This is a genomic window from Kribbella steppae, assembly GCF_004342025.1.
GTDB classification, from domain to species: domain Bacteria; phylum Actinomycetota; class Actinomycetes; order Propionibacteriales; family Kribbellaceae; genus Kribbella; species Kribbella steppae.
This window is the reverse complement of sequence record NZ_SLWN01000014.1, coordinates 53,381-108,620: the sequence shown is the minus strand read 5'-3', so window position 1 is coordinate 108,620 and position 55,240 is coordinate 53,381. Positions and strand designations below refer to the sequence as shown.

Sequence of the window (55,240 nt, the reverse complement as noted above, 5' to 3'; positions counted from 1 at the left end):
CGCCTTCACCGGCCAGTCGTACTCCCGCGTCCCGGGCACGTCCCCGGCCAGATGCCGCAGTACGCCGGCATCCGCCGGATTGTCGGTCTCCAGTACGACGATGTCGCCGGCCGCGAGGTGCTCGGTCGACGACACGACCAGCGTCTGCTGACCACGAGACGCAGACCCGACATCGGCCAGCGTCTCACCGAGCAGCCAGCCTTCGGTCGAGGCGAAGTCCTCGGCCTCGGAGCGGGCCTTCCGTTCGGGTGCGATCACCCAGATCTGCCCACCGGTCCAGGACCAGCGGCTGTTGCCGGTCGACTGCAGGTTCGGCCGGTAGCTCTCCTCGATCGGCCGGGTGAAGTGCAGGATCGTGCGCTCCCGGCCGGAGCCTTTCAGGACGACGCCGGACCAGTGGATCCACACCGGCGAGTCGAGCCGATAGACACCGGGCGGTACGACGACAGTGCCGCCGCCGCGTGTTCCGGCGTACTCAACTGCCCTGTTGAAGGCGGCAGCAGAGTCGTCGGAGCTGCCTGGACGGGCGCCGAAGTCGGTGACACGCGCGACGACACCTGGGCGACGTGGCCTCGAGCCGCCGCGATAACCGGCGTACGAGATGTCCGGAATCAGTGGATGGGGGCCGACTCTTCGAGGAGACGGGTCGAGAGATCGCGGGGTCCGACGGCAGTGGCGGGCGCGGTGATGAAGGTGGTCGCGGGGACGGCGGCGGCGCTGCCGAGTAGGACGCGACGGGTCAGGCGGTGCGACATGAACGCTCCTCGGGGCGGTGAGGTTTCGCGTGGTGGGAACAGGTTTCACCACATGGACCCGACCTGACAAGAGCGGGGAATGCCCGGACCATGGATTGGCGTTATGCGGGGCAAAGGTAGTTTAATAGTTAACTACCAAGTCTGAGGAGGACAGGATGCAGTTCGGTGTGTTCAGCGTCGGTGACGTGACCGAGGACCCGACCACCGGCCGGACCGTGAGCGAAGGCGAGCGGATCAAGGCGATGGTGACGATCGCGCTGAAGGCCGAAGAGGTGGGCTTGGACGTGTTCGCCCAGGGTGAGCACCACAACCCGCCGTTCGTCCCGTCCTCCCCGACCACGCAGCTCGGGTTCATCGCGGCGAAGACGTCGAAGCTGATCCTGTCGACCGCGACCACCCTGATCACCACCAATGACCCGGTGAAGATCGCCGAGGACTACGCGATGCTGCAGCACCTCGCCGACGGCCGGGTCGACCTGATGATGGGTCGCGGCAACACCGGCCCGGTGTACCCGTGGTTCGGCCAGGACATCCGCAACGGCATCGCCCTCGCGGTCGAGAATTACGCCCTGCTGCGCCGGCTCTGGCGCGAGGACGTGGTCGACTGGGAAGGCAAGTTCCGTACGCCGTTGCAGGGCTTCACCGCGACGCCTCGACCACTGGACGGCGTACCGCCGTTCGTCTGGCACGGGTCGATCCGGTCGCCCGAGATCGCCGAGCAGGCGGCGTACTACGGTGACGGCTTCTTCCACAACAACATCTTCTGGCCGGTCACGCACACCAAGCGGATGATCGAGCTCTACCGCAGCCGCTTCGAGCACTACGGGCACGGCGCCGCGGACCAGGCGATCGTCGGACTCGGCGGTCAGGTCTTCATGCGGAAGAACTCGCAGGACGCGGTGCGGGAGTTCCGGCCGTACTTCGACAACGCGCCGGTCTACGGGCACGGTCCGTCGCTGGAGGACTTCAGCCGGGAGACGCCGTTGACGGTCGGGAGCCCGCAGCAGGTGATCGAGCGGACGCTGACGTTCCGGGAGCACTTCGGTGACTACCAGCGGCAGCTGTTCCTGATGGACCACGCCGGACTGCCGTTGAAGACCGTGCTGGAGCAGCTGGACATCCTCGGGTCCGAGGTCGTTCCGGTGCTGCGCAAGGAGTTCGCCGCCAAGAAGCCGGCGCATGTGCCGGACGCACCGAATCACGCTTCACTGAAGGCTGCGGCCGAGCGGGCCCGCGACCTGGAGACGATCGAGGAGCCGACAGCATGACCGAGCGTATGATCGCCGTGGTGACGGCCGGGCTGACGACACCTTCGTCGTCCCGGCTACTCGCCGACCAACTGGCGGCCGCGGTTCGGGACGAGTTGTCCGGTCGCGGGATCGCGTCGCGGGTCGAGACCATCGAGGTGCGCGACTACGCGCACGACCTGACGAACAACCTGCTCACCGGCTTCCCGTCCGAGGAGCTGAGCAAGGTGCTCGACACGGTCACCCAGGCGGATGCGGTGATCGCGGTGACCCCGACGTTCAGCGCGTCGTACAGCGGGCTGTTCAAGATGTTCTTCGACGTACTCGACGACAAGGCACTGGCCGGCAAGCCGATCCTGCTCGGCGCGACCGGCGGCACTGAGCGCCACTCGCTGGTGCTCGATTTCGCCCTTCGCCCCCTGTTCGCCTACTTGAAGGCGCTCCCCGTCGCCACCGGCGTGTACGCCGCCTCGACCGACTGGGGCACCGGCGCGACCAAGCTCCGGACCCGGATCGCACAGGCCGCGACGGAACTGGTGGCGAGCCTCCACCACGAAACCCCCACGCAGGCCGACCCGTACGAGAACCCCACCCCGTTCGAGGATCTGCTCAACGGCTAGCGCTCGTCGATCAGCAACGAGATGCCGTCGAGGATCCGGGTCAGGCCGAAGGAGAGGGCATGGGCTGGGTCGATGACGGACTGGAAGTGTTCGCCGACTGAGGTGCCTACGCGGCCGGCCACCGGGAAGCGGTCGGCCGCACCGGCCATGACGTGGGTCAGGGTCGGGGATATCTCTCGCCACCATTCCTGATCGGACAGGCCGGTGTCGCGTTGGGTGCGGAGTTGTTCGGCGCCGGCGCGGGCCGTGCCGTGGACGTGGGTGAGGACGAGCGTCAGGGCCGAGTCCATCTCGACGTCGGTCAGGCCGAGGCCGTCCAGCGGACGGAGCTCGGCCTCGTACTTCAGCGTGATGTTGGGGCCCAGTGCGTTCCGCATCGTCGGGACCTCGTGGATCCACGCGTGCTTGGTGAGCACGTCCCAGTTGCGCTGGGCGATGAACTCCAGCGCGCCCCGCCAGCCGCCTGGCTGCCGGGCCGGCTCGTCGACGTCGGCGTACAGGTCGCCGTACACGGTGTCGAACATCAGGTCGGTCAGCTCGCCCTTGCCCGGGACGTGCGTGTAGAGCGACATCGTGCCGACCTTCAGCTGCTCGGCCACCATCCGCATCGAGACCGCCTCGAGCCCGTTCGCGTCGGCCAGCTCGATCGCGGTGTCGACGATCGACCGCACCGTCAGGCCGGATCGGCCTGCCTTCGTGTGACTGCCCCACAGCAGCGCCAGACTGCGCGCCGGATCGGGCGCTGCCGCCTTCTTCGGACTCAAGGGAACAAACTCCAACCGCTCGTCGTTGACCCGATCGTACCTGAGTCGTACAGTGTACGGTACACTCTACGGTTCAACCCGGCGAGAGGTGGGAAGTGACTACGGAACGTGTGATCGAGGCCGTCGGCGTACGGAAGAACTACAAAGGCGGCACCGACGGGGCAGGTCTGAACGGTTTCGACCTGGAGGTCACCGCCGGCACCGTGACGGGGCTCCTCGGCCCCAACGGCGCCGGCAAGACGACAGCGGTGCGGATCCTGTCCACACTGCTCGAACTGGATTCCGGTACGGCGACGATCGCGGGGTACGACGTACGCCGCCAAGGCGCGGAGGTACGTCGCCGGATCGGACTCGTCGGCCAGTACTCGGCGGTCGACGAAGTGCTGACCGGCAAGCAGAACCTGGTGATGTTCGGCCGGCTGAACCACCTGGGCCATGCGACCGCGGTACGACGGGCGGACGAACTGCTCGAGCGGTTCAGCCTGACCGAGGCGGCCGGCCAGGCGGTGACGAAGTACTCCGGCGGGATGCGGCGGCGGCTCGACCTGGCCGCGAGCCTGATCGTGGCGCCGGCGGTGCTGTTCGTGGACGAGCCGACCACCGGGCTGGACCCGGCCGGGCGGCTCGAGGTGTGGTCCGCCATTCGGCAACTGGTCGACGGCGGGACGACGGTGTTGCTGACTACGCAGTACCTGGAGGAGGCGGATCAACTGGCGAACCGGATCTCGATGCTCAAGGAAGGGGTTGTCGTTGCCGAGGGCACTCCGGACGAACTGAAGACCCGGCTCGGGTCGGACTGGCTGGACCTGGTGCTGGCGGATCCGGCGGAGGTGGCACGCGTGGTCGAGTTGGCGGAACCTCTGGCGGACGGCGAGATCCGGGTCAACGACGTACGGATCAGTGTGCCGGTCAAGGACCGCACCCGGGCGCTGGTGTCGATCGCGAATTCATTGCACGAGGCAAGAATCGAACCGGAGGACATCACGTTGCGCAGACCGACCCTCGACGAGGTCTTCCTCCACCTGACCGGCCCGGGGGTGGCAGCATGACAGCCTTTGGTTGGGCTTTGGCGGACAGTTGGACGATCGCGCGGCGGACGTTGGTGCACTGGCGGATGCAGCCGGGGCTGATCATCTTCAACTGGTTCTTCCCGGTGCTGATGCTGCTGATGTTCGGCGCGCTGCTCGGCGGCGCGATGGACTTCCCGGACGGTCAGTCGTACTACGAGCTCCTGGTGCCGGGCATCTTCGCGCTGGCGATGCTGTTCGGCCTGGAAGGCACGATGACGGCGGTCACCCAGGACAAGGACAAGGGAGTGACGGACCGGTTCCGGTCGCTGCCGATGAGCTCGGCGGCCGTCGTCCTCGGGCGGTGCATCGCGGACATGCTCGACTCGGCGGTGACGCTGATCGTACTGATCGCGGCCGGGCTCGCGCTCGGCTGGCGGTTCCACGAAGGGTTGCCGTCGGCGCTGGCGGCGTTCGGATTGCTGCTGTTGCTGCGGTTCGCGTTGCTGTGGGTGGGGATCTTCATCGGGCTGACGGTGAAGAACGCGCAGAGCGTGACGATGGTGCAGGTGCTGGTCTGGCCGATCGGCTTCCTGTCCAGCGCCTTCGTCGCCACCTCCACGATGCCGGAGTGGCTCGGAACCATTGCTCAGTGGAATCCACTGTCCGCCACCGCAACCGCATCCCGGGCGCTCTTCGGTAACCCCGACCCGTCCTCGACAGCCAGCTGGATCGGTACTCACGCCGAGGCAGCGGCAGTCATCGGACCGTTGGTGCTGATCGCGGTCTTCCTGCCGCTGTCGGCCCACCGTTTCCGCACTCTGTCGCAGTAGGGCACACCGGGCTCTGGCGGCGGCCCGTCCGCCGCCAGAGCCCGTTGCTTATGGCATCAGTTGGCCGCCGTTGACCTCGATGATCTGGCCGGTGACGTAGGAGCTCATCCGCTCCGAGGCCAGGAACAGGATGGTGCCGACACACTCGTGCGGCGTACCGGTGCGGCCCATCGGGATGGTCGCGATCATCCCGTTCAGCTGCTCCTCGGCGGTGTGCCGATCGTGGAACGGGGTCTTGATCACGCCCGGCGAGATCGCGTTGACGCGGATGCCGTCCGGCGCGAGTTCCTTGGCCAGACCGCGGGTGAAGGTGCTGACCGCGCCCTTGCTGGTCGCGTACACGACCGACCCGCCACCCCCGCCGTGCCGGCCGGCGATCGAGGTGACGTTGATGATGCTGCCGCCGCCCTGCCCGCGGAACACCGGCACGATCCGGCGGGAGAGCGCGAACACCGAGGTCAGGTTCACGTCGAGGATCCGGTGGAACTCCTCGTCCGGTACGTCGGTCACCGGCGAGCGGTTGACCAGGTCACCGGCGTTGTTCACCAGTACGTCGATCCGCCCGTGCTTCGCCAGCACGTCGTCGATCAGCATGCCCGCCGAGGCTGGGTCGGCCAGGTCGGCCTGGTGCACGGACGCCGTACCGCCCGCCGTCTGGACCGCTCCCAGCGTGTGCTTCGCGCCGTCGGAGTTGCGGTGGTAGTGCAGCGCGACCGTCGCCCCGGTCTCCGCGAACCCGACCGCCGCCGCGGCACCGATCCCGCTGCTGGCGCCGGTCACCACGACGACCTGATCCCTGAAATCCAGATATGCCATGCGCCTATCCTGCCCGCCTCGCGATCGGGACGCCCGTCCGCGGGTGTACGCGCCGGGAGAGGGTTTGCCCGGGAGGTGTCGGCGGTAGATTCGATGGATGGGATATGGCCTGGGGCAGCTGGAACTTCGGCGGTGGCGGACAGCTGATGCGCTGCGGTTGTCGGCGGCGCACCAGGATCCCGAGATGGTGTACCAGGGCGGGATCGTGGACACGGCCTCTGCGGTCGACTGGATCGGCCGGGTCGCCGACCTGGACAACGGGCACGTGTACGCCGTCGCAGACGCCGACGACCACCCGATCGGCTGCGTCGCGGTGACGAACATCGACCGGCACCAGGTGGGCTGGACCTGGTACTGGACACTCGCCGAGGTCCGCGGCCAGGGCATCGCCCGGGACGCTCTTCGCGCGCTGGCCAACTGGGCCCACCAGGACGCCGGTCTCTACCGGCTCGAGCTCGGTCACCGGATGAACAACCCGGCCTCGTGCGGGGTGGCCGGCAGCGCCGGTTTCCTCTACGAGGGCCTCGAGCGTCAGCGGCTCGCGTACGACGGCACGCGGTACGACGTCGAGCGGCACGCCCGCCTGGCCACCGACCCGCTCAGCCCACCGCAGCGGCCTGTGACCATCAGCCTTTAGGGGCGTACGAGCGCCACCGCTCGGTCAGCGTGTAGCCGAGGGCCTCGTTGGCGCCGATGCTGGCCGAGTTCATCGCGGCGCCGCCGGTGCTGAACCTGGTGATCCCCGGCCCAGGATTCGCCGACGATCTCGTAGCCGGCTGCCTCGAGTTCGGCACAGCGCGGGTCGTCGGCGCGGACGATCTCGTAGTCGGGCACCCATCCACTGTCGTGGTTCAGAGGGTCAGCTTCGGGTGCCGGTTGACGTCCTTGTAGAGCAGGTAGCGGAACCGGCCCGGTCCCCCGGCGTAGCAGGCTTGCGGGCAGAACGCCCGCAACCACATGAAGTCGCCCTCCTGGACCTCGACCCAGTCCTTGTTCAGCAGGTAGACCGCCTTGCCCTCGAGCACGTACAGACCGTGTTCCATCACGTGGGTCTCGGGAAACGGGATCACGCCGCCGGGCTCGAAGCTGACGATGTTGACGTGCATGTCGTGGCGTACGTCGTCCGGGTCGACGAACCGCTGCGTCTTCCACCGGCCCTCGGTGTCGGGCATCTCCACCCCCTCGACGTCGACCTCGTTCGTGACGAACGCTTCGGGTACGTCGATCCCCTCGACCCGCTCGTAGGCCTTCCGGACCAGGTGGAACCGGGCGACCTGCTCGCTGGTGTTGTGCAGCGTCCAGTCGGCCGACGGCGGCAGGAACGCGTACCCGCCCGGCCCGAGGTCGTGCTTCTCACCGCTGATGGTCAGCGTCACGTTGCCTTCGACAACGAACACGACCACCTCGGCGCTCGGGTCGGTCTCCGGCTTGTCGCTGCCGCCGCCCGGCGCGACCTCGACGATGTACTGCGAGAACGTCTCCGCGAACCCGGACAGCGGCCGGGCGATCACCCACAGCCGGGTGTCGTCCCAGAACGGCAGCCTGCTGGTGACGATGTCGCGCATGGTTCCGCGCGGCAGGACGGCGTACGCCTCGGTGAAGACGGCGCGGTCGGTGGTCAGGTCGGTCTGCGCGGGCAGCCCGCCACTCGGAGAGTAGTACCGCGGCGCTGTCATCCTTGTCCTCCTCGGGTCAGCAGGCGGCCCCGAGGGCCCGCCTCGATGTCGACGGGTTCGCCACGCAGCCAGGTGCTGCGGACGACGCCGTCGAGCGGCCGTCCGTCGTACGGGGTGATGGCGTTCTTGTGGTGCAGGGTGTTGACGTCCACCACGAACGTCTCGTCCGGTGCAAAGACGCCGAAGTCCGCGTCGTACCCGACCTCGATGCTGCCCTTGTGCTGCAGACCCGTCTGCGCCGCCGGTGCTTGGCACATCCAGCGGGCGACGTCGGTCAGGGTGAAGCCGCGGCGGCGTGCTTCGGTCCACACCGCAGGCAGGCCGAGCTGGAGTGAGGCGATACCGCCCCAGGCCTCGCCGAAGTCGCCGGTGTCCAGGCGTTTGAGGTCGACGGTCGAGGGCGAGTGGTCGGAGACGACCAGGTCGATGGTTCGGTCCCGCAGGCCGTTCCACAGCTGGTCACGATTGGCTGCCTCGCGGATGGGCGGGCAGCACTTGTACTGCGTCGCGCCGTCCGGGATCTCCTCGGCGCTGAACGTGAGGTAGTGCGGGCAGGTCTCCGCAGTGATCCGGACTCCGTCGCGGCGGGCTTTCGCGAGGAGCGGCAGTACGTCGGAACTGGACACGTGCAGGATGTGGACGCGGCAACCGGTCCGGCGGGCGGCCTCGATGACGTCGGCAACGGCCTTGTTCTCCGCCTCGCGGGGGCGGGACTGCAGGAAGTCTCGGTAGCTCGCGCCGTGTGCTGCCGGAGCGCCGTCGATTCCGTGCGCATCCTCGGCGTGCACGATCAGCAGCCCGGCGAAGGAGGCGATCTCGCGCATGACTGGCTCGAGTTCGGTCGGATCCAGTGGCGGGAACTCGTCGACGCCCGAGTGCAGCAGGAAGCACTTGAAGCCGAAGACGCCGGCGTCGTGCAGCGGGCGGAGCTGGTCCAGGTTTGCGGGGATCGCCCCACCCCAGAAGCCGGTGTCGACGTAGGCCTGGCTCGCGGCAGTTTTCCGCTTGAGCTCGAGGGCCGGTACGTCGCAGGTCGGCGGGATGCTGTTGAGCGGCATGTCGATGATCGCGGTGACGCCACCGGCCGACGCCGCCCGGGTCGCGCTGGTGAAGCCTTCCCACTCGGTCCGACCGGGATCGTTCACGTGAACGTGGGAGTCGACGAGGCCGGGCATCAGCACTTCGTCGTCGTTCAACGTCAGCTCGTCGGTGCTGTCGAGATCGGCGTCGTACGGCGCGACGGCGGCGATCCGGCCGTCTCGCACCCCGACCGCGCGAGCCACCTCACCCGCGGTGCTCACCACGCGGCGAGATCGGATGACGAGGTCTAGCGCGGTCATACGACGCCCCTCTCGGTTGGTGTCATCGTAGATCTCGCCAGGTGATCGACCGCGATCCGTTCACCGAGTCGCCGCAGCAGCGGGATCGGCTCGGCGATGCACCGCCGTACGTCGGGCTCCAGGTCGGTCAGGGCGTAGGCCGCGGTGATCCCGGCCTCGCGGAGGCGGTCGTGGTCGAGCCGGTTGGTCCCGCAGACCGCGACCACCGGGATGCCGACGGCTCCGGCCGCGGCCGCCACACCGGCGGCCGCCTTCCCGTGCAGCGTCTGCTCGTCGAGCGCACCCTCGCCGGTGACGACGAGGTCCGCGCCGATCAGCTGGTGATGGAAGCCGACCAGGTCCAGCATGAGCTCGATGCCAGGCCCCAGCTCCGCGCCGAGCAACGCCAGCGCCGCAAACCCCACCCCGCCAGCAGCTCCGGCGCCGGGCGCGTCGTGGAGATCGGCGCCCACCGCTCGGGCTCCGGATCCAGCTCCGGTCCCGGCTTCGGCTTGACGCGCCGCTCCACGAGCGCCGCCGACGAGGTCGGCCCAGTGGGCCAGTGCGCTGTCCAACTGTCCGACCTGCGCGGGGTTGGCGCCTTTCTGCGGTCCGTACGTGGCTGCCGCGCCGGACGGGCCGGTCAGCGGGTTGTCCACGTCGCAGGCGACGACTATCTCGACGCCTGCCAGGCGCTCGGTGAGTGCGGTTAGGTCGACGGACGCCAACGCGCTCAAGGCCGCGCCACCCTCCGCGAGGTCCGCGCCGTTGGCGTCGTACAGCTTGGCGCCCAGTGCGCGGACCAGGCCGGCTCCGCCGTCGGTGCAGGCGCTGCCGCCGATGCCGAGGATGATTCGGGTGCAGCCGCTGGTGATCGCGGCGGCGATCAGCTCACCGGTGCCGCGTGAGGTTGCGGTCAGCGGAGCCTGTCGGCCGCCGGGGAGACGCACCAGGCCGGAGACGTCAGCGAGCTCCACGACGGCGACGTCGTCACGCCGGGCGTAGCCGGTGCGGACAGATTCTCCGGTGGGGCCGGACGCCGTCACCGGGATCAGATCGAAGCCGGCGGCGGCGGCGGCGGCGAGGGTGCCGTCGCCGCCGTCAGCCACTGGTACGGCGTCCACAGTCGCGTCGGGGTTGACCCGGCGTACGCCCTCGCGCACCGCCACCGCGACCTGGTTGCTGGTCAGGCTGCCCTTGAACTTGTCAGAGGCAACAACCACCCGAAACCCCGCCCCTCGCTCCGCTCGGGGCGGGGGAACAAACGAAGCCTGCATCAGCGGAGTGGGGCGATCGCGGTCGGGGCGTCTTCGGGAGTCTCGGCCAGATCTTCGAACTCGTTGATGTTGTCGATCTCCAGACCCATGGAGACGTTGGTGACGCGCTCGAGGATGACTTCGACCACGACCGGGACCTGGTACTCGACCATGAGCTTCTTGGCCTGTTCCAGGGCCGGCAGGATCTCGTCCGGCTCGGAGACGCGGATCGCCTTGCAGCCGAGACCTTCGGCGACCTTGACGTGATCGACGCCGTAGCCGTTGACCTCGGGGCTGTTGATGTTCTCGAACGAGAGTTGCACGCAGAAGTCCATGTCGAATCCGCGCTGTGCCTGACGGATCAGGCCCAGGTACGAGTTGTTCACGACGACGTGGATGTAGGGGATGTTGAACTGCGCACCCACCGCCAGTTCCTCGATCAGGAACTGGAAGTCGTAGTCACCCGACAGCGCGACGACGGTGCTCTCCGGATCGGCCACCGCAACCCCCAGCGTGGCGGGCACGGTCCAGCCGAGCGGTCCGGCCTGGCCGGCGTTGATCCAGTGCCGCGGGCGGTACACGTGCAGCATCTGAGCCGCCTGGATCTGGGACAACCCGATGGTGCTGACGTAGCGGGTGTCGGGTCCGAAGGCCCGGTTCATCTCCTCGTACACGCGCTGCGGCTTGATCGGCACACTGTCGAAGTGCGTCTTGCGCTGCAGCTTCGTACGGCGCTCGCGGCACTCCGCCACCCACGCCGAACGGTCCGCCAGCCGACCCGCGGCAGCCCAGTCGCGCGCCACCTCGACGAACACCTCGAGCGCCAGGCCGGCGTCGGAGGCGATGCCGTAGTCCGGCGCGAAGACCCGGCCGATCTGGGTCGGCTCGATGTCGACGTGGATGAACTTGCGGTCCTTGGTGTAGGTCTCGACGGAGCCGGTGTGCCGGTTGGCCCAGCGGTTGCCGATGCCGAACACCAGGTCCGAGGCCAGCAGCGTGGCGTTGCCGTACCGGTGTGAGGTCTGCAGACCAACCATGCCGGCGGTCAGCGGGTGGTCGTCCGGGATCGCGCCCCAGCCCATCAGGGTCGGGACGACCGGTACGCCGACGAGCTCGGCGAACTCGACCAGCACGTCAGCCGCGTCGGCGTTGACCACGCCACCGCCGGCCACGATCAGCGGCCGTTCGGCGTCGTTCAGCAGCGTGAGCGCCTTCTCGGCCTGGGCTCGCGTCGCGGCCGGCTTGGCGACCGGCAGCGGCTCGTACGTCTCGATGTCGAAGTCGATCTCGGCCACCTGGACGTCCACCGGCAGGTCGATGAGTACGGGACCCGGACGGCCCTCGCGCATCAGCTGGAAGGCCTTCTGGAACGTCCCCGGCACCTGGGCCGGCTCCATCACCGTGACGGCCCACTTCGCGACCGGCTTGGCGATCGACGAGATGTCGACGGCCTGGAAGTCCTCCTTGTGCAGCTTGGCCACCGGTGCCTGACCGGTGATGCACAGGATCGGGATCGAGTCGGCCGAGGCCGAGTACAGGCCGGTGATCATGTCGGTTCCAGCCGGTCCCGACGTACCGACGCAGACGCCGATGTTTCCGGCGCGCGCACGGGTGTAACCCTCAGCCATGTGCGAGGCGCCCTCGACGTGACGGGCCAGCACGTGCTTGATCCCGCCGTGCTTCTTCATCGCGCTGTAGAAGGGGTTGATCGCGGCACCGGGCAGCCCGAAGGTCTGGGTGGATCCTTCCTTCTCCAGGATCAGGACTGCCGCGTCGACCGCGCGCATGCGGGCCATCAGCCGACCTGCCCGCTCAACGACTCGAGTCCGGACAGTCGCTCCACGCCGCGCAGCAGCGCGGAGTGGTCGAGGCCGCCGTCGCCGTTGGCCCGAGCGGAGGCCACCAGTTGCGCGACCAGCGAGCCCAGCGGTACGGCGACCCCGGCCTCACGAGCGGCGGCGGTGACGATGCCCATGTCCTTGTGGTGCAGGTCGATCCGGAAGCCCGGCTGGAAGGAGCGGGAGAGCATGTTCTCCTTCTTCTGGTTCAGCACGGTCGAGCCGGCCAGACCGCCGCCGAGGACCTCCAGGGCGGCCTTGGTGTCGACGCCGTACGCCTCCAGGAAGATGACTGCCTCGGACAGCGCCTGGATGTTGGCGGCAACGATCAGCTGGTTGGCCGCCTTGACGGTCTGGCCGGAGCCGCTCGGTCCCACGTGGACGACGGTCTTGCCGACCACGTCGAACAGCGGCTTGGCGGCCTCGAAGTCGTCGGCGTCGCCGCCGACCATGATCGAGAGCGCGGCGTTCTTCGCGCCGGCCTCGCCGCCCGAGACGGGAGCGTCCAGCACCCGGAAGCCGAGCGCCCGGGCCTGCTCGGCCAGTTGCTGGGTGACATCCGGCCGGATGCTGGAGAAGTCGATGATCAGCGAGCCGGTCTCGGCGTGCTGGAAGACGCCGCCGTCGGAGACCAGCACGTCCTCGACGTCGGGCGAGTCCGGCACCATCACGCAGATGACGTCGGCGCCCTTGACCGCGTCCGCGACCGAGGTCGCGAGGCGGCCGCCGGCCTCGACCAGCGGAGCGCCGCGCTCGGGAGTGCGGTCGAGGCCGGCGACGGTGTGACCGGCTTCGGCCAGGTGGACGGCCATCGGGCTGCCCATGATGCCGAGGCCGATGAAGGCGATGTTCGTCATGTCGGAATCTCCAAAGGTGTCTCAGCCGGCCACGGCGCGACGCCCGCGCGGTAGCCAGCCGAAGCTGTCGACGGTGGTGGTGGACGGCTTGTACTCCAGGCCGATCCAGCCGGAGTAGCCGTTGGCGGCGAGGGCGGTGAGCTGCCGGTCGAGCGAGAGCGTGCCGGTGCCTGGCTCGTTGCGACCGGGTGCGTCGGCAATCTGCACGTGGGCGATGCGGTCGGTGTGCTCCGCGATCACCCGATCGACGTCGTCGCCGTTGACCGCGAGGTGGTAGAGGTCCGCGAGCAGCCCGACGTTCGACGCCGGCACCCGGTCGATCACGGCCAGTACGTCGGCCGCGGTCAGCAGCGGATACCTCTCGGCACCGCTGACCGGCTCGACCAGCACAGTGCCGTCGATCCGGGCAGCGGCCTGAGCGGCGAGCGCGAGGTTCTCGACCGCGAGGTCGTCCTGCTCGCTCGCGGAGTGGCCATCCGACCGGTTGCCGTAGAGGGCGTTGAAAGCCCGGCAACCGAGTCGCTCGCCGATGCCGACGGTGACGTCGATGTTGTCCCGGAACTCGCCGGACCGTTTCGGCCAGGACACCAGGCCGCGGTCGCCGCCGGGCATGTCGCCGGCGAAGAAGTTCAGGCCGGTCAACTGGACTCCGGCGTCCTCGATCGTGGTCGCGAACGCGTCGACGTGCCGGTCCGTCGGCACCGCCTCGACGAACGGCCACCAGAACTCGACGGCACCGAAACCGGCCCGCCGGGCGGCCGCCGGGCGCTCCAGCAGAGGCAACTCGGTGAACAGCAGCGAGCAGTTCACCGTGTAGCGCAGCGGGTTACTCATGGCATCTCAACTTTCCGTATTGCGGAAGTTAGTTTCTGTTCTGCGAAAGGACGATAGGCGCGGGATCAGGACGGCGTCAAGGGTGGGTCGTGGTTCCGGCGTACCTCAGGGCGTTGTACGTTCCTCTGAGGACCGGTCACCATGCCGATCGCAGGCCGGCCGAAGGAGGTGCGCCGTGCTGCTGTCCGAGCTGCTCGACGCGCCTGAACTGGGGCTTCGCCTGCTGCACCTGGCCGACGAGGCACTCGAGCGTCCGATCGGCCGGCTGGTCACCACCGACCTGCTCGAACCCGGCCGCTACCTGAGCGGCGGCGAGCTGGTCCTCACCGGTCTGGTCTGGCGCCGCAGCGAAGCCGACAGCGAGACCTTCGTGACCTCGATGGCCAAACGCGGTGCCACCACGATCCTGGCCGGGAAGGCATTGCTCGGCACCGTCCCCGTCGACCTGCTCGAGGCCTGCCGCCGCCATCACGTCACCCTCGTCGAGGTCCCCACGGAGGTGGCGTTCGCGGATGTGACCGAGTACGTCGCTGCCGCGGGCTCGGTCGACAGGGGTGCCCGGCTGTCCGCGAGCCTGGTGCGTCAGCGCCAGATGCTGTCGTCGATCGCGTCCGGCCGGAGCCTCGACGAACTCGCGGACCGCATCACGGCCGAGATCGGGCACGACTGCCGCGTGATCACGCCGACCGGGCGGCACGTCGTACCAGGGCCCGGCGAGTTGGACGAAGAGATCCTCGACGTGATCTCACGCCGGTTCCTGACCGCGGATCGCACCCCTGCGCTCGCGGATGCCGGCGGTACGCCGTACAGCCTCTTCCCGGTCGGGTCGGGTCTGGGCAATCGGCTGACCGCGTGGGTGCTGGTCATCGAGGGCGACCACACGGAGTGGTCCCGCGACCATGTCGAGGCGGTGCATGAGCTGTGCGCGATCGCCGCGCTGGACCGGGCCCGCCGGGACGAAGGGCGAATGGCGCTGCGACCTCTGGTGGCTGACGCGCTGGCCCTAGTCGAGACCGGCGCTCCACATGCCGAGGTCGCTGCGCGGCTCCGGCAAGCGGGTGCGCGCTCGGATCTGGCGATGGTGGTCGCGGTGGCCGAACTCCGGGACGACGGACCGAGCGAGGTCGCGATCACGCTGCTCGAGGACGTCGCACTCACGGTCGGGCCCGCGGTGGTAGCGCCGGGGCGTGACGGTGTCCTGGTTGCGTTGTTGCCGTTCGTCCCCGGGCTGCCGGACCAGCTGCGGAGGGCTTTTGGCCGGCTCTCGCCGGGGCTCGTGCGGGCGAGGCTCGGGGTCGGTGTCAGTGGCGAGACCTCCGTCGACGCGTTGGCAGGAGCGCTCGAAGAGGCGCGGTTCGCTCACCGGGTGGCTCGGGCCGCCACTACGCCGGTCTCGGTGGTCACCTCGGAAGAGGTCGCCTCGCACGTGCTCCTGCTCGCCACGGTGCCGGACGACGTACGGCGTACCTACACCCATCGGGTGCTCGGGCCGGTGCTCGAGCACGATCGTCGTACCCATGGCGACCTGCTCACCACGTTGCAGGAGTTCCTCGCCTGCGACGGCTCGTGGTCGCGGGCAGCCGAGGCTTTACACCTGCATGTCAACACGGTTCGCTACCGGATCGAACGCATAGAGCAACTGACCGGACGCGATCTGTCCCGGCTCGAGGACCGGGTGGACGTGTTCCTCGCTCTCAAGTCGCTCTGAACCGCCTGGTTTGGGTGATCACACAAAACAAGGCCTGCCGGAGCGGGTGATCTTCAGAGGTTCACGGGGTGCAAACGCGGTCGGCGTGAGCAGATGCTGTCGTGCAGATCACTAAACGCCGCGCCCCCCGAGCCCATCCGAGGAAGGTGCCGAACATGGCAATCCTGCGAACGCCGAGCCGCCGCGCAAGCCGTCACCCCGTCGACGAGGTCCTGCCCCCGGGCAAGCTCGCCGTCTACGGCTTCCAGCACGTCCTGGCGTTCTACGCCGGCGCAGTGATCGTACCGATCCTGCTGGCGAACTCGATCGGGCTCAGCACCGAGCAACTCATCCACCTGATCAACGCCGACCTGTTCACCTGCGGTATCGCCTCGATCATCCAGTCGGTCGGGTTCTGGAAGGTCGGGGTCCGGCTGCCGCTGCTGCAGGGTGTGACGTTCACCGCGGTGTCGCCGATGATCGCGATCGGCCTGGCTGCGGGCGGCGGGACCGACGGCCTGCTGGTCATCTACGGCGCGGTGATCGTCGCCGGTCTGGTCACCTTCTTCCTGGCCCCGTTCTTCAGCAGGCTGATCCGGTTCTTCCCGCCGGTCGTGACCGGCTCGGTGATCACGATCATCGGTCTGGCGCTGCTGCCGGTGGCGGCCGGGGACGCGACCGGCGGCGCCGGTCCCACGTCCGACCCGACCAGCGGCAAGAACCTGGCCTACGCGCTCGGCACACTCGCGCTGATCGTGCTGATCCAGCGGGTCTTCAAGGGGTTCATGGCCACGATCGCCGTCCTGGTCGGCCTGGTCGCTGGCACCGTGGTCGCGTGGGCCTTCGGGGACGCCCACTTCGGCGCGGTCAGCGGCTCGGACTGGGTCGGTGTCACGACGCCGTTCCACTTCGGCTGGCCGCAGTTCTCGATCGCGGCGATCATCTCGATGGTCGTGGTCATGCTGATCACCGCGGTCGAGACCACCGGTGACGTGTTCGCGACCGGCGAGATCGTGGAGAAGCGGATCGGCCGCGAGGACGTCGCCCGGGCCCTGCGCGCCGACGGACTGTCCACCACCATCGGTGGTGTCTTCAACTCCTTCCCCTACACGTGTTTCGCCGAGAACGTCGGCCTGGTCCGGCTGACCCGGGTGAAGAGCCGGTGGGTGGTGGCGGCGGCCGGCGCGATCATGATCCTGCTCGGCCTGATCCCCAAGGCCGGCGCCATCGTGGCCGGCATCCCGCACCCGGTCCTGGGCGGCGCCGCCCTGGCGATGTTCGCCACCGTGGCCGTCGTCGGGATCCAGACCCTGGCCAAGGTCGACTTCCACGACCACCGCAACGTGGTCATCGTGGCCACCAGCCTCGGCCTGGCCATGTACGTGACCGCGCAGCCGCAGGTCGCCCAGGCGGTACCGGGCTGGGCCGAGATCATCTTCGGCAGCGGCATCACGCTGGGCAGCCTGACCGCGATCCTGCTGAACATCCTCTTCCACCACGTGGGCAAGGACTTCGGTCCCGCGGTGGCCGGCCAGCCGGGCGACTCGATCCGGCTGGACCAGGTGAACAAGATGAGCCGCGACGAGTTCGTCGAGACCTTCGCCGGCCTGTTCCAGGGTCCGCGCTGGATGGTCGAGCGGGCCTGGGAGATGCGGCCCTTCACCGACACCCACGCCCTGCGCCGGTCGTTCCAGGAGGCTCTGTTCTCCGGATCGCACGAGGAGCAGCGCCAGCTGATCGAGTCCTACCCGCAGCTCGGCTCGCAGTTCGTCGCCGACGGCCTCGGTGGCGAGGCGTCGCTGCGGGACCAGTCGGCCCACGGCCTGACCTTCCTGGCCGAACCGGACCGTGACGAACTGGCCACGATCACCGAGGCGTACCGCGAGCGGTTCGGCTTCCCGCTGGTGATCTCGGTCCGGGACGCGGACTCCTTCGACCGGATCGTCGAGCAGGGCCGGGAGCGGCTGGACAACTGCGAGAACCAGGAGCACGCCGCCGCGCTGCTGGAGATCGCCAAGATCGCTGGGTACCGGTTCGACGACTTCCTTTCCGATGCCAACCCGATCCATAGTGCAAGAACACGCTGGAGCAGTAGCCGATGAGTACGACGACAACGCAGGCACCCTCGATCACGGTCAACGGTGAGCAGATCACCATCGGTGACGTGACCGTCCACACGAACGCGCTGGACTGGCTCCGCGACCGTGGCCTGACCGGAGCGAAGGAGGGCTGCGCCGAGGGTGAGTGCGGGGCGTGTTCCGTGCTCGTCGCGCGGCCCGGGACCGACGCCCCGACCGAGTGGACCGCGGTGAACGCATGCCTGCTGCCAGTCGGGTCCCTGGACGGTCAGGAGGTCATCACCTCCGAGGGCCTGGGCTCACCGGCCGAACTGCACCCGGTTCAGCAGGAGATCGCCGTCCGGGGTGGATCGCAGTGTGGCTACTGCACTCCGGGCTTCGTGTGCAGCATGGCCGCCGAGTTCTACCGCTCTACGCGTACGACGTCCAACGGGCACTGCGACCACGAGCACGGCCCGAACGGCTTCGACCTGCACTCGCTGAGCGGAAACCTGTGCCGGTGTACGGGGTACCGCCCGATCCGGGACGCAGCGTACGCGCTGGGTGAACCGGCGGTTGACGACGCCCTGGCAGCCCGCAGGTCCGCGCCACCACCTCCGCCGGCAGCCACCGCGATCGCGGTCGACGGAGCGGAGTTCCACCGGCCGGCCAGCCTGGCCGACGTACTCGAACTGCTTGCCGAGAGCCCCGAGGCGCAGATTGTTGCCGGGTCGACCGATGTCGGCGTCGAGGTGAACATCCGCGGTGTCCGGGCGCCGCTGATCGTCGCGGTGGACCGGCTGGACGAGCTGCGCGAGTTCACCTTCGGGCCGGACGAGGTTCGCATCGGTGCCGCACTGACGCTGAGCGAGATCGAGCGGCTGCTCGCGGGACGTGTGCCCCTGCTGGCACAGATGTTCCCGCAGTTCGCGTCCCGCCTGATCCGCAACGGCGCGACCATCGGCGGCAACCTCGGAACCGCGTCGCCGATCGGTGACGCCCCGCCCGCATTGTTGGCTCTGGACGCCTCGCTCGTCCTGGCGTCCCGCCGCGGCGAGCGGGTCGTGCCACTCGCGGACTACTTCACCGGCTACCGGGAGACCCTGAAGGCCGCCGACGAGCTGATCCGGACCATCGTCGTACCGCTGCCGCTCGAGCCGCTGACCGCGTTCCACAAGATCGCCAAGCGGCGCTTCGACGACATCTCGAGTGTTGCCATCGGGTACGCCGTCGATGTCGAGGACGGCGTCGTTCGACGAGCAAGGATCGGACTCGGTGGTGTAGCCGCCACACCGCTGCGTGCCGTGGCTACTGAGCAGGCGCTGATCGGCCGGCCATGGACCGAGCGGACCGTCCGTGAGGCGGCTGCGGTGATGGCGGCCGAGGGTACGCCGATGGACGACCACCGGGCGAGTGCGTCGTACCGCTCGGCGATGCTCGGCCAGTCGCTGCTCCGGTTCTACTCGGAAGGAGTGGACGCATGAGCTCGCTGTCCGAACGTCCGCAGCAGGCCGTGGTCGGTCTGCCGCTTCCGCATGAGAGCGCCGCGTTGCATGTCACCGGCAAGGCGCTCTACACCGACGACCTCGTCGTCCGCACCCGCGATGTCCTGCACGCCTGGCCGGTCCAGTCGCCGCACACCCACGCCCGGATCACGGATCTTCGGGTGAAGCCGGCGTACGACGTCCCTGGCGTGGTCCGGGTTCTCACGGGCGACGACGTACCCGGGGTGAACGACGCCGGCGTGAAGCACGACGAGCCGTTGTTCCCGACCGAGGCGATGTTCCACGGACACGCGATCTGCTGGGTGCTCGGTGAGACGCTGGAGGCCGCGCGTCTCGGTGCGTTGGCCGTCGAGGTCGAGTACGAGCCACTCGAGTCGCTGGTGACGGTTCGCGAGGCCATCGACGCGGGCAGCTTCCAGGGGACCGGGCGGCACCTGGTGCGTGGTGACGTCGAGGATTCGCTCGCCACGGCGGCGCACGTGTTCGAGGGCGAGTTCGAGTTCGCCGGCCAGGAGCACTTCTACCTCGAGACCCATGCCTCAGTGGCCCTGGTCGACGAGGGCGGTCAGATCTTCGTCCAGAGCAGTACGCAGCACCCGTCGGAGACGCAGGAGATCGTCGCCCACGTTCTCGGCGTACCCAGCCACGAGGTGACCGTGCAATGTCTCCGGATGGGAGGGGGTTTCGGAGGCAAGGAGATGCAGCCGCACGGGTTCGCCGCGATCGCCGCACTGGGGGCGACGCTGACCGGCCGGCCAGTGCGTCTGCGGCTCAACCGCACGCAGGACATCACGATGTCCGGCAAGCGGCACGGGTTCCACAGCGAGTGGCGGGCCGGCTTCGACGATGACGGCCACCTGGTCGCGCTCGACGCCACCCTCACTGCCGACGGCGGCTGGAGTCTCGACCTGTCCGAGCCGGTGCTCGCGCGGGCGATGTGCCACATCGACAACAGCTACTGGATCCCCAACGTCCGCGTCGACGGCCGGATCGCCAAGACGAACAAGACGTCCCAGACGGCCTTCCGGGGCTTCGGCGGCCCGCAGGGCATGATCGTCGTCGAGGACGTGCTCGGCCGCTGCGCACCTCTGCTCGGGTACGACGGAAGCGAGCTGCGTCGCCGCAATCTCTACCGGTTGAACGACACCACGCCGTACGGGCAACCAGTGCGGCACGCTGACCGGCTGGAGTCCTGCTGGAGCCAGGTGTCGGACAACGGCGACGTCGTACGACGGCGAGCGGAGATCGAGCGGTTCAACGCGGAGCACCCGCACCGCAAGCGCGCGCTGGCGATGACGCCGGTGAAGTTCGGCATCTCGTTCAACCTCACCGCCTTCAACCAGGCCGGTGCGCTGGTGCACGTCTACAAGGACGGCTCGGTGCTGATCAACCACGGCGGCACCGAGATGGGTCAGGGCCTGCACACGAAGATGCTGCAGGTCGCCGCCACCACGCTCGGGCTCCCGCTGGCTCGCGTCCGGCTGGCCCCGACCCGCACCGACAAGGTGCCGAACACCTCGGCCACCGCGGCTTCGTCCGGCGCCGACCTGAACGGCGCGGCGATCAAGAACGCCTGTGAACAGATCCGGGAGCGCCTCCAACAGGTCGCCGGCGGCCGCCTCGGCATCAGCCCGCGCGACGTACGGTTCACCGAGGGCATCGCCCACGGACTGACCTTCGACGGCGACAGCCTGCGCTGGGAGGAACTCGTCGACGACGCCTACCACCAGCGCGTCCAGCTGTGGGCGGCCGGCTTCTACCGCACCGAAGGCCTGCACTGGGACGCCAACGCGATGCGCGGCGAACCGTTCAAGTACTTCGCGTACGGCGTTGCTGCCGCCGAAGTCGAGGTGGACGGCTTCACCGGCGCCTACACGTTGCGCCGGGTCGACATCGTCCACGACGTCGGCGACAGCCTCAGCCCGCTGATCGACATCGGCCAGATCGAGGGCGGCTTCGTGCAGGGCACCGGCTGGCTGACACTCGAAGACCTGCGCTGGGACGAGAGCGACGGACCTCATCGAGGCCGCCTCGCGACGCAGGCCGCGAGTACCTACAAGCTGCCGAGCTTCTCGGAGATGCCCGAGGTCTTCAACGTCCAGTTGCTGGAGAAGGCTCACGAGGACGGCGCCGTCTACGGCTCCAAGGCTGTTGGCGAACCGCCGCTGATGCTGGCGTTCTCCGTGCGCGAAGCGTTGCGGCAGGCCGCCGCGGCGTTCGGCCCGGCCGGGACCAGCGTCGAGCTGGCCTCACCCGCTACGCCTGAGGCCGTCTACTGGGCACTGGACCAGGCCCGGTCGTCGGTCCTCGTGGAGCGGCTCGAGCCGAGTGGGGTGTGACGACCGAGATGGAATGGATGAAGGCGGTCGAGCGTCTCCGCGAGCAGCGGCGGCCCGGCGTCCTGGTGACGGTGATGTCCGTTCGCGGGCATGCACCGCGCGAGGCGGGCGCGAAGATGGTGGTCGCCGCAGAGGGGACCTGGGCCACGGTCGGCGGCGGCAACTTGGAGGCTCTGGCGGTCGAGCGGTCCCGCGCGATGATCGAGACCGGCGTAGGCGAGCCCGAGGTCATCGAGGTCGCGTTGTCGGACAAAGCGCCGTACCAGCATGGAGTTCAGTGCTGTGGCGGCGAGGTGAAGCTGCTGCTCGAGCCGCTGCCGGTGGTCCCGGCGGTGGCGATCTTCGGGGTCGGGCATGTCGGTCTCGAGCTCGCGCGGATCCTGGCCCGGCACGACATCGAGCTGCATCTGATCGACTCGCGGCCCGACCAGCTGGAAACCGAGCGACTGAAGGTTCTCGACGACGCCGTGGCGCGGGTGCACGTGCATCACGTGCCGGTGTTGCCGGAGCTGGTCGTGGCCGAACTGCCGCCGGGCACTCATGCGTTGGTGATGACACATGACCATGCCGAGGACGCCGCGTTGTGCGACGCCGCGCTGCGGAACGAGCAACTGGCCACGATCGGGCTGATCGGCTCGCGGGCCAAATGGGCGCGGTTCCGCCGCAAGCTCGCCGAGGACGGCAACTCCGAGGAGGCGATCGCCAGGATCACCACACCGATCGGACTGACCGAATTGACCGGCAAGGAGCCGGCCACCATCGCGGTCAGCGTGGCCGCCTGGCTGCTCCAACTGTTCACTGCCGAGCGTCGCCCCACGCCGGCCCACCGTGAGGCGAAAGCATGACGATCTACCGAGGAACGTTCCTCGACACCCCGGACAATCCGTTCACCGGCGGCGGCCTGCGGGTCGACGCCGACGCAGGATTGCTGGTCAGGGACGGCGTGATCGTTGCCCGTGGCCCCTTCGGCGACGTACGGCGGGCGCATCCGGCCGAGGGCATCGTCGACCTGTCCGGTGGCCTGGTGCTGCCCGGGTTCGTCGACACCCACGTGCACTTCCCGCAGATCCGGGCGGTCGGCGGTCTCGGCCTTCCTCTGTTGGAGTGGCTCGACCGCTACGCGCTCCCCGAAGAGGCGAAGATGGCCGACACCGGCTACGCGGCGGGGGTCGCAGCCGAGTTCGTCCGCGGGCTAGCGGCGGCGGGCACCACGAGTGCGCTGGTGTTCGGGGCTCACTACGCCGACGCGGTGGATGTGCTGTTCTCCGCGGCCTCAGGCGTCGGTCTGCGGATCACCAGCGGTCTGGTCGTCAGCGACCGGCTCCTGCGGGAGGACCTGCTCACCACACCGGAGCGGGCATACACCGAGTCGCACGCCCTGGCGAAGCGCTGGCACGGCGTCGGCCGCAATCGGTACGCCGTGACGCCACGCTTCTCGCTCTCGTGCACTGACGACCTCCTCGCGACCTGCCGCACTGTGCTGGACGAGATCCCCGGCTCGCTCTTCACCTCGCACGTCAACGAGAACGAGGCCGAGATCGCCGCCGTGGCCGAACTGTTCGGCGGCAGCGACTACGTGAGCACGTACGAGAAGCACGGACTGGTCGACCGGCGGAGCGTGCTCGCGCACAACGTGCACCCGACCGACGTGGAGCTCAAGATGCTCGCCGAGGGTGGTGCGGCCGTAGCCCATTGCCCGACGAGCAACGCGGCACTGGGCAGTGGGCTCTTCCCGCTGTCACGGCACCTCCAGTACGGCGTACGCGTCGCGCTCGGGTCAGACGTTGGCGCCGGCACGGGGTTCTCCCTGCTGAAGGAGGGCCTGCAGGCCTACTTCTGCCAGCAGCTGATCGGCGACCAAGGCTGTGCGCTCAGCGCCGCCCACCTCCTCTACCTGGCGACCGCTGCCGGCGCGGATGCGCTGGGGTTACCCGAGGTCGGCGACCTCAGCGTCGGCAAACGCTTCGACGCCCAACTCCTCCGCCCAGCCGACGGCTCCCCCCTGGCCGTAGGCGTCGAACACGCCGACGACGCCGAAGAAGCCCTAGCCCGAATCTTCACCCTAGGCACCCCCGCCGACGTCCACGCAGTCTGGATCGACGGCGAACTCCTCCACAACTAGTGCCGCGTCAACGAACGTTGGGGTCGTCACCGACCTCCCACCGACCCGTCTGGAGCACCCACTGTGGTGGGTCGACCACGATGCCGTTCAGTGCGGCGGTGTGGTTTGGTTGTCACCGCCTCGTGCAGTTCGACAGGACGTATGCACCTGCTGCCAGCCATTCCAAGCCTGAGCCCACCCGGTACGCGGGCTCGATCGCCGGACACCTCCTGTCGAACTGCACCAATCCGACCGATGACAACCCCAACGTTTCTGGATGCGGCACTAGGTCCTGTGAAGCCCCTGGTGGCCGCGGGGCGAACGACGTCCCGCGGCAGCGCAACGCGGATGCTGATGCTTCACCGAAGTCCCAGGGAATCTCCCGCCTCGAGTGACGTCGGCCCCGAGGTCGCTTCCCGCCGGCTGATCTCCAACGGCCGGGAACCAGCTGCCAGAAGTAGTCGTCAGAGGTCAGGTCGGCGAGCCGAGGCAGCAACCGATGCTGCCACTGCGAGACACATGTGGTGACCCGACACGATGCGAAGATCTCGCAACGTAAACCACGAGGTCGCGCACGGCCTCACCTCGAACTTGCACAGGAGCTGAGTTGAGCAAGAAAAAAGACGACGCGGCGATGAAGAAGGCGATGGAGCTGATGGAAGCCCACCCCAAGGTCGTCGCAAAGCTCAAAGAAACCGGCCACCTCAAGGCGGCAAAGAACGTCGAGGACAAAGGCGGCCGCTGGGACTCACCGGAAACAAAGAAGGCTTCTGGGCGCGACGGCGGCCGCGGATAGTCTTTCCGGACACGCCACGGTCGGGTGACCGCCGCGTTGCCATAAGCAACTAGGCGGTCGACCGGCCGTCCGTCCGCTCAAGGCGCCCGGGAGAATGCCTCGGGTGGAATCCATTGCCAAGGCCTTCGGGCTCGGACGACCGATCGAGTCTCTGACGCCGGTCCAGCACACCAGCTTCGAGACCTGGCGTCTTCGGACAGGCTCGGCCGACTATCTCGTCAAGCGGCTGTGGGGCCTCGAAGACCCGCCGTGGTGGACGCGCATCGAGCAAGGCATGGCGCTGGAGTCGGCCGCACTCTCGCAGGGCCTGCCAATCGCACGGCCGATCGAACCGCGGGACCCCGTCTTCGGGTACGCAGCCCGGGTGGACGACTTCGGCACCATTCGCCTGTACGACTGGATCGACCACCGCACGCTCACTGATGCCGACGACGTGGCGCCATGGCTCGGCCGGGTCGTTGCGGCTTTACACCGGCTCATGCCGCTGACCGACGAGCAGCCCGAATGGCGTTGGTGGGGAGTCTTCCCGCGCGATCGCTGGGAGGAGTGGGCACTGCTTGGCCGGAGCCAGGGCAAGCAGTGGGCTGATGCTCTCCGTCGACAGGTCGGCTTCTTCGACGAACTGGGCCAGGCGATCAAGGCCGCCTTCGACGCAGCCGGCGACCAGGTACGGAGCCACGGCGACCTCGAGCCGTACAACGTCCTGGTCTCGTCCGAGGGCCCCGTGCTGATCGACTGGGAGAGCGTGGCGTGTGAGAGTGCCACTCTGGAGATCGGCCGTGCTGCGGCGAGTTTCGGCGGTGACGACCCGGACCGGATCTCCCGCATTCTTCAGGAGTACGTCGACTCGGGCGGTGTACTGGCCCCGATCGGCGACGACCTCTTTCTCCGCAAGGTCTCGCTCCGGCTGTGCCACCTCGCCGAACAGCTGGACGTTCAAGTCGGCAAGGAGCCCGCACCAGGCTGGATGGAAGGTCAGGACCTGGCTGCCCTCACAAGCCAGGACCTCCAGTCCTTCCCACAAGTCGTCACCCACCTCCGCCACCTCGCCGCCTCCTGCCTCGGCTGACTTCGCCGGGAGCGGCGCGCCGCCGCTCGCCGGCGTCGAACCTCGGTGACCTCGGCGTAGGTGAGTGGCGTCGTCGGTTGCGAGGGTGCTCAGCCGGCCTTGGCGAGTAGGTGTTTCTGGACCTTGGTTACCTGGAGCGCGAGGTCCGACTCGTCGACGGTGATGACCCTGTCGTGCTCGACGATTGGGCGACCGTTGACCAGGAGGAGTTCGAGTGGCGGCGGCGTACCGAGGACCAATGCGGCGACCGGGTCGGCGATGCCGGCGTGGGCGAGGGTGTCTAGGCGCCAGACGGCGAGGTCGGCGAGCTTGCCCACCTCCAGCGAGCCGATCTCGTTCTCGCGGCCCAGGATGCGAGCGCCGTCGAGGGTCGCCATGTCCAGCGCGGTGCGGACGTCCATCGCCTCGGGGCCGCCACGTGCACGGGCGAACAGCAGCGCGTGGCGCATCTCCTCGATCAGGCTCGCGGCTTCGTTGCTCGCGGCACCATCCACGCCGAGACCGACCGGGCTACCGGCAGCCCGCAGGTCTGCGGCCCGCGCGATCCCGGCACCGAGACGGGCGTTGGAGCTCGGGCAGTGTGCGACGCCGGTTCCCGACTGACCCAACTGCTGGATCTCGGAGTCGTCGAAGTGGATGCCGTGCGCGAACCACACGTCCGACCCCGTCCAGCCGAGTTCAGCGGCGTACTCCAATGGCGTGGAGCCGAAGTGTTCGCGGCAGTAATCGGATTCGTCGGTGGTCTCGGCCAGGTGGGTGTGCATCCGGACGCCCTTGCGGCGGGCCAGTTCGGCGGCGTCGCGCATGAGTTCGCCGGTGACGCTGAACGGTGAGCAGGGTGCGACCACGATCTGCAGCATCGAGTCCGGGCTGGGATCGTGCCAGCGGTTGATCGCGGCCTCGGTCGCGGCCAGGATCTCGTCGCGGTCCTCGACCACCGAGTCCGGCGGCAGCCCGCCGTCCTTCTGGCCGAGATCCATCGATCCGCGCGCCGGGTGGAACCGCATCCCGACCTGTGAGGCGGCGAGGATCTCGGCCTCGAGCACGTCCTTGCTGTCCCGGGGAAAGACGTAGTGGTGATCGGCCGCGGTCGTGCAACCGGTGCGCGCGAGCTGGGCCAACGCGGCTTGTGCGGCCACGTGGACGGACTCGTCGTCGATACCCGCCCACACCGGGTAGAGCGTGGTCAGCCATCCGAACAGGGTCGCATCGACGGCGAGACCGCGGGTCGCCCACTGGTAGAGGTGCTGGTGCGTGTTGACGAACCCCGGCGTGACCAGACAGCCACGACCGTCGATCACGCGGGCACCGTCGTATGCCGGTGCTGGCCCGGCACCGACAGCGACGATGCGGTTGCCTTTAGCAACCACGTGACCGGTGGCAAGTTCGCGTCGCTCCCGGTCGAGGGTGACCACGGTCGCTCCGTCGATGACGATCGGCTCTGTACTCATTGAATGTCCTGTCCACACGGGGATGTGAGGTCAGTCAACTCGGCCACCGAGCCGCCGTCACCGGCAGCGAACACGAACTTCAGCCGGTCCATCACCCTGCAGTTGGAGGTTCCTACACGAAGCCTGGTACGGCGTGCCACGCGCTGCCGGCGTCAGAGGCGTCATCGCGGACGACGGTCGCCTCGATCAGGCCGTACGGGCGGTCCGCGGCGATGAACACCTCGTTCGGATTCTCCAGCCCGAACGGGCTCAGGTCGACCAGGAAGTGGTGCTTGTTCGGCGCCGAGAACTTGATCTCCGCGACCTCGGGGTGCCGCTCGAGCACCGCTTCACCCATCCCGTACAGGGTCTGCTGCAGCGCGAGGCTGTGGATCTTGGCGAACTGCTCCAGCAGCAGCGTCTTGATCTCGTCGTACGACTTGTCCCAGTCGACCTCGGTGTGGTCGTAGCGCCACCGGGCGACCAGCGACGTCGCGAGGATGCGGTCGTTCGTCTCCGGCAGCGTCGTGTACTTGTCCTTGAGGAAGCCGTGGAACTCCGACCCGGTGGACTTGAGCACGACCAGGTCGCGGATGCCGGAGACGACGTACGCCCTCCGCTCGTCACCACGGCCCTCGACGTTGACCACCGTCGTACGGACGCCGCTGCCGGCCCGGACGAACGAGTGGTCGTGCCCCTCGCCGTCGACCGGGATCCGCTCCCAGGTGTACTCCTCGACCTCGACCCGGGCGCCCTCGGCGGCCGCGGCGGAGTCGATGAAGTGACCGCCGAGCGTCAGCGCGTAGTCCTCGATCGCGCCGACGCCCTTCTCCTTGGCGAAGGCGAACGCGGTGTTCTTCTGGGTGTCGGTCGGCAGGACCTCGCTCTGGTCGCCAGTGGTGTGCGCGTCCTCGAAGTGTCCGCGCAGGGCGGACGAGACGTTCAGGTCGCGGATCTGGTGGCGCGGCGAGTCACGGTAGATGCGAACGACCCGGCTCTCGGCCTTGCCGTACTGGTTGGCGCCCAGGTGGATGGCCATGGGTCAGCTCCCTCGATAGGTGGAATAGGCGAACGGGCTGAGCAGCAGCGGGACGTGGTGGTGCCGCTCGTCGGAGATCGTGAAGGTCACGGTGACCTCAGGGAAGAAGATGCTCTGGCCGGACGCCTCCGCGTAGGTGGCGATGTCGAACCACAGCTGATACTTCCCAGGCTGGAGCCCCGGTTCGAAGTCGGTGATCCGGCCGTCGGCATCCGTCGTACCGGATCCGACGAGTACGTCGTCCCGGCCGTCGGTGATCCTGGACAGCCGAACCGGCACACCAGCGGCGGGCTGCCCGACCCCGGTGTCGAGAACGTGTGTGCTTACAGAGCTCATGAGACAACCTTTGCCAGCCGAAGGAGTGCGATCTTCCGGAGTTCTTCCTGGACGACGGCCGCCTCGGCGAGCTCGTCATGTGTCAGTCGTTGGCGCAGGCTCGTCAGCATCTCCTGCGCCGACAGGCCGGTCGCGCAGATCAGGAAGACGCGGCCGAACCGCTCCTCGTACTCGCGATTGCCGGCCGCGAGCGCCGCGCGGACCTCGGGGTCGTCGCCGACCCCGGACTGCTCGTTGCGCGACCAGGCCGCCTCGGTGCCGGCGCCGGAAGCCCGGTCGCCGATCCGCGGGTGGGCGGCCAGAGCCCGCTCGACTTCACTGGCGTCGAGCTCCCGCGAGACCTTGTCCGCTGTCTGGGTCAGCGCCTCGACATCGCCGTACGGGCGGCCGGCGAGGATGCCGTCGACCCAGCGGGGGACGTCGCAGCAGGCGGCCAGCAGCGGGCGCAGCCGGTCGTCCGGAGCGGAGTTGAACTCCTGCAGATCCACGGATCACACCTTCTCGAATGACGAAATCAAATTTCCGTATGACGAGAGTGGCACGCACCCAAGCACTGCGTCAACAGTTTGTTGAATTTCTCAGTCGCGCGCCCTGTTCAGGTAGTTGTAGACGGTGAAGCGGGTGACGCCGAGGGCCTCCGCCACGATCTCCGCCGACTTGCGATACTCGAACGCTCCCTTGGCCTCGAGCAGCAGGACAGCCCGCTGCTTGTCACCCCTGGACAATCCACTCAACGGTCCGCCGAGCTCCGCGGCAACCTCCGCCAGCAGCGCATTCACCCCGCCGCCACCGCTGCGCGGCAGTCTGACGCCATCACGCCGTACCTGCAGGGTGACCTGGCTGGCACCGTTCGCGAAGGCGGCCTCCAGTACGCCGGTCAGCGCCGGCAGCAACTGCTCTTGTTCACCGCGGACCGACGTGCCCAACGGTCCGAACTCGCAGTCGAGTCCTGCCGCCTGAGCAGCCTCCAGCGCCTGGGTCGCATGGGCAGGCACCTGCCCGTCGACATCGAAGGGCTCAGTGGTGAACTCCGCTACCAGTCGCATGTCGCGAGGCTAGCCCGGACGCGGTCACGACCGCACTGGTCGCCGAGCCAACTTCGCCAGTCCCGCGGTGTCCACACCGATCAGCCTGTCGACCTCAGCCGGGTCGACAGCGCCACACTCCAGCCCGCGTAGTACGTAGCTCGCCAGCGCAGCGGCCGTTGCGGGCTCGTCCAGGTAGCCGGAGTTGCCTCCGCCGACGTACGCGCGCAGCCGAGCACCGGCAGTCTCCAGACCCTCGCGGTAGAAGAGGTACGTCGCGGCGTACCGGGTCGGGAGCTGGGCCGGATGCATGTCCCAGCCCTGATAGATGCCGCGGGCAAGCGATCGTCGGACCAGACCGAAGTGCAGTCGCCAGGCGGCGTGCACAGCCTCGCGATCGCCAATCGGAAGAACGTTCGTCGAACCGTCGGAGACGAACACGCCGGTGCCCGCCGCGGCCAGCTGCATGACGTCCTTGGCGTGATCGGCGACCGGGTGATCCATGCTCTGGTACGCCGCCGCGACACCGAGCGAAGCCGAGTAGTCATAGGTGCCGTAGTGCAGACCCGTGACCCGACCACCACCGGCGTGGATCATCCGTGCGACCAGAGCACTGCCATCGGGACCGAGGATCGCCTGCGGTGTCTCGATCTGGATCTCGAACTTCAGCGACTCGGCGGGTAGTGCGTGCGCTTTCTCGATCGTCGACAGAACGAGCAGCATCGCCTCGACCTGCTCGACCGACGTGACCTTGGGCAGCGTGATCACGAAGCCGTCGGTCAGGGCACCAGAGAACTCGCGGAGGAAGAGGTCGAGCGTGCGCAGCCCGCGCCGGCGGCTCGGCGCCTCGAGGGACTTGATCCGAAGCCCGTGGTACGGCGCCGCGGTGCCATCGCTGACGGTCTTCGCCAGCGCACGGGCCGCGTCGATCGCGGCGGCGTCCTCCTGCTCGTCGGGCCTGGTGCCGTAGCCGTCCTCGAAGTCGATGCGCAGGTCCTCGATCGGCTCACGGTCGAGTTTGGCCCGGACCCGTTCGTAGAGCTCGGGCGGCAGGTCGAGTGCCTCCGTCGGGTCCCCGGCTTTGGCGTCGTCGGCCCACTCCTGCACGGTCCCGGCGTGGAACCGGTCGGCGGGCACGTAGACGGTGTGCACGGGTTGCCGGACGCCGCGATCACCCGGGTACAGCGCGGCCAGCTCAGCATCGGCCGCGGCGAGCAGCCGATCCAGTTCGCCGGCGAGATCGTCCACGTGAGTCATGAGAGCACACCTCGTTCATCTTGACGGCAGTTTCCGTATCGCGGATAGTAATATCTACTGTGCGGAAGAAGCAATGTCCGCTATCTGGCGCTAAACTTCCGTGATCCGGAAAGTGCCGAGAAGAGTGGGTGCTCAGTGGCGGAGAAGAGCGAGGGCAAGGGCCGGTCCGGCAGCGTTCAGTCGATCGAGCGGGCCTTCGGGCTGCTCGAGACGATGGCCGACGCGGGCGGGATGATGGGCCTGTCCCAGCTGGCCACGGCCTCAGGTCTGCCGCTGCCGACGATCCACCGGCTGGTCCGCACCCTGGTCGACCTCGGCTACCTGCGCCAGGAGCCGTCCCGGCAGTACGTTCTCGGCCCGCGGCTGATCCGGCTCGGCGAGAGTTCCTCGCACATGCTGAGCGTCTGGGCTCGTCCGCATCTGACCAGGCTGGTCGACGAGCTGGGCGAATCGGCCAACATGGCGATGCTCGACGGCGACCAGATCGTGTACCTCGCGCAGGTCCAGTCCCGGCACTCGATGCGGATGTTCACCGAGGTGGGTCGCCGGGTGCTACCGCACTGCACCGCCGTCGGCAAGGCGATCCTCGCGAAACTGCCGGAGGCCGAAGTGCGCGAACTGCTGCACCGCACCGGTATGCCGAAGCACACCGACAACACCATCACCGACCCGGACGCGTTCACGGCTCAGCTGCGCAACGCCGAGGAGCACGGCTACGCCACCGACGAGGGCGAGCAGGAGCTCGGCGTCCGTTGTGTTGCCGTCGCGGTGCCCGACGCACCGTCCCGGCTGGCGATCTCAATCTCCGGGCCGGCCGGCCGGATGTCAGAGGAACTCGTCGAACGCGCGGTCCCGCTGCTCACCCAGGCCGGCAAGGCCTTCTCGGAGGATCTGCGCTAGCTCAGCTTCCGGAGCAGCGGGAGGACGTCCTCGGTGAACTGGGTCAGGAACCGCTCCTGGTCGTTGCCCGGGCCGTGGACGACGAAGTGGTTGAAGCCGGCGTCCAGGTACGGCCGGAGTTGCTTGACGACCTCTTCCGGGTCGGACGCGACGATCCAGCGCTGGGCGACCTGCTCGATCGGCAGCTCGTCGGCCAGCCGCTCCATCTCGGTCGCACTGGTCACGCTGTGCTTCTGCTCCGGCGTCAGCGACAGCGGCGCCCAGAACCGGGTGTTCTCCAGCGCCTGCTCCGGGTCGCGGTCGTAGGAGACCTTGACCTCGAGCATCCGGTCCAGGTCCTCGAACTTCTTGCCGGCCTTCTCCGCGCCCTCCTTCACGGCGGGGATCAGCTTCTCGGTGTAGAGGTCCATGCCCTTACCGGACGTCGCGATGAAGCCGTCGCCCGCGCGGCCGGCGTACCTGGCCACGAGCGGTCCGCCGGCGGCGACGTACACCTTGAGCGGGGTCTCCGGCCGGTCGTAGATGAACGCGTCGACGGTCGGGTAGTACGGGCCCTCGGAGCTGACGCCCTCCTTCGTCCACAGGTCGCGGATCAGCTGCACCGACTCCCGCAGCCGGGCGAACCGCTCCTTGAACTCGGGCCACTCCCGCCCGGACACGGCGATCTCGTTCAGCGCCTCACCGGTGCCGACCCCGAGCATCACCCGGTCCGGGTACAGCACCCCCAGGGTGGCGAACGCCTGGGCGATCACCGCCGGGTTGTACCGGAAGGTCGGCGTGAGCACCGACGTCCCCAGCAGCACCCGGTTGGTCCGCTCCCCGACCGCCGCCAGCCAGGCGAGCGCGAACGGCGCGTGGCCGCCCTCGTGCCGCCACGGCAGAAAGTGGTCCGACACGGTCACACTGTCGAGCCCGAGCTCCTCGGCCCGGACGGAGTACTCCACCAGGTCCCGCGGTCCGAACTGCTCCGCCGACGCTTTGTACCCGACTCGAATGCTCACCCTCTGCTCCCGTCCATCCTCTGCTTCGGTCCTCACAGACAACCCCATCCTCCCAGCGGTTATGCCCCGGGGGACCGAACGACAGGAGGTGTCCCGCGTCGGCGGCGCCTCGCAGGCGTACGGTCCACCCGAAACCGCGCTCAGGACCCCACACCTCCTGTCGTTAGGTCCTGCTTGACGATGGCAATCGCAGTCCGGAAAGATGTGGGCTCGGCGTGACCTGCGCCCCACCTCTGTTGACCGGCCCCAGCTCGGTCTCGTTGCAAGAGGCAAAGGGACTTCCTGTCTCGGGTCGCTCGTCCTGGTCAGCCGCCTCGGACGGGATCGCTGGGGGGATCGCGTGCGAGTGCGTGGAAGGCCAGATGACAGCGCACAGGAACTTCAAGCGACGGGTTCGAGCCCGCGCCGCCAAAACGGGCGAGTCCTACACGGCTGCCCTCCGGCACTTCCGTCCGACCCCGAGTCAGTCCCTGACAGGAGAAGACATGCCGGAAAACACCCTGCGAATCGCCGTCGCCCAGTCGACCGTTCGCGAAGACCCGACCGATGCCACCGCGCTGCGCGACAGCGGCGCGGAGGTCCGCAGACTGATGCAGCAGGCCGCCGACGCGGGTGCCCGCCTGGTGCACTTCACCGAGGGCGCGATCTGCTTCCCCAGCAAGCGCGTCATGTCCGAGCTCGGCCCGGACGAGATCGGCCCGTCCGACTGGAGCAAGGCCGAGTGGGCGGTGCTCCAGGACGAGTTGGACCGGATCGCCGCGCTGTCGCGTGAGCTGGGGATCTGGACGGTGATTCCCTCGGTGCATCAACTGCCGACACCGAGCCGTCCGCACAACAGCATGTACGTCGTTTCCGACCAGGGAAAGGTGGTCACGCGGTACGACGAACGCACGCTGTCGACCACGAAGATCACCTGGATGTACGCCCCGGGGAAGGAGCCGGTGACCTTCGAGGTCGACGGCTACCGGTTCGGCCTCGCGCTCGGGCTGGACGTGCTGTTCCCGGAGTTGTTCACCGAGTACGACCGGCTGGACGTCGACGGCGTACTGGTGTCGTACTCGACCGCCGGCGTCTCGGGGCACGAGCACATCGAGGTCCAGGCCCGCGGCACCGCCGTGAACAACACCTACTGGATCAGTCTGGCCGTCCCGGCGAATCCGGACGGCGGCCTGGAGTCGGGCCTGATCGATCCGCGCGGCAAGCTGGTGGCCGCGGGCCCGGCGGACAAGACGCCGGGCATCGCGGTGACCGACCTGCACCATGCCGAGGTGACCACGGTCGGCCGGGAGTTCCGGAGCCGGACCCGGGAACGCATCAGCTCCTGAGGCCTCACACGTCCGGGTGCGGATCCGTTCCATTGGTATGAACAGGCACGCGATCGTCAGCACCCGGATCGGGGACCTCACCCTGGTCGCCTCCGACAACGCATTGGCCGGCGTCTACTTCCCGCACCACTGGGTGAAGCCGGCGCCGGAAGCACTCGGTGACCGGGTCGCAGCCAGCGACCCGGTCATTGCCGAGGCGAGCCGCCAGCTGGACGAGTACCTGGCCGGCGAGCGGTCCTCCTTCGATCTCCCGACCGTCCTGCGCGGCGACATGTTCCAGCGCCGCGTGTGGTCACTGCTCGAGGACATCCCGTACGGCGGGACGACGTCGTACGGCGAGATCGCGGAACGACTCGGCGAGACCGCGCAGGCAGTCGGGAAGGCGGTCGGTCAGAACCCCCTGTCGATCGTCGTCCCGTGTCACCGCGTGGTCGGGAAGAACGGCAGCCTGACCGGGTACGCCGGTGGGCTCAAGCGGAAGCAGTTCCTGCTGGACCTGGAGGAACCCGCCGAGGTCAAGGCTGCTCGGCTCTTCTGAGGCTGCCGACCTGGTCGGCGTACCACTCGGACTCGGTCAGGTGCTCCGCGATCTGACGGAGGGTCCAGTTGGGACTGCGGTCCTTGTCCCACTCGGCCGGATCGACCGCGGCGTACCGCAGCGCGAAGGTCCGGCCGAGCCGTCGCAGCCGTTGCTCGGCCTCCTTCGCGTCGTCCACGGTGAACGGCGCAAGGTCCGCCGGAGCGGTGAGTGCACTCGCGTGCCACTCGTCCGGCTGGGTCGGGACGCCGGCCAGCAGTGCCTCGACCTCGGCGAGGTGGTCGATGATGTGATCCGCGATCCGGCGGACCGCCTTGTGCGGGGTGTAGATCCGGCCGTCGTCGGACGTGAGCGGCTGCCCGTCCCAGGCCGGCCAGGTCTCGATCAGTAGGAGCGAGCGCTCGACCGCCTGCTCCACCAGTTCTCCAGGGTTCTCGGTCATGCGGCTCACGCTAAGGCCGGGAAACTTCGGTTCAGGCCGAAGTGATCTTCAGGCGCCGCGCGAGCCCTTCCGCATCGAAGGGAGCGCGGACTTTGGCGTCATTGTCGAAGTAGATGAACGATTTGTGGTTCCAGGCCCGGATCTTCGCGGCCCAGTGGTCGAGGGCCTCGTCGTCGTACCCGCTGACGTAGAGCTCGTCGGCGCCGTGCAGCCGGACGTAGACGAAGTCGGAGGTGACATCGTCGAACATCGGCCACTTGCCGGCCGTGTCCGCACAGACCAGCGCGATGTCGTGCTCACGCAACAGCTCGACGAACTCCTTGTTCTCGAAGCTGGTATGGCGAACTTCGATCGCATGCTTGAGCGGAATGTCGACCGCGCACTCCAGTAACGCCCTGCCCTCCATCCGCTCGTCGTGACCCCTGGCCACTTCTGCGGCCGCTGCGGTGGTCCGTGGCAGCGAGTCGAAGAAGTTCGCGCACCGCTCGGCGTCGTACCCGAGCGTGGGCGGGAGTTGCCACAGCACCGGGCCGAGTTTGTTGCCTAGCGCAAGCACACCGGAGGCGAAGAAATTGGCCAGCGGCGCGTCCACGTCGGCGAGCTTCTTCATATGCGTGACGAAACGTGGCCCCTTGACCGAGAACACGAACCCGTCCGGCGTCTCGTCGTACCAGCGCTGGTACGACGACGGGCGTTGCAGCGAGTAGAACGAGCCATTCAACTCGATCGAGTTCAGTCGCCGGGAGACGTACTCCAACTCAGCCCGCTGCGGCAGCCCCTCTGGGTAATACACCTTCCGCCAGGGCGGATACCGCCACCCCGAAATCCCCACCCGGTAAGAACCGTCCGACCAACGCTTCACACCTCGATTATGGTTGAGATCGTGGTCGAGGCGCTGGTGATTGCTGGGATGTTCGCCGGGCTGTGGGCGCTCAGCTGCGGACTGATGGTCCTGTTCGCCCACCGGCTGCCGAACGGTCTCCTGCGCCAGGTGGCCGAGTTCCTGCCGGCGTGTGTCACGGCCGCTCGGACGCTGCGGAAGCATCCCGACGTACCGCGCCGAGCCAAGATCGCCCTGCTGATCGCGGTCCTCTGGGTTCTGTCGCCCATCGACCTGCTGCCCGAGTTCCTCCCGGTCATCGGCCCGCTCGACGACGTAGTAGCTGTCGTCTTGTTGCTCCGGTACGCCGCCCGCTCCATCCCACGCCAGACCTTGCTGGCCGCCTGGCCGAGTGATCCGCGGTTGCTGGAGCGCCTCCTCGGCCGGCCGCACTAACCGTCGAGCAGGCCGGTGAGGAGTTTGGCGGTGTGGTCGGGTTGGTCTTCGGCGACGTAGGTGTAGGCGTCGGGGACGGTCTGGAGAGTTGCCCCTAGGAGGTCGGCGCACCGCTGGGCGTCGGCGACGGGGAAGACGCGGTCGTCGGCGGCCCAGAGAAGGTCGATGGGTTTGGTGAAGGTCTGCGGGAGTTGAGCGGCGGCGGCTTTGGTGTAGCGGGCGTCGACGGATCCGATGGCTTTACGGCCGTCGCGACGGATTGCCGCGTCGCTGAGGACCGGTGTGATGTAGCTGCGCATAATGTCGGCGTCGATCGGGTCCTTCGCCATCCAGCCGTAGGTGTTGCGCCAGCGCCAGATCCTCGGCCAGCGCAGGGCCTGATTCACGGTGAGGTAGCTGAGCGGATGTACGGCGGTTGCCTTGAGCAATCCGAAGCCGGCCGGCGGCCAGGTGCTCTCCGGTGTTTCACAGGAGGACAGCACCAGCCGGCCAAGGCGCTCGGGGTGGGCGGCCGCGGCCAGCTGGCTGTAGGCGCCGCCGGAGTCGTTGCCGAACAGGGTCACGTCGCGGAGGTCGAGCGCGGCGAGGAAGTCGGCGATCAGACGGGCCATCCCGGGTGGCGACAGGTCGGCTTCGCGCTTCAGCGGGACGAGGTGCGCGCCGAGCGGCCAGTCGACGGTGATGCAGCGGAAGCGGTGGGAGAGCAGGGGGACGAGCTTGCGCCAGATGTTCGCGTTCACCAGGTAGCCGTGGACGAACACGATCAGCGGTCCCTCGCCGGTCTCGCAGTACCGCAGCGGACCGGCCGGCAGCTCGACCTCGTGCGCCGTACCCAGCCTCGGATCGCGCATCACAACCTCCGGGGGAGTTCTTGTAATGATTGCAAGACCGTAGCATGGGCCTGTGGATCCCCGGAAGCAACGGACGATGGCGGCGCTGGTCCGGGCCGGCCAGGAGATCTTCAGCGAGCGCTCCGTCGAGGACGTGACGGTCGAGGAGATCGCCGAGCGGGCCGGGGTGGCGGTGGGGTCGATCTACAACCACTTCGGCTCGAAGGCCGGCCTGCAGGCGGCCGTGGTCGAGCACGCCCTCGAGGCCGACCGGCACTACATGGATCGGGCGTACACCGCGGATCGGTCGCCCGCCGAGCAGATCTACGCGGCGGCCGAGCAGTACCTCGACTTCTACCTGGATCACCCGGACTACTTCCGGATGCTCGCGTTCCCCGGCCAGCCGGGTCAGTACCAGGCTGGTCAGGAACTGTCGGAGCGACTGGTCCGCGCGGTCGACGAGCAGAACCGGCACCTGGTCGAGGCGCTGCGGCAGGGGATGGCTTCCGGCGAGCTCCGCGAGGTGGATCCCGAGGAGGTCGCGACGATCCTGTGGGCCGCGTGGAACGGTGTGATCAGCCTCGGCTGGCGGCCGGACAGCCTCCGCCGTGACTCGGCCGAGCTCCGCGCCCTGCTCGCCACCGCAACCGAGATCGTCGCCAACGGGCTACTGGTTCGCTAACGCTTACGGCCCTCGTGGGAGATCCAGGCCACGAGGACGTGTGGTACGAAGGTCAGCGTGTCCATCACCGACAGTCTGGCGCCCACGGACCACGTCAACGCGCTCCTCGACGGCGGCCTGCGGATGCTCATCACCTCCATCGTCGACAACGCTGGCATCACCCGGGCCAAGTCGGTGCCGGCCCAGCGGTTGCGGACGGCGGCGCGGGACGGGATCGGCCTGTCTCCGGTGTTCGCGGTGATGTGCACCGACGACGCGATCACCTCGTCGCCCCTGGTGAACGGGCCGGTCGGGGACAACCGGCTGATGCCGGACCTTGGGTCGGCCGCGCCGCTCGGGCCTGATCAGACCGTGTACTGGGCACCGGCCGATCAGCTGTCCCAGGAGCATCAGCCGGTGGACATCTGCCAGCGTGCGACGCTGCGGCGGCAGGAGGAGCGAGCGGTCGCGGCCGGGCTCGACGTGAAGCTCGGGTTCGAGCTCGAATTCACCGTGTTCACGGGCGATCCCGGCGATCCGAGGGTCGCCACGCTTGGTCCGGCGTACGGCGTACTCGCGACGCTGAAACTGGAAGACTTCGCGGTCGATCTGCTCGAGGCACTCGACGCGGCCGGGGTGCCGGCCGAGCAGCTGCATCCCGAGTACGCGCAGGGTCAGCTCGAGGTCGCTCTGCCGCCGGTGTCGCCGTTGGCGGCGGCCGATCAGTCACAACTGGCGCGTCTTGTCGTCCACCGGGTTGCTCGCAAGCACGACCTGCTCGTGTCGTTCGCGCCGATCACCGTGGCCGGGTTCGTCGGCAACGGGGCGCACATCCACTTTTCCGCGACGCTGAACGGCGTACCGTTCGGGGACAACGGCGGTCCGTCGGAGCATGCGCGGCACCTGATCGCGGGTGTGTTGGCCGAGTTGGACGGGCTCACCGGCGTACTCGCGCCGAGTGTGGTCAGCGCCGATCGCCGGGTGCCGGGCAACTGGGCGGGTGCGTACGCGTGCTGGGGTCCGGAGAACCGCGAGGCCGCGCTGCGGTACGTGCCGGGCAGCATCACCGGCCGCCCGGACTCGGCCAACTGCGAGATCAAGATCGGCGATCCGTCGGGCAACGCGTACCTGTCGGCCGCGGCCGTCCTCGCGAGCGCGCTGACCGGGCTCGAGCAGAAGATGGTGCTACCGGCCGGGTTGGACCACGATCCGGCGTCGTACCCGGAGGCGGAGCTGGAACGGATGGGTGTTCGCCGCCTACCGCTCACGTTGGCGGACGCGCTGGCGGCGCTCGCGGATTCCACGGTCATCCGCACCGCCCTGGGTGAGGCGATCGTCGACCCGTTCCTCGCCGTACGACGCCATGACGCGCAATCACTTGGCGCGCTGTCTCTGGAAGACCGGGTTCGCGCCTTGCGCTGGCGCTACTAACTGGACATCGGCATCACTTACGGTGATCCCCATGGCATTAGCTGCGAAGGGGAGCCGGGGCGAGTCGTTCCTGGCGGTGGTCGTCGGCGGCGGTGCGGCGTTCGGTCTGGTCGTGATCACGTCCCGATCGTGGAAGGCGTGCCAGGTGGACGTCGCCGGCAGCGTCCCCAACGGCCTCACCCTGCTCTTCCTCGGCCTGCCGCTCGCCCTGATCGTGAACCTCGTCCTGTTCAACCTGGTCTTCCGGTACGCCGGTAAGACCTTCTTCTTCTCCCTGATCGCCGCATCCCTGGCGATCACCATCGCCGACCTGGCGCTCTACTCCTGGCAAGGCACCCCAGCCGCCTCCCCCGGCATCTGCCCCGGCAACGTCCCACCCTGGTGGCCCACCTGGATCCCCACGTGAAAGCGCGTTGAAAGCGTTGTGCGGTTAAGTGGACCTCATGAGTGGACCGATCCGGCTGTACATGTCGATGTCCGTGGACGGCTTCATCGCCGGACCGGACGACCAGCCCGGCCAGGAGCTGGGGCGGAACGGCGGCCGCCTGTTCAACTGGCTCGACGACCGGAGGGGGCCGGGGGTGAACGGGCAGGTCTACGGTGAGGCGCTGGCGACGGGGGCAGTGATCGCGGGACGCCGTACCTTCGAACTCGCCGGCCGCTGGAACGGCGACCACCACGACGGCGTACCGATCCACATCCTCACCCACCACATCGACGAGAACGACGTCCCACCCGGCAGCGCCAAGTTCTACACCGACGTCGACGCGCTCGCAGCCGACGCCCGAGCCGCAGCCGGCGACCGCGCAGTCATGGTCCACGGCGCCGGTGCCGCCCAAGCCCTCCTCGCCGCCGGCCACCTCGACGAACTGGAACTCCACGTAGTCCCAGTCCTCCTCGGCACCGGACGCCGCCTCTTCGACTCCCAGCACACCGAACTCGAACTAACCCGCGCCCTGGAAGGCCGAGACGCCACCCACCTCCGCTACCGCGTCGTCAAGAGCTGACCCACCACATCGGCGCCAGCACGACGATTCTTGGCTTAGCGCTAGCGGCGGCCGCCGAAGGTCCAGGGGTGGACCTCGGGGGTGCCCGGGAGGAGGTTTGCGGCGGCCTCGGGGGTTGGGGCTTCCAGGAGGGCGGCTTGGCCTACTTGTGTCTGACCGTCGAGGGTGCGGAGGTCGCCGTACACGATGAAGTGTGGTGATGGGGTGGCGGCGGAGGTGTCGGTGGTGATCACCAGGTAGCGGTGGTAGTCGGCGACCGCGTCGCTGAAGTCCCACATGGTGCGGCCGGAGCGGTTATGGAAGCGGTAGATGTCGACGGATTCGAACGCGCCGGCGCGGTAGTACGGCTCCTCGAAGGCGAACGCGCGTACGGCGTCCTCGTCCGGGAGATCCACGATGTGCAGACTGCCCGTCGTCTCCGCATCGTCATCATGACCGGTCAACGTCGGGCCACGAGCGATCAACTGCTTGCCGTACCCATCCATGAAAGCCCAGTGCTCTTCGTTCAAGCTGACCTTGATCTCGTACCCGCCGGCTCGATCCCGCCCCCACACGAAGAACTCCATAGCCGCTCACCCTAGCTCTGCCCGAGTGGACAACCAGGCAGCTCTTGAGAGGATCCGACCGAGCCTCAAGGCAAAGATTGGCGCGGTCACCGCTTACGCGACAACCGCGCCAACTTGTCATCGTGCTTGGCGGCCGTGCGCTCGACAAGATCTCACGCCGATCGCTGCTATCGCAGGTACTGCGAGATGCGCCGACGTACGTTCCGCAAGTCCGCCATTGGAGCCCTGAGCTGCTCGCTGTGGCCTCTGGTGCGGACACCCCGTGCTCTGAGAGACCCGTCCCCCAGGGATCAATTCGCTAGCGATGACGGCTCGTGCAGCTCCGCGCCTCACTATCTGGAAGGCGCGCGGCCCTTAACCGTCGTTCATTCGCGACCTCCGTTCAACCCCGCTTTAACCCTGTCTGGCACGCTATCAGGCCTAGCCTGCGGCCAGGCCCAAGCCAGGCCGTAGCTTACTCCGTATTCGCAGTCATGGAAGCGATGGTCGACGTATCCGAGCTGAGACACGTTCACGAGCCGATCGACCTCGGCCGCCGCCGGTTCCAGAAGGGCCTCCACATCGGTCCGGGCCGAGAAGAACCAGACCGATTCCGGGATCTGATCAGGATCGAACTGGACTCGCACAACATAGAGACCTACCGAAGCTGCCGTCACTTCGTGGTTCACAACCGGTTCGCAATCCTGGTCACTGTGGTACTGGATCTCATAAGAGATGAACGTCTCTTGCCCCCGGCCGAGTGGCTCAGGCAGTCGGAGCTCGACTGCGGTCATGCCGCGGCCCTCACGGATCTTGCCCAACTCACAATTCATCTGTGGCACGATCTGTGCCGTCCCGGGTCGAGGGTCGGCGTAGTACCGGCCGACTGCCAGAATGCGGTCGACACCGTCCTCAAGAGCGACAACTCGGCGGTTCGTCACCGACCGCGACCCGACCCGGCCCTCGAACCAGAAGCAGCTGTCGATGCGAGCGAATCGGTACGGCGGGAGACTCTCTCGCGCTTGGCCCGACACGCCATGGACACGATACTTCGGCCAGTCTCCAGCAGCGTTCACCTCGTGGATCCGCTCTGGAATGATGCGCGACAGCGTCAAGGCCGCCTCGTACCACCAGTTCCTCGCGGTGCGCTCGTTCGCGCCCTCGCTGTTTGCGAACGCGCTCCAACGGATCCTCGCCGAGCGTCCTGTCGATCCGCTCTCCTGCAGATTGAGGGCTACCCTGGCGGCGCTGCGTAGGTTGATACTAGAGATTCCGTTGACGAGTTCGATGATCAAACGTCCCAGCGCAGCAGCCCGGTCAGCAGGGCTCCACCCCGGCGGTATGTTGGCCATCAAGTCGTACAGCGGCGAGTCTTCCAACCGCGCGGCCGTCATACCTTCCCGCTCGCCCAATTGCTGTATCGCGCGACGCAGGTCCTCGATCGCCACCACCCCCAGCATCGCCCACATTGCTGGCACGTTCTTCCACGTTGCACCCAACCCCGTGGATTCCTGCACTCTACCCCTAACAGACCGTCGTGATCAGGAATGCCGAAGCGTCGGCAGCAATGGAGATCGTGAGCCGGCCATTGGCCGGCCAGGCAGTCTAGGGGCGAACGATGCGAGCAAAGTTCGTGGTACTCATCAACGCAGTCTCAACCAGCGCTTATCCCTCTGACGAGGCCCTGGTCGATCGTCTACTGACTCTCGGTCTCGGGCGGGCCAGCAAGGATTCCGGCCCCTACGAGGACAGGCGAAAGGCCTATCTCCGCGAAGCCGAGAGAGAATGGGACCACCTCCCCGAGGTGGCCGAGGCCGAGCGCGACCATGTGATCTTCTTTGCCCGGCTGCCTGATCACTGCCGTCTGATCGTGACGCGCTCTCTCCAGGGCTATGCAACCTTTCGTTTGATTCACGACAGCCTGGGTGACCTGGAGAAGAATGCTGAACGCATCGTCGGCGAACTGAGCAAGAAAGTCGGCGCGATCGAGGGTCTCCAGATCGAGTCGAATCGCGTTGAGGTCTACGAGCATGGGCGCGACCACGTCATCCTGATCGGTAGAGCGATCGACAATCCGTTCCGCGAAGCCGTTCGGAATAGCCCGGCAGATCTCGTATGCGCAGCGGTCACCGGCGCCGCATCCCTCGTCACGGTTGTGCTTCTGGCCTTTGCTCACCTCGCACAGGACTCCCTTGCCCGCGGTAGCGTGGAGCGGTTCTCGACCGCGATGATCGCGGCCTTCTTCATCGCCGTGGTCAGCTTCGTCCAGCGTTGGTGGCAGACCGTCAGGCAGGGTGGGGTGGAATGGCGTCCCGCGTATCAGAAGCGCCGCAACGGCGGATAGCAACGCTCCAAGCTCTCCGACAACTCTGACGAGGTCGTCGCGGATGATCGATGGATGTCTGGCCTAGAACGTGAAGGTGATGCCTACATCGGCGTTGGTCGTCGGGCCATCGAACGCTTGGGTTGCTTGGGTAGTGGCGGCTTCTGGGGTTAGCAGAGGGCCTACGTGGGTGATGACTAGTTGCCTGGCGCCACTACGGCGGGCCAGGTCGCCGGCCTGCTCCGGGGTGTGGTGGAACGGGTTGGCAACCGGGTCGTTGGCTTCGCACAACAGCAGGTCCGCGTCGACTGCCAGGGCATCCAAAGCTGGGCAGGGAGCGCAGTCGCCGGAGTAGGCCAGCACGTGGCCGGTCGACGAGGCGCGGAGGGCGTAGGCCTCAGGGCCTCCGTGGTCTACGGCACTGCTGGCCAAGGTCAGACCCCCAAGTTCGACCTCATGGCCGTCAGACAAGGGACGGAGGTCCAGTACGTCGGCCAGGAAGCCGGCATCCGGTTGGGCGAAGAAGCCGGCCAGCCGGTCCGCTAACCCGGCCGGGGCGTAGACCGGAAGAGGAGCACGAGGAGGCAGTTCGCCGTAGGCCAAGGCGTAGTACGCATTCAGCAAGTCACCGATGTGATCCAGGTGCAAATGCGACAGCCACACCGCGTCCACCTGATCCAGCGACGTATGCCGAAGCAGCTGCGCCAGTGAACCAGGACCGGCCTCGACCCACACCGAAACGCCCCCGGCCTGCAACAGATACCCCGAGCAAGGCCGGTCCGGTTGCGGGTAGGGGGCTGCGTTGCCGAGAACTGTGAGCGTGGTCAGAGCTTCGCGCCGATCAGCTGGAAGATGTCGTCCGCCGCACCCGGCAGGTCGTCATGACCGAAGTCGGGATAGACCCGCGCGGACTTCGTCGAGGTGATCTTGTTGTAGGCGGCGTACTGCGTCGACGGCGGGCAGGTCTGGTCCTCGAGACCGACGAACAGCGTCACCTCGCCCCGGATCCGCGCGGACAGGTGCTGTACGTCGATGTACCCGAGCGTGGTGAACACCTCGTCCTGCCGGAGATGCCGCGGGTCCCGCTTCTTGAACCAGGTGACGATCTCGTCGTACGGCGCAGTCTCCAGATTGAGCTGCCAGGCGCGCTGGTAGTCGGTCAGGAACGGGTAGACGCTGGCCGTGTACTTGATCGACGGCGTCAGCGCGGCCGCCACCAATGAGAGCCCACCGCCCTGACTCCAGCCGGTGGTCGCGATTCGGGACGCGTCCACCTCGGGCAGCCCGCCGATGATGTCCGCGAGGCGCCGGGTGTCCAGGAACACCTGCCGGTACAGCAGCCCGTCCGGCCCGTCGTCCAGACCGTGCACGAGGTGGTTGTGCAGCGAGAAGCTGTTCGGCGCCTGCGACTCGGTCCGGAAGCCGACCTGCTCCCGCACGTCCAGAGCGGCAACGGTGAACCCGCGGGCGGCGTACGGCAGCAACTCGACCCACTTCGGCTGCTCGCCGCCGTACCCGTGGAAGATCAGGACGGCGGGACCCGTCGGCTCGGCAGGACGGATGACCTTGGCGTGCACGCGGTAGCCGCCGGTGCCGTTGAAGTAGAGGTGCTGCGCGGTCGCCGTGGTCAGCGGGAAGTCCGTCGCGTCGGCGAACTCGGTCTCGGGCTCGATCGCGTCGAGTTCGAGCAGCGCCTTGTCCCAGTACTGGTCGAAGTCGGCCGGCCTCGGGTTGGTGCCCTGGTAGACGGCCAGTTCCTCGGACGACATCTCGAACGACAGCACGGCGACTCCAAAAGATCGGGTGACTTATTCTGCGCGATCGCCGTTCTCGGGCGCAGTACCGTCCCAGATCGTGTAGCCATGGGCAGCATTCAGCCGGTCCCGCAGCGCGGTCTCCAGCAACGCCGTCTGCCCGGGTGCGAGCCAGCTGATCGGCACCAGGATCGGCTGGTCCTTGTGCTTGGTCCGCAGCACGATCGCCTCGCCGTGCGTCGACTCCACCCGCCCGACCTCGGTGACGTCGGTCCACGGCGTCCGTACGCCGCGCACCTCGATGTCATCGTCCCGCAGCTTCAGTACGACGGGGGGCCTGGCGAGGATGTAGAGGCCGCCGAGCACCACCAGCCCGCCCAGGACGAGGAACACGGCGATCACCGCGTCGGGCAGCCCGATCGCCCAGAGGATCGCGGCCACGCCGAGGAGAATCAGCCCAGTGGCCGGGATTCCGAGGAATCGGCCCGCCCGCATCCGGTACGTCGTACGCATCGGGCCATGATCCCATCCCTCAGAAGGCGTCGACCTCGGAGGTCGGCGCGTTGCCGAGTGGGGTCCGGGCCAGGCTGATCGACCAGTTGAAGGATCCGTCGAAGCGCTCGTCGTACCGCTCGTAGGCGCAGTCCTCGGTGAACCGCCGGTTCGCGGCGTCCCAGCCGGTGCCCGACTTGAAGAAGACGTAGTAACTGCCGCGGATCCCGCTCAGCGTCGCCTTGCTGCTGGCGCGCACGTAGATCGACGCCTGCGGCCGGTCTTTCAGACCCGGATGGCCGGTTGATGTCACTTGCCGGACTCGGTCGGGTTGTAGGCGCAGGCGTCGTTGAGGTTCTCGGTGGCGCCGGGCGTCACACTCGGCTTGGTGGTCGGCTTCTTGGTCGTCGTACCGCTGGACGGCTTCTTCGTCGCGGTGGTCGACGGCGTGGACGCCACCGGCTGCTTGGACTTCGGGCTGATCGCCTTCTGGATCAGCGTCTGCATCGCCTCGTAGTCCGGGTTCTTGCCGGTCGGGAAGTTCTTGCTCTTGTCCAGGTCGACGTTGGTGACGCTCGCGTTCTTCACCTTGAGGCCGAGCTCGATGAAGGCCGGCAGGATCTCCTGCGGGATGTCGGTACGGAGCAACTGCTTACCGGCCGAGGCGATCTGCTGGTACTTCGTCACCAGGGTGGCCGGGTTCACGCTGTTCACCAGCGCGTGGATGGTGCAGCGCTGCCGCTCCTGCCGGGACGGGTCGCTCAGGCCGTAGCGGCCGCGGGCGAACCAGAGCGCGTGGTAGCCGTCCAGCTTCTGGTTCGGCCCCGGCTCCAGGTAGCCCGACGGCAGCTTGTGCGCGTTCGAGCCCGGTCCGTCGCCGTAGTCGCCGCCGATCGGCACCCGGTAGCTGACGTTGACGGTGATCCCGCCGACCGCGTCGATGATCTGCCGGAAGCCGGCCAGGTTGACCTGCATGTAGTAGTCGATGTCCAGCCCGAGCGCCTCGCCGACGGCGACCTTCATCACATCGGCGCCCTCGTTGTCGGTCGGGCCGAGGATGCCCGGGTGCTGCTTCGGGATGTTCTCGTACATCGAGTCCAGGTAGTACTCCGGCTGCTCGACGTTGCCCAGCTTCGGGTCCCAGTAGCCGTCCGGGTACACCTTGTGCAGTGGCGAGTCCTCGGGGAACGGCATCCGCATCCAGTTCCGGCTGAGCGAGATCAGCGAGGTGGCACCGGTCTTGGTGTCGATACTGGCCACGATCACCGTGTCGGTCCGGGTGCCTTCCCGGCCGACGCCGTCGTCGGCGCCGAGCAGCAGCAGGTTCAGCCGCGGGGTGTTCGCCCACGGGTCCTTCTTGTCCACCTTCGGCCGGGTCGCGCTCTTCGAGTCGCCCTCGGACTGGAACACACTGCCGACCAGGTCGCGCTGGGCCATCACCGTCTGCGCGGCCACGGTCGTCGGTACGGCGATGCCGAAGCAGAGCAACCCGACGAACATCGACCCCGCCAGCCGGCCGGTGTACGTCATACTCACCGGCCGCAGCAGCTTGTGCGAGGCCACCACGATCCAGATCCAGCAGACGCCGAGCACCACCACGGCCGCGGTCGCGATCAGCAGTTGGCGTGGCGACACCGCGAACGCGAGGATCGAGTCACGCCGGGTCAGGCCGACGTACGCAGCGATCAGGAGCAGGCCGATGCTGAGCGTCAGCACGAACGCGCCGAGCTTCCTGCGGCCGCCCATCACCAGGCCGGAGCCGGGGACCAGCGCGCTGAGCAGGGTGAGGCCGATCGCCTTCGAGGTCGTGCGAGCCCGGGGCGTGCGGTGCCGGGACCGGTTGGCTCGAGGCGCGGACCTTCGTCCGGCAGCGCGAGTACTCCGCGACATAGCTCCGTTCCCTGATCGACGACGTGGCGACCTCCGTCGGCCGCGTGCAGCGGCCCACGGTACTTCAGACGCCCACGACACCCACTCGGTTGACGTGATGCTGGCGACCCCCGTCGACGGACGTCAGATTACAGGGGTACCGGGCTAGTCTCCCAAGGTGCCGCCTCCGCCACGCAGGGTGGTCGGCCCCCGCTTTGCTGCGGAGAGGGTCGAGCGGATAGTCTTGGCCGTCGTCGCGTCCCCGCCGTGGGACCGTCGGAGGAGGCGTCGCCTAGTCCGGTCGATGGCGCCCGCCTGCTAAGCGGGTTGAGGGTAATCCCCTCTCGCGGGTTCAAATCCCGCCGCCTCCGCTCCTGGGAGCTCCCTGTCCGCAGAACGCGCGGACCTGGGAGCTCCGGGTGTTTTATGGGGGTGCAACCCCCAGGCCCCACCCGGCGGGCTACGCCCCCGGACCCCCAGGCTGTGCCTGGCGGGCGCCTTCTCATTCGCTCAGCAACTGCCTGGCTTCGGCCAGTCGCTCGACCGAGCGTGGGGTCATCGGCTCGAGTGAAACGATCAGGTGATCGACGCCGAGTTCCTGGTACGCCGCCAACGCCTCGGCCAACTCCTGGATCGTGCCCTCGATCGCGCGCTCCTCGGGTTCGGGAACGGCCGGCTGGTCGACGTCCCTGACGATGATCCCGACCGTCGAACTCACCGCACCGTCCGCCCGGCCCGCGGTCTTCACCGCGTCGCGCAGGGTTCCCAGGCGTTCCTCGACCTTGTCGCTCGCGTCGCCGTACCAGGCGGTGTTCCAGGCATCGGCCCACTCGGCGGTCAGCCGCATCATCCGCGGCCGGTGCCCGGCGACCAGGATCGGGATCGGCCTGGCCGGCGCCGGATCGAGCACGGCCTCGCGCACGTGGTGGTAGGTCCCGTCGAAGGTGACGGTCTCACCGCGGACCAGCCGGGCCACGATCTCCAGCCACTCCTCGAACCTGCCGACCCGGTGATCGGTCGGCAGCCCGAACGCCTCGTACTCCGGATCGTGCCAGCCCGCGCCGACCCCGAGCACCAGCCGCCCGCCGGACACCTCGTCGAGCGTGGCCGCCATCTTGGCGGTCAGCCCCGGGTCCCGGAACGACGCACACAGCACCATGTTCCCGAGCTCCACCCGGGTGGTGATCGCCGCGACCGCACTCAGCAGCGTCCAGGCCTCGTGCATCCCATACATCCGCCCGTCCGGCGACTTGTAGAAGAAGTGGTCGGCCAGCCAGACCGAGTCCATCCCGGTCCGGTCCGCGGCCTCGGCCACCGCCCGGACGTCCTTCCACCCCGGCACGGTCCCACCAGGCCCGTCTTCCCCACCAACAGGAAGCATCACACCGATCTTCATGCCCTCAACCTATCCGGCGGTCCGCGTGCTCAACCGCCTGAAGGCTTAATCGAACCGGGTCGGTTCCGTGACGTCCCGGTTGCGTGTCCGAGACGTACGGGGGTACTAGGAGTCGCCCGGGGTGCGAGGTCACGGTGAGGAGCGGGCTATCCGGATCTCGAAAGGTGATGACGATGGCGGCTCCTGCACTTCCGCGGGCGGCTCATGCACTTCCGGGGACCAGCGATCGCGGGCCGGAGGCACCGGTGTTCGATCCACGAACCATCCTCGACCTCGGCCTGCCCGCACACGTGATGGTCCAACTCGGCGACAGGTGGTCGCCGGCCTGGCTCGTCGGCCGGGTGCACTGCGCGAACGGATGGGTCGCACTGGTTCAGTGCACGGACGCCACCGGTCGCGAACAAACCGTCCGCCTACCCGCCGACCAGATCGCCGTCAGCCGGCCCACGGTCCAACGCCGCTGATCCGGTCGACGGTGATGTGGGTGACGTACCCCGGCGGCAGGTCGTCGCCGGGGAGGTAGTCCGCGTCCGGCCCTACGTAGGTCTTGGCCAGCTTCCGCAGTACGTCGACCGCGCCACCCTCGGTGATCCGCGCGGTGCCGGTGATCACCAGGTACTCGGTCAGGCCCATCTCGTTCATCCGATCGGTCTCGACCGACAGGATCACCCGGCCGTCGCGCCGGATGTTCTTCACCTTCTGGTTGTTCGGGACGTGCGCGGCGATGATCTCGTCGCCGTCCAGCCCCACCCAGATCACCGACACCTGCGGACTGCCGTCCGGATTGATCGTGACCAGGTGGCCGAGGGCGTCCGACTCCAGGACCGTCCGCGCGTGCTCGGGAATTCGCATGCCACCAAAAGTACGCCGCACGCCCCGGGCGAGGGATCATACTGACTATGAAGCCGTACCCGGATCGGGCGGCAGCGGGCCGGGCGCTGGCCGACGAGCTCGGCGAGGTCGCCGGATCGGTTCTGGTGCTGGGGCTGGCGCGTGGCGGTGTGCCCGTGGCGGCGCCGGTCGCGGACGCCCTGGGGGCGAAGCTGGACGTGCTGATCGTCCGCAAGCTCGGCCTGCCACAACAGCCCGAGCTCGCGATGGGCGCGATCGCGGGCGTCGGCGGCGTGACCCACACGGTCCGCAACGAACCGGTTCTCGCCGAGGCCGGTGAGCACGCGCTGGCCGACGTACTCGAGGAAGAGACCCGCGAGCTGCGGCGACGCGAGCGGGCCTACCGTGGCGACCGCCCCGCGATCGACGTCCGCGGGCAAGTGGTGATTCTCGTCGACGACGGGCTGGCCACCGGTTCGACGATGCGGGCGGCAGTGGCAGCGGTACGGCGACAGCACCCGGCGCGAGTCATCGTCGCCGTACCGGTGGGTGGTTCGGAAGGCTGCCGGCGACTGGCCCGAGTCGCCGACGAGGTCGTCTGCGTGTGGACGCCGCTGTATTACACAGCCGTCGGCCAGGCCTACCGCGACTTCTCACCGGTCGAGGACGAGGAGGTCCGGCGCATCCTGGCCGAGAGGTCATGACACACAGCGCGGCGCCCCGGCCGGTGGGCCGGGGCGCCGCGCTTCTTCCGGTGTGCTGGCTTCCGACTCAGCAACCGGTGTCTTTTCAGCCGAGCCGTGCCCTCAGGTGGTCGAGCTCGACCTTCAGCGTGGTCGGCACCGTGTCGCCGAGCTTGGCGAACCATTCCTCGATCAGCGGGATCTCGGCCTTCCACTCGTCCGCGTCGAACTTGAGCGCGATGGCGAGCTCCTCGGCCGTCATGTCCAGACCGGAGACGTCGAGCGCATCCTGGGTCGGCACCCGGCCGATCGGGGTCTCGACCGCGTCGGCCTGACCCTCGATCCGCTCGATCACCCACTTCAGCACCCGGCTGTTCTCGCTGAAGCCCGGCCAGACGAACTTGCCGGCCTCGTCCTTGCGGAACCAGTTCACGTAGAAGATCCGCGGCAGCTTCGCCGCGTCGTGCTCCTTGCCCACGGTCAGCCAGTGGTCGAAGTAGTCACCGGCGTTGTATCCGAGGAACGGCAGCATCGCCATCGGGTCACGCCGTACGACGCCTACCTCACCGACCGCGGCCGCGGTCGTCTCGGACGACAGCGTCGCCCCCATGAACACACCGTGGTCCCAGTCCCGCGACTCGGTCACCAGCGGCACCGTGGTGGCGCGCCGGCCGCCGAAGATGATCGCCGAGATCGGTACGCCGTTCGGGTCCTCGTACTCGTCGGCGATGATCGGGCACTGCTTGATCGGGGTGCAGAACCGGCTGTTCGGGTGGCTGGACAGCTCACCGGACTCCGGTGTCCACTCCCGGCCCTTCCAGTCGGTCAGGTGGTTCGGTGGGGTCGGCGAGTAGCCCTCCCACCAGACGTCGCCGTCGTCGGTCAGCGCGACGTTGGTGAAGACCGAGTTGCCCTTCTCGATCGTGCATCGCGTTCGGGTTCGTCTTCCAGCCGGTCCCCGGGGCCACACCGAACAGGCCGAACTCGGGGTTGACGGCGTACAGCCGGCCGTCCGGGCCGAACCGCATCCAGGCGATGTCGTCACCGAGCGTCTCGACCTCCCAGCCCTCCAGGGTCGGGTCGAGCATCGCCAGGTTGGTCTTGCCGCACGCGCTCGGGAACGCGGCCGCGACGTAGTGGACCTTCTTCTCCGGCGAGATCAGCTTGAGGATCAGCATGTGCTCGGCGAGCCAGCCCTCGTCCCGAGCGATCGCCGACGCGATCCGCAGCGAGTAGCACTTCTTGCCCAGCAGCGAGTTACCGCCGTACCCGGACCCGTACGACCAGATCGTCCGCTCCTCCGGGAACTGGACGATGTACTTCTCGTCGTTGCACGGCCACGGCACGTCCCGCTGACCCGGCTCCAGCGGCGCCCCGACCGAGTGCAGGCACGGCACGAAGAACTCGTCCTCGCCCAGCTTCTCCAGTACGGCGGAACCGGTGCGAGCCATGATCCGCATCGACGCGACCACGTACGCCGAGTCGGTGATCTCGACCCCGAACATCGGCTTCTCCGCGGTCAGCGGGCCCATGCAGAACGGGACGACATACATCGTCCGGCCGCGCATCGAGCCGCGGTACAGCTCGGTCATCAGGGCCTTCATCTGGCCCGGGTCCATCCAGTTGTTGGTCGGACCGGCGTCGGCCTCGTCGACCGAGCAGATGAACGTGCGCTGCTCGACCCGGGCCACGTCCGAGGGGTCGGTGCGGACCCAGAACGAGTTCGGCTTCTTCTCGTCGTTCAGCCGGACCATGGTGCCGGCCGCGATGAGTTCCCCGGTGAGCTTGCTGTACTCCTCGTCCGAGCCGTCCATCCAGTGGATCCGGTCGGGCTGGGTCAGCTCGGCCACCTCAGCGACCCAGGCCAGCAGGCCGGCGTGCGTAGTCGGGGCGTCACTCAGGTCGTACGTCGGTACCTCGGCAGTGAGGGGATCCGGGTCGGAATCGGTATGGGTCGGGCTGGCGGTGGTCGTCATCGGCGGCTCATTCCCTCTCGGCTGTCGGCCCGGCGACCGACCGGCCCCTCGGCTCTGAGGGGAGGTACGGCTCCGGCCGCCGGGGTCTCCGGCGGTTCGATCCAGCTGGCTGGCGGTGTGATCTCTCGCATACCAGTGCGTCCAGTGGACGTATACCAGTGTGCAAGTGGTACTAACCGTACGCGACTCGAACCGGTGGTGTGAACCGCTAGCACGTGAGCCCGATCACAAAGTCCTGGCGACAATCGTTTTCCGGTGAACCTTGTGAAAATGAGAACGGCCCGCGCTGGTCGCGCGGGCCGTTCGTGAAGGATTTGCGGCAGATCAGCTGGTCTGCCGCCAGATGTCGTTGACCACGCGCTGGACCTCCTCCTCCTCGCCGGTCGCCCCGGTGCCAGCGACGCCGACCAGCCACCAGCGGCCGGCGCTCTGGAACGCGTGCGACATCGTCAGGGTGTACGACTGCGCCTTCTGCTCGGTCTTCTGCTCGGCGATCCAGGTCTGCGCATCCTTGGCGGTGGTTGGCGCGGGCGCCTTGAACGCCGTCGACCATGCCTTGTCGAACGCATCACGGTCGGCCAGGCAGTCGGCTAGGTCCTGGCACGGGTGGAGCGCGATGCCCGCCTCGAGCGTGCCCTTGGGCTGACCCGGGTCGGTCCTGGTCACGACCCGGCGGTAGATCGCCGAGCTGGACTCGCCGAGTGAGCTGACCTCCGGCGGCCGCGGCCAGCCGAACGGGAACGGGAGGCCGGCGTTGAGGATCGGCTGGACGTCCGCACCAGCCGCATAGGCGGCGCCGACCACGCCCGGCGATCCGGCCGGCTCCTTGTACTGCGCGGTCGTGATGCGCTCGACACCCGGCAGCAGGGCCGGCGACGGGAGCGGGCTGGGGGTGACCGCGGCGGGTACTGCCTCGACCGGCTCGTCCTTGACCGCACTGCCGATCGCGGAGCCGATGGAGTACGTGATGGAGAAGGTGATCAGCACGCCGAGGACGGACACCAGGTAGATCCAGCCGCCGATCTTGTGCCGGTACTGCCTGGCGATCTCCACCTTCGACTGCGGCTGTTGCGGCTGCGCCGCGGTGGATTGCGGTTGCGGCCGGCTTGGGTCGGCCTGCGGTTCCGGCTGGTTCGGGTCGACTTGGGGTTGGTCGGCGTACGACGGGAACTGGGTGTCTCCGGTTGGCGGCACAGCGCCGTACTGGCTGAGCTGGGACCGGACTGCCTGCAGGGCTTCGGCGTCATTGCCGATGATGCCGTCGAGCGGGTCGATCAGCCGCTCGGCCCCGGACTGGCCGGGCACTAGTTGGGTGATCGCGTACGGGCGGTCGGAGCTGAAGTTCGCCGCCCACAGCGGCGTCTCCTCCTGCCCCGGCTGGAGTGCGGCGCCGCGGCCGGCCTTGACGAGGCGATCGCGGACCACCGCGTCCCGCGATCCGGCGTCGCTCAGCACCAGCGCGACCACCTCCATTCCGGTGAAGCTGTGGCCGCGCCAAAGCTCCGCTAGCGGATGCGTCAGCAGTTGCCGGTCGAACTGGTACCCGGGGATCTGCGGGGTGCTGTTCACTTCGTCTCCCAGATCGCGCGATCCGCCAGCACCAGCGCCGCCTGCTCAGCAGCCTTCTGCTCGATCGGGCTGGCCGTGTACACCACGTGGACGACGATGTCTCCGCGCACCACGAGCGCGTTGATCGCCCAGGACTCACCGCCGAGACCACTGGGGGTCCGGCCAAGCTTGCTCGGGTACGGGCGATCGGGAACGGTCTCCAGTGGACTCCGCTCCCAGGTCCACTTCGCGTTCTGGGCCGGGGTGAGCGGCGCCTTGCCGGCCCCGATGTCCCGTCCGCCGTACGGCGTGACCGTCAGCTTCACCACCGCGCTGGAGAAGGTACGCCGCCCGGATCCGGACTGCGCCGTGCAGGTGACCGTCGAGGTCCCGTTCTGGACGAGAGTGACCGGCTCCCTCGACGCCTTTGATGCTGGGGGCAACAGACTGGCCACGTCGCCGAGCCGGCCGCACACACCGTCGGACAACTTCCGGGCCGGCAGGATGTCCTCCGGCTGCACCGGATCGCCGAGCGCGTACCCGATCCCGGCCCCCGCGACCGCGGCCACTCCGCACGCGATCGCCGTACCCCGTACCAGTCGACTCGCCATGCCCGCGACCTTAGTCACGCGGAGGTCCTCCCTTACCGGTCAACGACGCGGGCTTAGACGGACCTCCCGGTCGACCGGTTCCGCGCTAGTCCAGGAGAGTCTTCACCGAGCCGCCGGACTCGCTCAGCTTGGTGCCGAGACCCTTCAGCGCATCGCCGACGCCGGCCAGGATCCCGGACAGATCCTGCAGGTTGCCGGCCAGGCTCTCGACCTCGGTCGCGACCTCGCCGATCTGCCCACTGCCGTCGTTCAGCTTCTTCGCCGCCGCGTCGCCGATGCCCGGGATCTTGTCCAGCTCACCGGCCAGCCCGGACAGCATCCCGGAGGCCTCCTTCAGCCTGTCCTTGGCCGCGTGCATGGTGGTCGCACTCCCGGCCAACGCCTTCCGCGCACCACCCTCGCCGTCGTCCCCGACCAGCGCCCCGGCCGCCTTCGCCGCCTGCTCTCCGGCGTCGGCCAGCCCCGACCCGATCGTCTTCAGCAACTCCGGCAACTTCCCGATGAACCCCACCGCATCGTCCGGCAGCCCCCGCACCAGGATGAGCAGTTTCTCGAAGTCGTCCGAGTTCTCCATCACGAACCCGACCGCCTTCTTCACGTCCCCCAGATCCCGCCCACCCAGCAAATCCTCGATGCCCATGCCGGGATCGTAGGGCCGCCTCACGCGCGAAATCCGGCGCCGCACCGCTCCCCCAGAGCCGATTGGCCTCCACCCACCTCCCCCATGTATCGTTACTCGACGTTGTCCAGCGCTCGTAGCTCAACGGATAGAGCATCTGACTACGGATCAGAAGGTTGGGGGTTCGAATCCCTCCGAGCGCGCAGACAAAACCCCAGGTCACGAGGTGGATGACCTGGGGTTTCTCTATGTCCGGGGCTGTTCTTGCTAACACTCCTGCTAACACGGCACCACCGCTGACGGGTCTCGTCCGTCGTCTTCGTCGTCCTGGTCCTCGTCGACGTGGTCAGCAGCAGCGAACACATCAGCGATTCCGGCCGCGTGGCGACGGATCACATGGGCGTACACCCGGAGCGTGATCGACGGGTCGGCGTGCCCCAGCCCGACGTGATCGAGTGGGCTTGCAAGCGAGCCGGGTGAACTCGGCAACAACTGGGTCCGGATCGACGTGTGGACCGACAACATCGGGCTCCACCGGTACTACGAGCAGCGCGGGTTCGTACACGTCCGGACGCTCGACCTCAGCGACTATCCGTCCGGGGCTCTGCTCTAGCGGAATGCGACCGATAGGCATCAGCCTCAGCCCGACGCGGCGATCACGGAGCTGGCGCACGACCTGCCGACCCAAAGCCAGCCGGAGACCTCAGCTCGCCAGGCGC

The 55,240-nt window shown here is 68.1% G+C and carries 58 protein-coding genes, 2 tRNA genes and 1 pseudogene (1 of these 61 only partly in view); 26 read left to right on the top strand and 35 right to left on the bottom strand.

The annotated features are described in order from the left end of the window. On the bottom strand, window positions 1-603 hold the 5' portion of the coding sequence (locus EV652_RS34030; protein WP_242002175.1) for a glycosyl hydrolase family 28-related protein. 894 nt of this gene lie to the left of the window's left edge; 603 of the gene's 1,497 nt are visible here — the first part of the coding sequence; its start codon is at window positions 601-603; the stop codon falls past the left edge of the window. 8 nt (window positions 604-611) lie between these two features. Beyond that, window positions 612-755, bottom strand: a complete 144-nt coding sequence (locus EV652_RS45525; RefSeq protein WP_242002180.1) for a hypothetical protein — start codon at window positions 753-755, stop codon at window positions 612-614. Between the two features lie 155 nt (window positions 756-910). Between EV652_RS45525 and EV652_RS34025 the strand changes: the two genes are divergently transcribed. Both EV652_RS34025 and EV652_RS34020 read left to right on the top strand, forming a co-directional pair. Continuing rightward, window positions 911-2,023, top strand: coding sequence for an LLM class flavin-dependent oxidoreductase (locus tag EV652_RS34025; RefSeq protein WP_132213403.1), 1,113 nt, complete (start codon window positions 911-913; stop codon window positions 2,021-2,023). Then, a complete protein-coding gene (locus EV652_RS34020) occupies window positions 2,020-2,622 on the top strand; it encodes an FMN reductase (protein ID WP_132213402.1) in 603 nt (200 codons plus the stop codon). Before EV652_RS34025 ends, EV652_RS34020 begins: the two co-directional genes overlap by 4 nt. Here the strand turns inward: EV652_RS34020 and EV652_RS34015 are convergent. Then, window positions 2,619-3,386: a TetR/AcrR family transcriptional regulator gene (locus EV652_RS34015; protein WP_132213401.1), complete on the bottom strand. Its 768-nt coding sequence runs from the start codon at window positions 3,384-3,386 to the stop codon at window positions 2,619-2,621. The two genes, EV652_RS34020 and EV652_RS34015, sit on opposite strands and share 4 nt — an antisense overlap. Before the next feature lie 95 nt (window positions 3,387-3,481). Between EV652_RS34015 and EV652_RS34010 the strand changes: the two genes are divergently transcribed. Beyond that, on the top strand, window positions 3,482-4,435 hold the full coding sequence (locus EV652_RS34010) for an ATP-binding cassette domain-containing protein (protein ID WP_199238558.1): 954 nt from the start codon (window positions 3,482-3,484) through the stop codon (window positions 4,433-4,435). Beyond that, window positions 4,432-5,226 (top strand): ABC transporter permease, encoded by a 795-nt coding sequence (locus EV652_RS34005; protein ID WP_132213400.1) that lies wholly within the window; start codon window positions 4,432-4,434, stop codon window positions 5,224-5,226. Before EV652_RS34010 ends, EV652_RS34005 begins: the two co-directional genes overlap by 4 nt. 48 nt (window positions 5,227-5,274) lie before the next feature. On the opposite strand, the gene EV652_RS34000 is transcribed toward EV652_RS34005, so the two are convergent. Continuing rightward, a complete protein-coding gene (locus EV652_RS34000) occupies window positions 5,275-6,042 on the bottom strand; it encodes an SDR family NAD(P)-dependent oxidoreductase (RefSeq protein ID WP_132213399.1) in 768 nt (255 codons plus the stop codon). A 97-nt stretch (window positions 6,043-6,139) separates the two neighbouring features. On the opposite strand from EV652_RS34000, the gene EV652_RS33995 reads away from it, so the two are divergent. Then, on the top strand, window positions 6,140-6,679 hold the full coding sequence (locus tag EV652_RS33995) for a GNAT family N-acetyltransferase (protein WP_132213398.1): 540 nt from the start codon (window positions 6,140-6,142) through the stop codon (window positions 6,677-6,679). Here EV652_RS33995 and EV652_RS33990 read toward each other — a convergent pair. From EV652_RS33990 to EV652_RS33960, 7 genes are read right to left on the bottom strand one after another with little or no spacing between them, the layout of a single operon-like run. Next, entirely contained in the window at window positions 6,676-6,876 is a 201-nt protein-coding gene (locus tag EV652_RS33990) for a hypothetical protein (protein WP_132213397.1), read from the bottom strand. The genes EV652_RS33995 and EV652_RS33990 overlap by 4 nt on opposite strands. 17 nt (window positions 6,877-6,893) lie before the next feature. After that, window positions 6,894-7,718, bottom strand: coding sequence for a bifunctional allantoicase/(S)-ureidoglycine aminohydrolase (locus EV652_RS33985; protein ID WP_132213396.1), 825 nt, complete (start codon window positions 7,716-7,718; stop codon window positions 6,894-6,896). After that, window positions 7,715-9,058: an allantoinase AllB gene (gene allB / locus EV652_RS33980; RefSeq protein WP_132213395.1), complete on the bottom strand. Its 1,344-nt coding sequence runs from the start codon at window positions 9,056-9,058 to the stop codon at window positions 7,715-7,717. The genes EV652_RS33985 and allB overlap by 4 nt, the downstream gene beginning before the upstream one ends. Then, on the bottom strand, window positions 9,055-10,260 hold the full coding sequence (locus EV652_RS33975; protein WP_242002166.1) for a glycerate kinase: 1,206 nt from the start codon (window positions 10,258-10,260) through the stop codon (window positions 9,055-9,057). Before EV652_RS33975 ends, allB begins: the two co-directional genes overlap by 4 nt. Window positions 10,261-10,313: 53 nt before the next feature. Continuing rightward, window positions 10,314-12,089: a glyoxylate carboligase gene (gcl, locus tag EV652_RS33970; RefSeq protein ID WP_132213393.1), complete on the bottom strand. Its 1,776-nt coding sequence runs from the start codon at window positions 12,087-12,089 to the stop codon at window positions 10,314-10,316. Then, the gene (locus EV652_RS33965; protein ID WP_132213392.1) at window positions 12,089-12,988 is read right to left on the bottom strand and encodes a 2-hydroxy-3-oxopropionate reductase; all 900 of its coding nucleotides are present in this window, start codon (window positions 12,986-12,988) and stop codon (window positions 12,089-12,091) included. Before EV652_RS33965 ends, gcl begins: the two co-directional genes overlap by 1 nt. Before the next feature lie 21 nt (window positions 12,989-13,009). Beyond that, window positions 13,010-13,822, bottom strand: coding sequence for a hydroxypyruvate isomerase family protein (locus EV652_RS33960; RefSeq protein WP_132213391.1), 813 nt, complete (start codon window positions 13,820-13,822; stop codon window positions 13,010-13,012). 175 nt (window positions 13,823-13,997) lie between these two features. Between EV652_RS33960 and EV652_RS33955 the strand changes: the two genes are divergently transcribed. The 8 genes from EV652_RS33955 (at window position 13,998) to EV652_RS33920 (ending at window position 25,376) form a co-directional block, all read left to right on the top strand. Then, on the top strand, window positions 13,998-15,530 hold the full coding sequence (locus tag EV652_RS33955; protein WP_158441376.1) for a PucR family transcriptional regulator: 1,533 nt from the start codon (window positions 13,998-14,000) through the stop codon (window positions 15,528-15,530). A 155-nt stretch (window positions 15,531-15,685) separates the two neighbouring features. Next, the gene (gene uraD, locus EV652_RS33950; RefSeq protein WP_132213389.1) at window positions 15,686-17,611 is read left to right on the top strand and encodes a 2-oxo-4-hydroxy-4-carboxy-5-ureidoimidazoline decarboxylase; all 1,926 of its coding nucleotides are present in this window, start codon (window positions 15,686-15,688) and stop codon (window positions 17,609-17,611) included. Then, a complete protein-coding gene (locus tag EV652_RS33945) occupies window positions 17,608-19,050 on the top strand; it encodes a xanthine dehydrogenase small subunit (protein ID WP_132213388.1) in 1,443 nt (480 codons plus the stop codon). Before uraD (EV652_RS33950) ends, EV652_RS33945 begins: the two co-directional genes overlap by 4 nt. Next, window positions 19,047-21,410: a xanthine dehydrogenase molybdopterin binding subunit gene (gene xdhB, locus EV652_RS33940; RefSeq protein WP_132213387.1), complete on the top strand. Its 2,364-nt coding sequence runs from the start codon at window positions 19,047-19,049 to the stop codon at window positions 21,408-21,410. Before EV652_RS33945 ends, xdhB begins: the two co-directional genes overlap by 4 nt. Further along, window positions 21,407-22,255, top strand: coding sequence for a xanthine dehydrogenase accessory protein XdhC (gene xdhC, locus EV652_RS33935; protein ID WP_242002165.1), 849 nt, complete (start codon window positions 21,407-21,409; stop codon window positions 22,253-22,255). Before xdhB ends, xdhC begins: the two co-directional genes overlap by 4 nt. Next, entirely contained in the window at window positions 22,252-23,532 is a 1,281-nt protein-coding gene (gene guaD / locus EV652_RS33930; protein WP_132213386.1) for a guanine deaminase, read from the top strand. The genes xdhC and guaD overlap by 4 nt, the downstream gene beginning before the upstream one ends. 586 nt (window positions 23,533-24,118) lie before the next feature. Further along, window positions 24,119-24,307: a hypothetical protein gene (locus EV652_RS33925; RefSeq protein WP_132213385.1), complete on the top strand. Its 189-nt coding sequence runs from the start codon at window positions 24,119-24,121 to the stop codon at window positions 24,305-24,307. A 103-nt stretch (window positions 24,308-24,410) separates the two neighbouring features. Continuing rightward, a complete protein-coding gene (locus EV652_RS33920) occupies window positions 24,411-25,376 on the top strand; it encodes a phosphotransferase (RefSeq protein ID WP_158441374.1) in 966 nt (321 codons plus the stop codon). Between the two features lie 89 nt (window positions 25,377-25,465). Here the strand turns inward: EV652_RS33920 and EV652_RS33915 are convergent, their stop codons facing one another. From EV652_RS33915 to EV652_RS33890, 6 genes are all read right to left on the bottom strand, one after another. Continuing rightward, window positions 25,466-26,827: an 8-oxoguanine deaminase gene (locus tag EV652_RS33915; protein ID WP_132213383.1), complete on the bottom strand. Its 1,362-nt coding sequence runs from the start codon at window positions 26,825-26,827 to the stop codon at window positions 25,466-25,468. Between the two features lie 112 nt (window positions 26,828-26,939). Then, complete coding sequence (gene pucL / locus EV652_RS33910) at window positions 26,940-27,845, bottom strand: factor-independent urate hydroxylase (protein ID WP_132213382.1); 906 nt, start codon at window positions 27,843-27,845, stop codon at window positions 26,940-26,942. A 3-nt stretch (window positions 27,846-27,848) separates the two neighbouring features. Then, entirely contained in the window at window positions 27,849-28,181 is a 333-nt protein-coding gene (gene uraH, locus EV652_RS33905; protein WP_132213381.1) for a hydroxyisourate hydrolase, read from the bottom strand. Then, entirely contained in the window at window positions 28,178-28,669 is a 492-nt protein-coding gene (gene uraD / locus EV652_RS33900; protein WP_132213380.1) for a 2-oxo-4-hydroxy-4-carboxy-5-ureidoimidazoline decarboxylase, read from the bottom strand. Before uraD (EV652_RS33900) ends, uraH begins: the two co-directional genes overlap by 4 nt. Before the next feature lie 90 nt (window positions 28,670-28,759). Beyond that, window positions 28,760-29,227 (bottom strand): helix-turn-helix domain-containing protein, encoded by a 468-nt coding sequence (locus tag EV652_RS33895; protein WP_132213379.1) that lies wholly within the window; start codon window positions 29,225-29,227, stop codon window positions 28,760-28,762. Window positions 29,228-29,251: 24 nt separating this feature from the next. Beyond that, window positions 29,252-30,463, bottom strand: a complete 1,212-nt coding sequence (locus EV652_RS33890; RefSeq protein ID WP_132213378.1) for a DUF6986 family protein — start codon at window positions 30,461-30,463, stop codon at window positions 29,252-29,254. Window positions 30,464-30,598: 135 nt separating this feature from the next. On the opposite strand from EV652_RS33890, the gene EV652_RS33885 reads away from it, so the two are divergent. Next, window positions 30,599-31,363, top strand: coding sequence for an IclR family transcriptional regulator (locus EV652_RS33885; RefSeq protein ID WP_132213377.1), 765 nt, complete (start codon window positions 30,599-30,601; stop codon window positions 31,361-31,363). On the opposite strand, the gene fgd is transcribed toward EV652_RS33885, so the two are convergent. Next, on the bottom strand, window positions 31,360-32,364 hold the full coding sequence (gene fgd / locus EV652_RS33880; RefSeq protein WP_199238557.1) for a glucose-6-phosphate dehydrogenase (coenzyme-F420): 1,005 nt from the start codon (window positions 32,362-32,364) through the stop codon (window positions 31,360-31,362). The genes EV652_RS33885 and fgd overlap by 4 nt on opposite strands. 485 nt (window positions 32,365-32,849) lie before the next feature. On the opposite strand from fgd, the gene EV652_RS33875 reads away from it, so the two are divergent. Both EV652_RS33875 and EV652_RS33870 read left to right on the top strand, forming a co-directional pair. Further along, a complete protein-coding gene (locus EV652_RS33875) occupies window positions 32,850-33,689 on the top strand; it encodes a carbon-nitrogen hydrolase family protein (RefSeq protein ID WP_199238556.1) in 840 nt (279 codons plus the stop codon). 37 nt (window positions 33,690-33,726) lie between these two features. Next, on the top strand, window positions 33,727-34,227 hold the full coding sequence (locus EV652_RS33870) for a methylated-DNA--[protein]-cysteine S-methyltransferase (RefSeq protein ID WP_132213374.1): 501 nt from the start codon (window positions 33,727-33,729) through the stop codon (window positions 34,225-34,227). Here the strand turns inward: EV652_RS33870 and EV652_RS33865 are convergent. Further along, window positions 34,205-34,669 carry a hypothetical protein gene (locus EV652_RS33865; protein ID WP_199238555.1) on the bottom strand — a complete coding sequence of 155 codons (465 nt, stop codon included), beginning with the start codon at window positions 34,667-34,669 and terminating at the stop codon, window positions 34,205-34,207. The two genes, EV652_RS33870 and EV652_RS33865, sit on opposite strands and share 23 nt — an antisense overlap. A gap of 31 nt (window positions 34,670-34,700) precedes the next feature. Further along, on the bottom strand, window positions 34,701-35,531 hold the full coding sequence (locus EV652_RS33860; RefSeq protein WP_132213373.1) for a DUF72 domain-containing protein: 831 nt from the start codon (window positions 35,529-35,531) through the stop codon (window positions 34,701-34,703). 9 nt (window positions 35,532-35,540) lie between these two features. On the opposite strand from EV652_RS33860, the gene EV652_RS33855 reads away from it, so the two are divergent. Next, the gene (locus EV652_RS33855) at window positions 35,541-35,945 is read left to right on the top strand and encodes a YkvA family protein (protein ID WP_199238554.1); all 405 of its coding nucleotides are present in this window, start codon (window positions 35,541-35,543) and stop codon (window positions 35,943-35,945) included. Here the strand turns inward: EV652_RS33855 and EV652_RS33850 are convergent. Then, window positions 35,942-36,796, bottom strand: coding sequence for an alpha/beta fold hydrolase (locus EV652_RS33850; RefSeq protein ID WP_132213372.1), 855 nt, complete (start codon window positions 36,794-36,796; stop codon window positions 35,942-35,944). The two genes, EV652_RS33855 and EV652_RS33850, sit on opposite strands and share 4 nt — an antisense overlap. A gap of 52 nt (window positions 36,797-36,848) precedes the next feature. Here EV652_RS33850 and EV652_RS33845 point away from each other — a divergent pair, with 52 nt between their 5' ends. Genes EV652_RS33845 through EV652_RS33830 form a run of 4 tightly spaced genes read left to right on the top strand, consistent with a single transcriptional unit; the run spans window position 36,849 to window position 39,874 of the window. Next, on the top strand, window positions 36,849-37,457 hold the full coding sequence (locus EV652_RS33845; RefSeq protein WP_132213371.1) for a TetR/AcrR family transcriptional regulator: 609 nt from the start codon (window positions 36,849-36,851) through the stop codon (window positions 37,455-37,457). 57 nt (window positions 37,458-37,514) lie between these two features. Then, the gene (locus tag EV652_RS33840) at window positions 37,515-38,867 is read left to right on the top strand and encodes a type I glutamate--ammonia ligase (protein ID WP_132213370.1); all 1,353 of its coding nucleotides are present in this window, start codon (window positions 37,515-37,517) and stop codon (window positions 38,865-38,867) included. A 31-nt stretch (window positions 38,868-38,898) separates the two neighbouring features. Then, window positions 38,899-39,273: a hypothetical protein gene (locus EV652_RS33835; protein WP_132213369.1), complete on the top strand. Its 375-nt coding sequence runs from the start codon at window positions 38,899-38,901 to the stop codon at window positions 39,271-39,273. 37 nt (window positions 39,274-39,310) lie between these two features. Continuing rightward, the gene (locus EV652_RS33830) at window positions 39,311-39,874 is read left to right on the top strand and encodes a dihydrofolate reductase family protein (protein ID WP_132213368.1); all 564 of its coding nucleotides are present in this window, start codon (window positions 39,311-39,313) and stop codon (window positions 39,872-39,874) included. A gap of 41 nt (window positions 39,875-39,915) precedes the next feature. Here the strand turns inward: EV652_RS33830 and EV652_RS33825 are convergent, their stop codons facing one another. Together EV652_RS33825 and EV652_RS33820 are read right to left on the bottom strand one after the other, a co-directional pair. After that, on the bottom strand, window positions 39,916-40,440 hold the full coding sequence (locus tag EV652_RS33825; RefSeq protein WP_132213367.1) for a YciI family protein: 525 nt from the start codon (window positions 40,438-40,440) through the stop codon (window positions 39,916-39,918). A 365-nt stretch (window positions 40,441-40,805) separates the two neighbouring features. After that, complete coding sequence (locus EV652_RS33820; protein WP_132213366.1) at window positions 40,806-41,888, bottom strand: hypothetical protein; 1,083 nt, start codon at window positions 41,886-41,888, stop codon at window positions 40,806-40,808. Window positions 41,889-42,037: 149 nt separating this feature from the next. Here EV652_RS33820 and EV652_RS33815 point away from each other — a divergent pair, with 149 nt between their 5' ends. After that, on the top strand, window positions 42,038-42,763 hold the full coding sequence (locus EV652_RS33815) for a hypothetical protein (RefSeq protein ID WP_132213365.1): 726 nt from the start codon (window positions 42,038-42,040) through the stop codon (window positions 42,761-42,763). 63 nt (window positions 42,764-42,826) lie between these two features. Here the strand turns inward: EV652_RS33815 and EV652_RS33810 are convergent, their stop codons facing one another. Genes EV652_RS33810 through EV652_RS33790 form a run of 5 tightly spaced genes read right to left on the bottom strand, consistent with a single transcriptional unit; the run spans window position 42,827 to window position 46,878 of the window. Then, the gene (locus EV652_RS33810; RefSeq protein ID WP_132213364.1) at window positions 42,827-43,570 is read right to left on the bottom strand and encodes an MBL fold metallo-hydrolase; all 744 of its coding nucleotides are present in this window, start codon (window positions 43,568-43,570) and stop codon (window positions 42,827-42,829) included. After that, a complete protein-coding gene (locus EV652_RS33805; RefSeq protein WP_132213363.1) occupies window positions 43,567-44,526 on the bottom strand; it encodes an acetylxylan esterase in 960 nt (319 codons plus the stop codon). Before EV652_RS33805 ends, EV652_RS33810 begins: the two co-directional genes overlap by 4 nt. A gap of 24 nt (window positions 44,527-44,550) precedes the next feature. Next, a complete protein-coding gene (locus EV652_RS33800; protein ID WP_132213362.1) occupies window positions 44,551-45,009 on the bottom strand; it encodes a hypothetical protein in 459 nt (152 codons plus the stop codon). Window positions 45,010-45,028: 19 nt separating this feature from the next. Continuing rightward, complete coding sequence (locus EV652_RS33795; protein WP_132213361.1) at window positions 45,029-45,301, bottom strand: hypothetical protein; 273 nt, start codon at window positions 45,299-45,301, stop codon at window positions 45,029-45,031. Further along, window positions 45,298-46,878, bottom strand: a complete 1,581-nt coding sequence (locus EV652_RS33790) for an LCP family protein (RefSeq protein ID WP_132213360.1) — start codon at window positions 46,876-46,878, stop codon at window positions 45,298-45,300. Before EV652_RS33790 ends, EV652_RS33795 begins: the two co-directional genes overlap by 4 nt. 260 nt (window positions 46,879-47,138) lie before the next feature. Between EV652_RS33790 and EV652_RS33785 the strand changes: the two genes are divergently transcribed. Beyond that, window positions 47,139-47,228: transfer RNA gene (locus EV652_RS33785), tRNA-Ser, on the top strand. A 131-nt stretch (window positions 47,229-47,359) separates the two neighbouring features. On the opposite strand, the gene EV652_RS33780 is transcribed toward EV652_RS33785, so the two are convergent. Continuing rightward, window positions 47,360-48,253, bottom strand: a complete 894-nt coding sequence (locus EV652_RS33780; RefSeq protein ID WP_132213359.1) for an LLM class flavin-dependent oxidoreductase — start codon at window positions 48,251-48,253, stop codon at window positions 47,360-47,362. 173 nt (window positions 48,254-48,426) lie between these two features. On the opposite strand from EV652_RS33780, the gene EV652_RS33775 reads away from it, so the two are divergent. Continuing rightward, window positions 48,427-48,717, top strand: a complete 291-nt coding sequence (locus tag EV652_RS33775; RefSeq protein ID WP_242002163.1) for a hypothetical protein — start codon at window positions 48,427-48,429, stop codon at window positions 48,715-48,717. Here EV652_RS33775 and EV652_RS33770 read toward each other — a convergent pair. Then, window positions 48,689-49,105 (bottom strand): PPOX class F420-dependent oxidoreductase, encoded by a 417-nt coding sequence (locus tag EV652_RS33770; RefSeq protein WP_132213358.1) that lies wholly within the window; start codon window positions 49,103-49,105, stop codon window positions 48,689-48,691. The genes EV652_RS33775 and EV652_RS33770 overlap by 29 nt on opposite strands. A gap of 47 nt (window positions 49,106-49,152) precedes the next feature. On the opposite strand from EV652_RS33770, the gene EV652_RS33765 reads away from it, so the two are divergent. After that, a complete protein-coding gene (locus EV652_RS33765) occupies window positions 49,153-49,788 on the top strand; it encodes a phosphoribosyltransferase (RefSeq protein ID WP_132213357.1) in 636 nt (211 codons plus the stop codon). Between the two features lie 85 nt (window positions 49,789-49,873). Here the strand turns inward: EV652_RS33765 and EV652_RS33760 are convergent. The 4 genes and pseudogenes from EV652_RS33760 to EV652_RS33745 all read right to left on the bottom strand — a co-directional run bounded on the left by EV652_RS33760 (window position 49,874) and on the right by EV652_RS33745 (window position 54,542). Then, window positions 49,874-51,743, bottom strand: a pseudogene (locus EV652_RS33760) (phosphoenolpyruvate carboxykinase (GTP)). Between the two features lie 324 nt (window positions 51,744-52,067). Next, window positions 52,068-53,312 carry a hypothetical protein gene (locus EV652_RS33755; RefSeq protein WP_132213356.1) on the bottom strand — a complete coding sequence of 415 codons (1,245 nt, stop codon included), beginning with the start codon at window positions 53,310-53,312 and terminating at the stop codon, window positions 52,068-52,070. Next, window positions 53,309-53,902 carry a hypothetical protein gene (locus EV652_RS33750; RefSeq protein WP_132213355.1) on the bottom strand — a complete coding sequence of 198 codons (594 nt, stop codon included), beginning with the start codon at window positions 53,900-53,902 and terminating at the stop codon, window positions 53,309-53,311. The genes EV652_RS33755 and EV652_RS33750 overlap by 4 nt, the downstream gene beginning before the upstream one ends. Window positions 53,903-53,987: 85 nt before the next feature. Further along, window positions 53,988-54,542 carry a hypothetical protein gene (locus EV652_RS33745; RefSeq protein ID WP_132213354.1) on the bottom strand — a complete coding sequence of 185 codons (555 nt, stop codon included), beginning with the start codon at window positions 54,540-54,542 and terminating at the stop codon, window positions 53,988-53,990. Between the two features lie 109 nt (window positions 54,543-54,651). On the opposite strand from EV652_RS33745, the gene EV652_RS33740 reads away from it, so the two are divergent. Next, window positions 54,652-54,724: transfer RNA gene (locus EV652_RS33740), tRNA-Arg, on the top strand. 76 nt (window positions 54,725-54,800) lie between these two features. Here the strand turns inward: EV652_RS33740 and EV652_RS33735 are convergent. Further along, window positions 54,801-55,046, bottom strand: a complete 246-nt coding sequence (locus tag EV652_RS33735; protein WP_132213353.1) for a hypothetical protein — start codon at window positions 55,044-55,046, stop codon at window positions 54,801-54,803. Window positions 55,047-55,240: the final 194 nt, after the last annotated feature.

Excerpts from the sequence above, each read along its gene's own strand:
- EV652_RS33850 (WP_132213372.1), bottom strand. The coding sequence starts at position 36,796 with ATGCGCGATCCGAGGCTGGGTACGGCGCACGAGGTCGAGCTGCCGGCC.
- allB (WP_132213395.1), bottom strand. The coding sequence starts at position 9,058 with ATGACCGCGCTAGACCTCGTCATCCGATCTCGCCGCGTGGTGAGCACC.
- EV652_RS33750 (WP_132213355.1), bottom strand. The coding sequence starts at position 53,902 with ATGGCGAGTCGACTGGTACGGGGTACGGCGATCGCGTGCGGAGTGGCC.
- EV652_RS33835 (WP_132213369.1), top strand. The coding sequence starts at position 38,899 with ATGGCATTAGCTGCGAAGGGGAGCCGGGGCGAGTCGTTCCTGGCGGTG.
- EV652_RS34005 (WP_132213400.1), top strand. The coding sequence starts at position 4,432 with ATGACAGCCTTTGGTTGGGCTTTGGCGGACAGTTGGACGATCGCGCGG.
- EV652_RS33790 (WP_132213360.1), bottom strand. The coding sequence starts at position 46,878 with ATGTCGCGGAGTACTCGCGCTGCCGGACGAAGGTCCGCGCCTCGAGCC.
- EV652_RS33770 (WP_132213358.1), bottom strand. The coding sequence starts at position 49,105 with ATGCGAATTCCCGAGCACGCGCGGACGGTCCTGGAGTCGGACGCCCTC.
- EV652_RS33890 (WP_132213378.1), bottom strand. The coding sequence starts at position 30,463 with ATGACTCACGTGGACGATCTCGCCGGCGAACTGGATCGGCTGCTCGCC.
- EV652_RS33965 (WP_132213392.1), bottom strand. The coding sequence starts at position 12,988 with ATGACGAACATCGCCTTCATCGGCCTCGGCATCATGGGCAGCCCGATG.
- EV652_RS33825 (WP_132213367.1), bottom strand. The coding sequence starts at position 40,440 with ATGGAGTTCTTCGTGTGGGGGCGGGATCGAGCCGGCGGGTACGAGATC.
- EV652_RS33820 (WP_132213366.1), bottom strand. The coding sequence starts at position 41,888 with ATGTGGGCGATGCTGGGGGTGGTGGCGATCGAGGACCTGCGTCGCGCG.
- EV652_RS33895 (WP_132213379.1), bottom strand. The coding sequence starts at position 29,227 with ATGCGACTGGTAGCGGAGTTCACCACTGAGCCCTTCGATGTCGACGGG.
- xdhB (WP_132213387.1), top strand. The coding sequence starts at position 19,047 with ATGAGCTCGCTGTCCGAACGTCCGCAGCAGGCCGTGGTCGGTCTGCCG.
- EV652_RS33815 (WP_132213365.1), top strand. The coding sequence starts at position 42,038 with ATGCGAGCAAAGTTCGTGGTACTCATCAACGCAGTCTCAACCAGCGCT.
- EV652_RS33865 (WP_199238555.1), bottom strand. The coding sequence starts at position 34,669 with ATGACCGAGAACCCTGGAGAACTGGTGGAGCAGGCGGTCGAGCGCTCG.
- EV652_RS33960 (WP_132213391.1), bottom strand. The coding sequence starts at position 13,822 with ATGAGTAACCCGCTGCGCTACACGGTGAACTGCTCGCTGCTGTTCACC.
- EV652_RS34025 (WP_132213403.1), top strand. The coding sequence starts at position 911 with ATGCAGTTCGGTGTGTTCAGCGTCGGTGACGTGACCGAGGACCCGACC.
- EV652_RS33915 (WP_132213383.1), bottom strand. The coding sequence starts at position 26,827 with ATGAGTACAGAGCCGATCGTCATCGACGGAGCGACCGTGGTCACCCTC.
- uraD (WP_132213389.1), top strand. The coding sequence starts at position 15,686 with ATGGCAATCCTGCGAACGCCGAGCCGCCGCGCAAGCCGTCACCCCGTC.
- EV652_RS33830 (WP_132213368.1), top strand. The coding sequence starts at position 39,311 with ATGAGTGGACCGATCCGGCTGTACATGTCGATGTCCGTGGACGGCTTC.
- EV652_RS33800 (WP_132213362.1), bottom strand. The coding sequence starts at position 45,009 with ATGCGTACGACGTACCGGATGCGGGCGGGCCGATTCCTCGGAATCCCG.
- EV652_RS45525 (WP_242002180.1), bottom strand. The coding sequence starts at position 755 with ATGTCGCACCGCCTGACCCGTCGCGTCCTACTCGGCAGCGCCGCCGCC.
- EV652_RS33875 (WP_199238556.1), top strand. The coding sequence starts at position 32,850 with ATGCCGGAAAACACCCTGCGAATCGCCGTCGCCCAGTCGACCGTTCGC.
- guaD (WP_132213386.1), top strand. The coding sequence starts at position 22,252 with ATGACGATCTACCGAGGAACGTTCCTCGACACCCCGGACAATCCGTTC.
- EV652_RS33780 (WP_132213359.1), bottom strand. The coding sequence starts at position 48,253 with ATGAAGATCGGTGTGATGCTTCCTGTTGGTGGGGAAGACGGGCCTGGT.
- pucL (WP_132213382.1), bottom strand. The coding sequence starts at position 27,845 with ATGGCCATCCACCTGGGCGCCAACCAGTACGGCAAGGCCGAGAGCCGG.
- EV652_RS33735 (WP_132213353.1), bottom strand. The coding sequence starts at position 55,046 with ATGTTGTCGGTCCACACGTCGATCCGGACCCAGTTGTTGCCGAGTTCA.
- EV652_RS33765 (WP_132213357.1), top strand. The coding sequence starts at position 49,153 with ATGAAGCCGTACCCGGATCGGGCGGCAGCGGGCCGGGCGCTGGCCGAC.
- EV652_RS33745 (WP_132213354.1), bottom strand. The coding sequence starts at position 54,542 with ATGGGCATCGAGGATTTGCTGGGTGGGCGGGATCTGGGGGACGTGAAG.
- EV652_RS33985 (WP_132213396.1), bottom strand. The coding sequence starts at position 7,718 with ATGACAGCGCCGCGGTACTACTCTCCGAGTGGCGGGCTGCCCGCGCAG.
- EV652_RS34020 (WP_132213402.1), top strand. The coding sequence starts at position 2,020 with ATGACCGAGCGTATGATCGCCGTGGTGACGGCCGGGCTGACGACACCT.
- EV652_RS33775 (WP_242002163.1), top strand. The coding sequence starts at position 48,427 with ATGGCGGCTCCTGCACTTCCGCGGGCGGCTCATGCACTTCCGGGGACC.
- EV652_RS33870 (WP_132213374.1), top strand. The coding sequence starts at position 33,727 with ATGAACAGGCACGCGATCGTCAGCACCCGGATCGGGGACCTCACCCTG.
- gcl (WP_132213393.1), bottom strand. The coding sequence starts at position 12,089 with ATGGCCCGCATGCGCGCGGTCGACGCGGCAGTCCTGATCCTGGAGAAG.
- EV652_RS34000 (WP_132213399.1), bottom strand. The coding sequence starts at position 6,042 with ATGGCATATCTGGATTTCAGGGATCAGGTCGTCGTGGTGACCGGCGCC.
- EV652_RS33995 (WP_132213398.1), top strand. The coding sequence starts at position 6,140 with ATGGGATATGGCCTGGGGCAGCTGGAACTTCGGCGGTGGCGGACAGCT.
- EV652_RS33945 (WP_132213388.1), top strand. The coding sequence starts at position 17,608 with ATGAGTACGACGACAACGCAGGCACCCTCGATCACGGTCAACGGTGAG.
- EV652_RS33855 (WP_199238554.1), top strand. The coding sequence starts at position 35,541 with ATGGTTGAGATCGTGGTCGAGGCGCTGGTGATTGCTGGGATGTTCGCC.
- uraH (WP_132213381.1), bottom strand. The coding sequence starts at position 28,181 with ATGAGCTCTGTAAGCACACACGTTCTCGACACCGGGGTCGGGCAGCCC.